Origin of the sequence: Amycolatopsis sp. CFH S0740, from assembly GCF_004522315.1 — a bacterium.
In the GTDB taxonomy this organism is placed as follows: Bacteria; Actinomycetota; Actinomycetes; order Mycobacteriales; family Pseudonocardiaceae; genus Amycolatopsis; species Amycolatopsis nivea.
The window spans coordinates 115344-172737 of the sequence record NZ_SDLS01000020.1; the positions used below are offsets into that span (position 1 = coordinate 115344).

51 protein-coding genes and 1 pseudogene (1 of these 52 running past the window's edge) are annotated in these 57394 nt (G+C 67.9%); 8 read left to right on the top strand and 44 right to left on the bottom strand.

Features of this window, described 5'->3' with window-relative positions:
- Window positions 1–516: 516 nt before the first annotated feature.
- Window positions 517–726: pseudogene (locus EIZ45_RS29410) on the top strand (hypothetical protein); the annotation flags it as partial.
- 276 nt (window positions 727–1002) lie between these two features.
- Here EIZ45_RS29410 and EIZ45_RS29415 read toward each other — a convergent pair.
- The 11 genes from EIZ45_RS29415 to EIZ45_RS29465 form a co-directional block, all read right to left on the bottom strand.
- Complete coding sequence (locus EIZ45_RS29415) at window positions 1003–2235, bottom strand: bifunctional 3,4-dihydroxy-2-butanone-4-phosphate synthase/GTP cyclohydrolase II (protein WP_101438506.1); 1233 nt, start codon at window positions 2233–2235, stop codon at window positions 1003–1005.
- Window positions 2236–2774: 539 nt separating this feature from the next.
- Window positions 2775–2963: a tautomerase family protein gene (locus tag EIZ45_RS29420; RefSeq protein WP_101438505.1), complete on the bottom strand. Its 189-nt coding sequence runs from the start codon at window positions 2961–2963 to the stop codon at window positions 2775–2777.
- 114 nt (window positions 2964–3077) lie between these two features.
- On the bottom strand, window positions 3078–4382 hold the full coding sequence (locus tag EIZ45_RS29425; protein WP_020661392.1) for an amidohydrolase family protein: 1305 nt from the start codon (window positions 4380–4382) through the stop codon (window positions 3078–3080).
- 42 nt (window positions 4383–4424) lie between these two features.
- The gene (locus tag EIZ45_RS29430) at window positions 4425–5417 is read right to left on the bottom strand and encodes a ribose-phosphate pyrophosphokinase (RefSeq protein ID WP_027927859.1); all 993 of its coding nucleotides are present in this window, start codon (window positions 5415–5417) and stop codon (window positions 4425–4427) included.
- A gap of 138 nt (window positions 5418–5555) precedes the next feature.
- Window positions 5556–6545 (bottom strand): ribokinase, encoded by a 990-nt coding sequence (locus EIZ45_RS29435; protein WP_037817689.1) that lies wholly within the window; start codon window positions 6543–6545, stop codon window positions 5556–5558.
- Window positions 6542–7339, bottom strand: coding sequence for a glutamine amidotransferase (locus tag EIZ45_RS29440; protein WP_037817691.1), 798 nt, complete (start codon window positions 7337–7339; stop codon window positions 6542–6544). Before EIZ45_RS29440 ends, EIZ45_RS29435 begins: the two co-directional genes overlap by 4 nt.
- A complete protein-coding gene (locus EIZ45_RS29445; protein WP_199817982.1) occupies window positions 7336–8028 on the bottom strand; it encodes an HAD family phosphatase in 693 nt (230 codons plus the stop codon). The genes EIZ45_RS29440 and EIZ45_RS29445 overlap by 4 nt, the downstream gene beginning before the upstream one ends.
- 2 nt (window positions 8029–8030) lie before the next feature.
- Complete coding sequence (locus EIZ45_RS29450) at window positions 8031–9533, bottom strand: aldehyde dehydrogenase (RefSeq protein ID WP_020661397.1); 1503 nt, start codon at window positions 9531–9533, stop codon at window positions 8031–8033.
- A 150-nt stretch (window positions 9534–9683) separates the two neighbouring features.
- On the bottom strand, window positions 9684–10091 hold the full coding sequence (locus tag EIZ45_RS29455) for an NIPSNAP family protein (RefSeq protein ID WP_020661398.1): 408 nt from the start codon (window positions 10089–10091) through the stop codon (window positions 9684–9686).
- 40 nt (window positions 10092–10131) lie between these two features.
- Window positions 10132–11226 (bottom strand): LLM class flavin-dependent oxidoreductase, encoded by a 1095-nt coding sequence (locus tag EIZ45_RS29460; protein WP_027927861.1) that lies wholly within the window; start codon window positions 11224–11226, stop codon window positions 10132–10134.
- A 141-nt stretch (window positions 11227–11367) separates the two neighbouring features.
- On the bottom strand, window positions 11368–12840 hold the full coding sequence (locus tag EIZ45_RS29465) for a nicotinate phosphoribosyltransferase (RefSeq protein WP_020661400.1): 1473 nt from the start codon (window positions 12838–12840) through the stop codon (window positions 11368–11370).
- Window positions 12841–13501: 661 nt separating this feature from the next.
- Here EIZ45_RS29465 and EIZ45_RS29470 point away from each other — a divergent pair.
- Window positions 13502–14503 carry a LacI family DNA-binding transcriptional regulator gene (locus EIZ45_RS29470; RefSeq protein ID WP_101438504.1) on the top strand — a complete coding sequence of 334 codons (1002 nt, stop codon included), beginning with the start codon at window positions 13502–13504 and terminating at the stop codon, window positions 14501–14503.
- 170 nt (window positions 14504–14673) lie between these two features.
- Here the strand turns inward: EIZ45_RS29470 and EIZ45_RS29475 are convergent, their stop codons facing one another.
- From EIZ45_RS29475 to EIZ45_RS29495, 5 genes are read right to left on the bottom strand one after another with little or no spacing between them, the layout of a single operon-like run.
- Entirely contained in the window at window positions 14674–16041 is a 1368-nt protein-coding gene (locus EIZ45_RS29475) for an aromatic acid/H+ symport family MFS transporter (protein ID WP_101438503.1), read from the bottom strand.
- A gap of 22 nt (window positions 16042–16063) precedes the next feature.
- Window positions 16064–17089, bottom strand: coding sequence for a 2Fe-2S iron-sulfur cluster-binding protein (locus tag EIZ45_RS29480; RefSeq protein ID WP_101438502.1), 1026 nt, complete (start codon window positions 17087–17089; stop codon window positions 16064–16066).
- Between the two features lies 1 nt (window position 17090).
- Window positions 17091–18065: a PdxA family protein gene (locus EIZ45_RS29485; protein WP_101438501.1), complete on the bottom strand. Its 975-nt coding sequence runs from the start codon at window positions 18063–18065 to the stop codon at window positions 17091–17093.
- The gene (locus EIZ45_RS29490) at window positions 18062–18526 is read right to left on the bottom strand and encodes an aromatic-ring-hydroxylating dioxygenase subunit beta (protein WP_020661405.1); all 465 of its coding nucleotides are present in this window, start codon (window positions 18524–18526) and stop codon (window positions 18062–18064) included. The genes EIZ45_RS29485 and EIZ45_RS29490 overlap by 4 nt, the downstream gene beginning before the upstream one ends.
- Complete coding sequence (locus EIZ45_RS29495; RefSeq protein ID WP_240690817.1) at window positions 18526–19839, bottom strand: aromatic ring-hydroxylating dioxygenase subunit alpha; 1314 nt, start codon at window positions 19837–19839, stop codon at window positions 18526–18528. Before EIZ45_RS29495 ends, EIZ45_RS29490 begins: the two co-directional genes overlap by 1 nt.
- Window positions 19840–19956: 117 nt before the next feature.
- Between EIZ45_RS29495 and EIZ45_RS29500 the strand changes: the two genes are divergently transcribed.
- Entirely contained in the window at window positions 19957–20706 is a 750-nt protein-coding gene (locus EIZ45_RS29500; protein WP_078870664.1) for an IclR family transcriptional regulator C-terminal domain-containing protein, read from the top strand.
- A gap of 519 nt (window positions 20707–21225) precedes the next feature.
- On the opposite strand, the gene EIZ45_RS47435 is transcribed toward EIZ45_RS29500, so the two are convergent.
- The 10 genes from EIZ45_RS47435 to EIZ45_RS29545 all read right to left on the bottom strand — a co-directional run bounded on the left by EIZ45_RS47435 (window position 21226) and on the right by EIZ45_RS29545 (window position 33882).
- Window positions 21226–21354 (bottom strand): hypothetical protein, encoded by a 129-nt coding sequence (locus tag EIZ45_RS47435; protein WP_255443468.1) that lies wholly within the window; start codon window positions 21352–21354, stop codon window positions 21226–21228.
- 148 nt (window positions 21355–21502) lie between these two features.
- Window positions 21503–22258: an aspartate/glutamate racemase family protein gene (locus EIZ45_RS29505; RefSeq protein ID WP_101438500.1), complete on the bottom strand. Its 756-nt coding sequence runs from the start codon at window positions 22256–22258 to the stop codon at window positions 21503–21505.
- The gene (locus tag EIZ45_RS29510; RefSeq protein ID WP_240690818.1) at window positions 22255–23586 is read right to left on the bottom strand and encodes an MFS transporter; all 1332 of its coding nucleotides are present in this window, start codon (window positions 23584–23586) and stop codon (window positions 22255–22257) included. Before EIZ45_RS29510 ends, EIZ45_RS29505 begins: the two co-directional genes overlap by 4 nt.
- A 134-nt stretch (window positions 23587–23720) precedes the next feature.
- Window positions 23721–24623 (bottom strand): LysR family transcriptional regulator, encoded by a 903-nt coding sequence (locus EIZ45_RS29515; protein ID WP_101438498.1) that lies wholly within the window; start codon window positions 24621–24623, stop codon window positions 23721–23723.
- A 901-nt stretch (window positions 24624–25524) separates the two neighbouring features.
- Window positions 25525–26778, bottom strand: coding sequence for an MFS transporter (locus EIZ45_RS29520; protein WP_020661413.1), 1254 nt, complete (start codon window positions 26776–26778; stop codon window positions 25525–25527).
- Between the two features lie 162 nt (window positions 26779–26940).
- The gene (locus tag EIZ45_RS29525) at window positions 26941–28191 is read right to left on the bottom strand and encodes a 2Fe-2S iron-sulfur cluster-binding protein (RefSeq protein ID WP_101438497.1); all 1251 of its coding nucleotides are present in this window, start codon (window positions 28189–28191) and stop codon (window positions 26941–26943) included.
- A complete protein-coding gene (locus EIZ45_RS29530) occupies window positions 28188–29093 on the bottom strand; it encodes a xanthine dehydrogenase family protein subunit M (protein ID WP_101438496.1) in 906 nt (301 codons plus the stop codon). Before EIZ45_RS29530 ends, EIZ45_RS29525 begins: the two co-directional genes overlap by 4 nt.
- Before the next feature lie 9 nt (window positions 29094–29102).
- On the bottom strand, window positions 29103–29882 hold the full coding sequence (locus EIZ45_RS29535) for an enoyl-CoA hydratase/isomerase family protein (RefSeq protein ID WP_101438495.1): 780 nt from the start codon (window positions 29880–29882) through the stop codon (window positions 29103–29105).
- 2 nt (window positions 29883–29884) lie between these two features.
- Window positions 29885–32323 carry a xanthine dehydrogenase family protein molybdopterin-binding subunit gene (locus EIZ45_RS29540; RefSeq protein ID WP_101441167.1) on the bottom strand — a complete coding sequence of 813 codons (2439 nt, stop codon included), beginning with the start codon at window positions 32321–32323 and terminating at the stop codon, window positions 29885–29887.
- Between the two features lie 5 nt (window positions 32324–32328).
- Window positions 32329–33882, bottom strand: a complete 1554-nt coding sequence (locus EIZ45_RS29545; protein ID WP_101438494.1) for a class I adenylate-forming enzyme family protein — start codon at window positions 33880–33882, stop codon at window positions 32329–32331.
- Window positions 33883–33997: 115 nt separating this feature from the next.
- Between EIZ45_RS29545 and EIZ45_RS29550 the strand changes: the two genes are divergently transcribed.
- Window positions 33998–34570: a PadR family transcriptional regulator gene (locus EIZ45_RS29550; RefSeq protein ID WP_167442034.1), complete on the top strand. Its 573-nt coding sequence runs from the start codon at window positions 33998–34000 to the stop codon at window positions 34568–34570.
- Between the two features lie 154 nt (window positions 34571–34724).
- Here the strand turns inward: EIZ45_RS29550 and EIZ45_RS29555 are convergent, their stop codons facing one another.
- From EIZ45_RS29555 to EIZ45_RS29605, 11 genes are all read right to left on the bottom strand, one after another.
- Window positions 34725–35072 carry a hypothetical protein gene (locus EIZ45_RS29555; RefSeq protein ID WP_134667175.1) on the bottom strand — a complete coding sequence of 116 codons (348 nt, stop codon included), beginning with the start codon at window positions 35070–35072 and terminating at the stop codon, window positions 34725–34727.
- Window positions 35073–35315: 243 nt separating this feature from the next.
- Window positions 35316–36500: an acyl-CoA dehydrogenase family protein gene (locus EIZ45_RS29560; protein ID WP_101438492.1), complete on the bottom strand. Its 1185-nt coding sequence runs from the start codon at window positions 36498–36500 to the stop codon at window positions 35316–35318.
- Complete coding sequence (locus EIZ45_RS29565; RefSeq protein WP_101438491.1) at window positions 36500–37858, bottom strand: MFS transporter; 1359 nt, start codon at window positions 37856–37858, stop codon at window positions 36500–36502. Before EIZ45_RS29565 ends, EIZ45_RS29560 begins: the two co-directional genes overlap by 1 nt.
- Before the next feature lie 66 nt (window positions 37859–37924).
- On the bottom strand, window positions 37925–39151 hold the full coding sequence (locus EIZ45_RS29570) for a CoA transferase (RefSeq protein WP_101438490.1): 1227 nt from the start codon (window positions 39149–39151) through the stop codon (window positions 37925–37927).
- The gene (locus EIZ45_RS29575) at window positions 39148–40125 is read right to left on the bottom strand and encodes a MaoC family dehydratase (protein WP_205670158.1); all 978 of its coding nucleotides are present in this window, start codon (window positions 40123–40125) and stop codon (window positions 39148–39150) included. The genes EIZ45_RS29570 and EIZ45_RS29575 overlap by 4 nt, the downstream gene beginning before the upstream one ends.
- A complete protein-coding gene (locus EIZ45_RS29580) occupies window positions 40122–41021 on the bottom strand; it encodes a CoA ester lyase (RefSeq protein WP_101438489.1) in 900 nt (299 codons plus the stop codon). The genes EIZ45_RS29575 and EIZ45_RS29580 overlap by 4 nt, the downstream gene beginning before the upstream one ends.
- Window positions 41018–41509 (bottom strand): nuclear transport factor 2 family protein, encoded by a 492-nt coding sequence (locus tag EIZ45_RS29585; protein ID WP_101438488.1) that lies wholly within the window; start codon window positions 41507–41509, stop codon window positions 41018–41020. Before EIZ45_RS29585 ends, EIZ45_RS29580 begins: the two co-directional genes overlap by 4 nt.
- The gene (locus EIZ45_RS29590; RefSeq protein ID WP_101438487.1) at window positions 41506–42153 is read right to left on the bottom strand and encodes a 3-oxoacid CoA-transferase subunit B; all 648 of its coding nucleotides are present in this window, start codon (window positions 42151–42153) and stop codon (window positions 41506–41508) included. Before EIZ45_RS29590 ends, EIZ45_RS29585 begins: the two co-directional genes overlap by 4 nt.
- Before the next feature lies 1 nt (window position 42154).
- Entirely contained in the window at window positions 42155–42922 is a 768-nt protein-coding gene (locus EIZ45_RS29595) for a CoA transferase subunit A (RefSeq protein ID WP_205670165.1), read from the bottom strand.
- Window positions 42922–43698 carry a 3-oxoadipate enol-lactonase gene (gene pcaD / locus EIZ45_RS29600; RefSeq protein ID WP_240690820.1) on the bottom strand — a complete coding sequence of 259 codons (777 nt, stop codon included), beginning with the start codon at window positions 43696–43698 and terminating at the stop codon, window positions 42922–42924. Before pcaD ends, EIZ45_RS29595 begins: the two co-directional genes overlap by 1 nt.
- On the bottom strand, window positions 43695–44912 hold the full coding sequence (locus EIZ45_RS29605; protein ID WP_205670159.1) for an acetyl-CoA C-acetyltransferase: 1218 nt from the start codon (window positions 44910–44912) through the stop codon (window positions 43695–43697). Before EIZ45_RS29605 ends, pcaD begins: the two co-directional genes overlap by 4 nt.
- A 73-nt stretch (window positions 44913–44985) precedes the next feature.
- Between EIZ45_RS29605 and EIZ45_RS29610 the strand changes: the two genes are divergently transcribed.
- The gene (locus tag EIZ45_RS29610; protein WP_101438483.1) at window positions 44986–45876 is read left to right on the top strand and encodes a LysR substrate-binding domain-containing protein; all 891 of its coding nucleotides are present in this window, start codon (window positions 44986–44988) and stop codon (window positions 45874–45876) included.
- Here EIZ45_RS29610 and EIZ45_RS29615 read toward each other — a convergent pair.
- Window positions 45870–46688, bottom strand: a complete 819-nt coding sequence (locus EIZ45_RS29615; RefSeq protein ID WP_101438482.1) for an IclR family transcriptional regulator C-terminal domain-containing protein — start codon at window positions 46686–46688, stop codon at window positions 45870–45872. The two genes, EIZ45_RS29610 and EIZ45_RS29615, sit on opposite strands and share 7 nt — an antisense overlap.
- A 287-nt stretch (window positions 46689–46975) precedes the next feature.
- Between EIZ45_RS29615 and catA the strand changes: the two genes are divergently transcribed.
- The 3 genes from catA (at window position 46976) to catC (ending at window position 49374) form a co-directional block, all read left to right on the top strand.
- Window positions 46976–47833, top strand: a complete 858-nt coding sequence (catA, locus tag EIZ45_RS29620) for a catechol 1,2-dioxygenase (RefSeq protein WP_101438481.1) — start codon at window positions 46976–46978, stop codon at window positions 47831–47833.
- Between the two features lie 88 nt (window positions 47834–47921).
- On the top strand, window positions 47922–49070 hold the full coding sequence (locus EIZ45_RS29625) for a muconate/chloromuconate family cycloisomerase (protein ID WP_101438480.1): 1149 nt from the start codon (window positions 47922–47924) through the stop codon (window positions 49068–49070).
- Between the two features lie 25 nt (window positions 49071–49095).
- Window positions 49096–49374, top strand: coding sequence for a muconolactone Delta-isomerase (gene catC / locus EIZ45_RS29630; protein WP_101438479.1), 279 nt, complete (start codon window positions 49096–49098; stop codon window positions 49372–49374).
- A gap of 545 nt (window positions 49375–49919) precedes the next feature.
- Here catC and EIZ45_RS29635 read toward each other — a convergent pair.
- The 6 genes from EIZ45_RS29635 to EIZ45_RS29660 all read right to left on the bottom strand — a co-directional run.
- A complete protein-coding gene (locus tag EIZ45_RS29635; RefSeq protein ID WP_101438477.1) occupies window positions 49920–51119 on the bottom strand; it encodes a luciferase family protein in 1200 nt (399 codons plus the stop codon).
- Window positions 51116–51643 (bottom strand): VOC family protein, encoded by a 528-nt coding sequence (locus EIZ45_RS29640; RefSeq protein WP_101438476.1) that lies wholly within the window; start codon window positions 51641–51643, stop codon window positions 51116–51118. Before EIZ45_RS29640 ends, EIZ45_RS29635 begins: the two co-directional genes overlap by 4 nt.
- Window positions 51644–51790: 147 nt before the next feature.
- On the bottom strand, window positions 51791–52366 hold the full coding sequence (locus tag EIZ45_RS29645; protein WP_101438475.1) for a flavin reductase family protein: 576 nt from the start codon (window positions 52364–52366) through the stop codon (window positions 51791–51793).
- 93 nt (window positions 52367–52459) lie between these two features.
- A complete protein-coding gene (locus EIZ45_RS29650) occupies window positions 52460–55561 on the bottom strand; it encodes a BTAD domain-containing putative transcriptional regulator (protein ID WP_134667177.1) in 3102 nt (1033 codons plus the stop codon).
- A gap of 125 nt (window positions 55562–55686) precedes the next feature.
- Window positions 55687–56367, bottom strand: a complete 681-nt coding sequence (locus EIZ45_RS29655; RefSeq protein WP_167756591.1) for an NAD(P)-binding domain-containing protein — start codon at window positions 56365–56367, stop codon at window positions 55687–55689.
- Between the two features lie 73 nt (window positions 56368–56440).
- Window positions 56441–57394, bottom strand: partial view of a 4-hydroxyphenylacetate 3-hydroxylase family protein gene (locus tag EIZ45_RS29660; protein WP_134736088.1) — the 3' portion only. It continues 636 nt past the right edge of the window; only the last 954 of its 1590 coding nucleotides appear in the window; the start codon falls outside the window, past its right edge — the gene reads right to left on this strand; its stop codon occupies window positions 56441–56443.

Consider the following 57394-nt stretch of genomic DNA (forward strand, 5'->3'; position numbering starts at 1 on the left):
CTGTCAAGTCCCGGCGTGTGTTGAAGGGGTAGGCAGGTTGTCGGGCGGCGGCAGATGACAGTGGCAAGCCGTCGTTTGAGGCAGCACATGGCTTCGCGGCGACCGTTGCCGTCTGCGCGCTTGCACTGGCATTGAGTTCACGCCGGGGCGTGGCTGAGTGCGATGAGATGCGGTGCGTGGTTGAGCTCCGGCCCCCGGTGCGGGATAGCCAGCGGCGTGTGACGTCGCCAGAGGAGAACTCAATGGGCGCGATGCCGCAGCAGGACGCAAAGGGATCGGGGTGGGGAACCGGTCGAGTGATCCGAAACGACTAATCATGCGGGCGGCCAGGACGGGACCGGCTCCGGGCAGCTGCAGCAACATCGGTTCAAGGTGCCCACGGCCCTCCGGTCGGCGAGCTGCCCAAGCGTCCACCGGGAAGATCCAGAAGTACCTGTTGCGACGCGTGGTCGCCGCCGGTTCGCTCCAGAGAATGCGGTGAGTGTGCTGCGGCCCTGAGCTATTCCGGTTCACTACTGGCATTTCACGGAGTGCTTCCAGCAGGCCAAGAACGCGGCCGGGCTGGATCGCTGCCAGGTCCGGTCCTGGCGGGCGTGGTCCGCGCACACCACCCTGCCCATGCTCGCGCGCGCCTGGCTGCCCACGACCAGAACCATCGCCGCAAAAGGGAATCGGTGTCCGCGATGCGGTGATCTGCTATCCAGCACGCGATCCGCCGACTCTTGATCAACCAGGTGCACCGGCAGGTTCCCGATCCCGAGTACGTCTGCTCATGGTCGTACTGGCAACGCCGATGCCAGCACTAAGCTCGCCTCAGTCACGGCAAACGACGAAGTCGCCCACCAGCTGAGTGCGGGTGCCGCATCAGGCGGCTGCACCGGCGACGTGGGGCCCGGGTCCACATTGGCGGCGGGGAACCCAGCATTCACCCGCGCTGCGCCCCGATGACGACAACACCCCTGACCGCGCACAGGACGTGCTCGCCCATATCGGCTCCTCGGGTCATTGGGCAACTCTGCCGTCGTCGAGGATCAGCTTCGGTTCGTGCCCCGCCCGATCCCGCTTGATCTCCAGGTAACGGATGTTCTCGGGGGTCGCCGACACCGGCACCTGACCGAGCACCTTCAGGCCGTAATCTTCGAGCCCCACGCGTTTGGCGGGATCGTTCGTCAGCAGGCGCACAGAACGGATTCCGAGGTCGCTGAGAATCTGCGCCTCGGTGCCGTGGTCGGCGGAGTCCGCGGGCAGGCCGAGCCCCAGATTGGCGTCGACGGTGTCCGCGCCCAGCTCCTCCAGCTGGTAGGCCTGCAGCTTGTGCAGCAGCCCCATCCCCGGTCCCCCATGGCCCCGCATGTACAGCACGACACCTCGGCCCTCCTGCGCGACGGCCGAGAGGGCGGCATCCAGCTGGGGACTGCAGTCGCAGCGCAGCGAACCGAAGACGTCACCCGTGAGGCACTCGGAATGCACGCGGACGAGCACGTCCTCGCCGTCGGACAAGTCGCCGCAGACGAATGCGATATGCGCACGCTCGTCGTGGACGGACGAATAGCCGATCGCGGTGAACTGCCCCGATGGCAAGGGAAGACGGGCCGAGGCAACGCGTTCAACCAGTTTCTCGACCCGCCACCGATAGGCGATCAGATCGGCGATCGAGATCATCCTCAGGTCGTGTTGTTCAGCGAAGCGCTGCAGCTCCGGGCCGCGGGCCATCTCGACCGGGTTGTCCTCACTGGTGATCTCGCACAACGCCGCCACCGGGGCAAGGCCCGCGAGCACCGCCAGGTCGACGGCCGCCTCGGTGTGCCCCTTCCGGCGCAACACCCCGCCGGGCCTGGCACGCAACGGGACGACGTGACCGGGCCGGCTGAAGTCGCCGCTGCTGGACGCCGGATCAGCCAGGCCGCGAATGGTTCTCGCCCGGTCGCGTGCCGAGATCCCCGTCGAGATCCCGTGCTTCGCGTCGACCGTGACCGCGTAGGCGGTTCCCCGCCGATCCTGGTTAGTGTTGACCATCGGCGGCAGGTCGAGCCGGTCCGCATCCTCGCTCGTCAGCGACACGCAAATGTATCCGGACGTGTGGCGGACGGTGAATGCGACCAGCTCGACGGTGGCGAACTGGGCGGCGAAGATCAGATCGCCTTCGTTCTCGCGGTCTTCATCGTCGACTACGATCACCGGTCGCCCAGCGGCGAAATCGGCTATGGCCGCCTCGACTGCAGCTGTTCCGTGCACGGTTTCCTTCTTCAGTGAGTCGACATATGCGCGACAGCGGGACATCGGCCCGCGACGCTGCTCAAGGCCAGTCAGGACTTGACCGCTCGCTGACGATGACACGGACATTCACATCACCAGCTCACGAAACTTGCTGCCGGGGAAGCCGGGAGTGAGACAACGTCGAGGTTTCGAACGTGCCCACTCGGAAAAGGACGAGTTCGTGATCCCGCCCGGCAGGACGCACCGATCATATGACCCTGTGTCCGGGCCAGAATAAAAAAGACCCAGCGGTCGCGACAGCGACAAGCTCTGAATGCGCGCTTGACCGGTATTCTCGAATCACACGAAGCTCCTGTCCGTACGGAGCGGTCCGCTCGAAGGAAGGCCGGTCGCCGGGTTCTGAACCGCGAAGGTGGTATCGGTCATCGTTGTCTCCAGATCACGGTCAGAGTCCGCGCACGGGCGCAGTGCTGGCCGACGTGCAGGTCGTCGGCCAGCACTCGCCGGTCCCAGGCCGTAGGCGCGGCCACAACTCCGTCAGCAGGGTCGGCGGTTGGTCAGCCCAGCAGCTTGCCGCGGTAGCCCCAGTGCGAGGGCTCGATATCGTGGAGGACGATGGCTGTGTCGTTGGCAGCCTCGTCCCCGAGTACCGAGCCGACTGCCTGCGTCAGCGCCTCGACCATCTTCGCGCTGAACGTCTCGTCGTCGAAACGACTCTTGAAGAACGATGCTTCGATGTGAGCCATTGTTTTCTTTCTCCTCTTCCGTTGTTACCACGTGCGAAAGTCGTCTGAGCCCGGCTGGGGCCGGCCCCACCGTTCGCTGGCGCCGTTCTCGGTGAGTTCGTGGTGGTTGTTCGGTCAGGAATCCTCGGCCCGAGTCGGGTGCTCCGCTTCCTGGAAGTCGAGCGCCTCCGATACGGCTCGCAGATACCCGCTGAGCTCACGCCCGGCCCGCACGACGTGCCTGATGTTGGAGGGCTGGGCCAGGCGGCCGATGTCGTTGAGCACGTTTCCCTCGACTACGACGACATCGCCGACGGCACCAGTCCGCAGTGAGCCAAGATCCGGTCGGTCCAACAGCGACGCCGCGTTCGTCGTAGCGGTGGTGATCGCTTCTTCTGCGGACATGCCGTGCCGCACGTACAGCTCGAGCTCGCGCGCGTGCGCGCCGAACGGACACAGCGTGCCCGAGGAGTCGGTGCCCATCGCCACCTTGACCCCGGCCTCGCGTGCCAGTGCGAACGACTTCAGCGTGCGGTCGTGTGCTTCGCTGAGGTCCGCCACTCCTTGGGCGGTCAGGCCCCGGAGTGTCCCCTCCCGTTGACACCAGTCGTTGAAGGACATGGTGGGGACGAGGAAGGTCCCGCGCTCAGCCATCTCGATCGCCATCTCCTCGTCGAGATACGAACCATGCTCGATGGAGTCGACACCTGCGGCAAGGCTGCGTCGAATGCCTTCGGCAGAGAGTGCGTGCGCTGCGACCCGCAGGTCCAGCTCGTGGGCAGTCTCGACGATGGCGGTCAGCTCGGCGATGCTGTAGTTGGGCCAGCTCGGCCGTTCGCCCTTCGACATCCCGCCGCTGGCCATCACCTTGATGAAGTCCGCACCAGCCCGGGCTTGGAGGCGCACGAGCTTGCGGCACTCCTCGATGCCGTCTGCCGTGTCCCACTGTTCTCGTGGCGTGTACGGCGGATAGAACAGATCGCCGTGACCGTTGGTCATGGTGATCCACCACGGAGCGACCACCAAACGAGGTCCGACCGCCAAGCCTTCATCGGTGAAATCGCGAAGCTCGGGCTCTCCGGCGCCGCGGTGCCCCATGACACGCAGCGTCGTGAATCCGGCGGCGAGCGCTCGGTGGGCGTTGCGCAGCCCGTGCAGCAGCTTGGCCGGCTTGCTCACCTGGCCGCGGAAGACATCGCTCGCAATTACGTGCTGGTGATCGGAATTGGTCGTCAGGTGGACGTGGGCGTCGATCAGGCCGGGCAGGACGGTGCAACCTGCAGCGTCAAGCCGGGGAGTCCCCGGGGGGACCCTGCCCTCTGCCCGCGGCCCTGCGTAGGCCACTGTGCCTGCTCGGATGTGCACGAGTCCGTCGCTGTGATGCTGGCCCGGCCCCGACCACACCAAGCCGCCTTCGATCGCGATGTCGCCAGCAGTCATCGCGAGCCCGGGAAGCACGCTGGATCTGACATTCTCATCCCCTTAGAAGGTGTGGTTCTTTCCGCCGAAGACAGCGCTCACGGAACCGTCGGTGAAGATGCTGCTGATCGAGTCCGCGAGCAGCGGGGCACAGGAAAGCACCTTGATCTTGTCAGGGGCACCTGCGCGGAGCGGGATCGTGTCGGTGACGACGACTTGCTCGAAAGGCGACGCAGCAAGACGTTCGTACGCACGCCCGCTGAAGACCCCGTGGGTCGCTGCGGCGAGCACTCGTCGAGCACCCGCGTGCTTGAGCGCCTCTCCTGCCGCGCACAACGTGCCGGCGGTGTCGATCATGTCGTCGATCACGATGGCGGTCTTCCCGCGGACATCGCCGATGACGGTGGTGATCTCGGCGACCTGCTGCTGGGGCCGCTCCTTGTCCAGGATGGCCAGGCCGGCCCCGATCTGCGTGGCGAACTGCTTGTTGAGCTTCACCCGACCCGAGTCCGGAGCGACGATCACCAGGTCGTCGTCGAGGCCGGCGAAGTAGTCACTGAGGATGCCCAACGCCGTCATGTGGTCGACCGGGATGCCGAAGAACCCCTGCAACTGGCCGGCGTGCAGGTCCATCGTCAGCACTCGGTCAACACCCGTCGCCTCAAGTGCGCGAGCCACCATGCGAGCCGAGATCGGCTCGCGCGGAGCTGACTTCTTGTCCTGCCGCGAGTAGCCATACCACGGAGTCACTGCGATCACGCGGTGCGCGCTCGCGCCGACGGCGGCGTCCACCATCACCAGGAGCTCCAGGAGCGAGTCGTTCGCATTGACGCCCGTCTCCGGGTTCGCGCACATCGGCTGAACGATGAAGACATCCGCGCCACGGATTGATTCTTCGAACCTGCTGTAGACCTCTCCGCTGGAGAACGTCTTCAGGGTCACCTTGCCGAGCTCGATCTCAAGAAGCTCAGCGATGGCACCCGCCAATGGCGCGTTGGACCGGCCGGAGAACACCATCAGCCGCCTGCCCCAATTAGCCTGCAACGACGCGTTCATGAGCTCACCACTCCGCCAGTGCGGATTACGGGCGCCCGAGGGCGCATCCGACCTTCCTCGGTCAGTGGTCAGATTCACGATGCAGAAGCCTTTCTACTTCGGTCCGAAAAATCGGAGACGCTGCGGGTTCGACCGCCGTTACGTGCCCGCGCGGCGCTCGGTGGTCGCCAAGACGGCGTCGATCGTCGCCGCACTCGGCATACCCGTGCGCGCGCCCGCCGACTCAACCGACAACGCCGCAGCAACCACTCCGCGCCGCGCCGCGCCGGCGACGTCCGTTCCCGCTGCCAAGCTGGCGGCAAACACGCCGTTGAAGGTGTCCCCAGCGCCGGTGGTATCGACCACTCGACGTGCCGGCCAAGCCGGGATCCGGGTGCTGACTCCGTCAGCACCGCACAACAGCACCCCGTCGGCACCCAGTGTGACTACCACCGGCGCTCTCGTATGCGATGCCACCGCGGCCGCCATCTTCTCCGCCGGCGGGTCTCCGGGCTCACCGAGCAGCTGGTAGAGGTCTCGCAGCTCGCCTTGGTTCGGGGTGATGATCGGGGCGAGCTTGAGGAGCTCTTGGATGCCGGGGGCGACAGGCGCCGGGTTGAGCACACACAGCCACCCCTGCGCGGTGGCGGCTTCGACCGCTTCGACGACTGCCGCGGCGGAGATCTCCGTACTCACCAGAACACACCCTGGCCACCCGCTCGCTCGCTCGATCGCGGCCCTCACGTCCCGAGCGCCCACCACCGCATTTGCACCGGCGGCTACGGCGATCTGGTTCTCCCCGAAGGGATCCACGACAATGAGCGCAGCTCCAGTAGCGGACCCCTCCTTGATCACGACATCGCTGACGTCGATCCCTTCGGCTCGCAGCTCGGCCAACGCAGCCACTCCGAACTCGTCAGGCCCGACGGCGCCGACGTAGCGGACGTCGGTGCCTGAGCGCACCGCCGCGACAGCGGCGTTGCCGCCCTTCCCTCCGCCGTGACGCTGCAAGTCCGCCCCCACCACGGTCTCCCCTGGTCCGGGAAGCCTGGAGGCGGCGACGACCATGTCGACGTTCAGCGCCCCGACGACGAGGAGGCGCCCGCCCCTGCCTGATCCGGCCGACCGCGCACCGTCGCTCAAGCTCACGACACCTTTTCCCCGAGCGCCGGCGCTTTTTGCGCCTGCGCGGTCCACGAGACAATCGCCGTCCACATCTCGCCGTAGTGCGGCCAGTCCAGGAACTCCTGAGGTGCCCAGTGCGGGGCGAGATCGGAGGCAAACGCCGCGGTCCTGCCGTCACCGTGCTGGCCCACGACCAACATCGGGTCCTCGCCCACCCGCGCCACGACGGTGGCGTCCGGCTTCGCGATGAGTTTGTTGTAGCCGAGAAGGTGGGGCCATTCCGGAGGCGTGCCGCCCAGGACCGGGTGATCAGGCTGGCAGACCTCCACCTCGACCCCCTCCGACCTCTCGACACGGTCGTCGTACGGGAGCATGGCTACGGGCAGCGGATCGGCGAGCGGGCTCATGCCGAAGCGGCCCTTGCCATCGATTCCGGTGAAGGAAAGATACCCCCCGACCATGACGAGCCCGCCACCTCGCTTGACGTAATCCGCAACCAGGCCAAGCCGGTTTGGCGACCTCTCCGATCGCAGGAAACTCTCGTCCGGCAGCAGGAAGGAGTTGGATCCGATGTCAGAGATGACGATTACGTCGAACTCGTCGATTTCCTCCGGCGAGCGGGGGAACCGCAAGGTGATCTCGTGGCCGCGGACGTAGGTGACGTCGAACCCAGCGTCATTCAGGCAGCCGAGGAAGAAGCCCGCGCCCTCCTCGTACTCGGTCGAGTGGAACTGGTCGAAGCCCTTCATGTGGATCGTGTGTTTCACCCACGACTCCCCCACGAACAGAACCCTGAGCGGCGACCCGATGGTGCTCATGAACTGGAACTCCCTTGCGCGAACTGGTTTCTGGTTGATGCGGCTTTGAGCTGGCGACCCAGCGCATGCGCCTCGCGGATGTCGATCCCGAGGTAGGTCTTCGCGGCCAGGGGCGCCAAGACGGGCGACGGGTTCACCGCGACCGAGTGCGGGAACGTCGTGAACAGCTCCACGTCGCTGGATGAGTCCCCGTAGACCACACACTCGTCGGCGGTCAGGTTGCGAGCAGCGAGAGCCGACTGGGTGATTGCCACCTTCGCCTCTGGCATCAGCGTCGCTGAGTTCTCCAGCGGGCTGCCCAACTCGACGGCCGAGCCGTAGGTCTCGTTGACGCCCCAAAGCTCCAGCCTGCGGACGAAGAACGTCGGCGACTGGGAAATCACGATCACGTCCTCGCCGTGAGATCGAATGCTCTCGAAGGTTTCGGCGACACCGTCCATCCAGGGCGAGCTCTGAAAGGCATCGTCGAAGTCGGCAGGGGATGCGTCCTTGCAGATGTCGAGGAGCTTCGACCAGAAGTCGGTGTCGGAGATCGTCCCCTCGCCCCATGCCCTCTCGATTTCCTGCCCGGCCTCGAGTTGGCCCATCTGGCGAGCCAGCTCGATCGTGGCGGTGCTCCTCAGGAGGGTGCCGTCCATGTCGAAGACATGGAGGCAGCCCACCTTGCTGGCCTCAGCGGATGTGTTCACCTTCAGGGCCGCCCTTCGGGCGAGGAGGAGAACCGCGGCTTCTGATCGAGTACGACGGTCTTGTTCTCGAGGTACGGCAGAAGGCCGGCTACGCCGCCCTCTCGGCCGACACCCGACTGCTTGAAGCCGCCGAAGCCGATCCCGAAGTCTGCCCGGTTGCCGTTCTGCCCCACTGTCCCTGCGCGCAGGCGCCTGGCCACCTCGCGAGCACGGTCCGCGTCGTTGGTGAACACCGAAGCGTTGAGACCGAACACAGAGTCATTGGCGATCCGGATCGCGTCTTCCTCGTCAGCAGCGGCGATGACGGAGATCACTGGCCCGAAGATCTCCTCTTGGGCGATCCGGGAGGAGTTGTTCACATTCCCGAAAACGGTCGGCTCAATGAACCAGCCCCGGTCGAGGTCCTTGGGGCGGTTACCGCCGAACGCCAGAGTGGCCCCTTCGTCCTTGCCGATCTGGACATAACCCTCGACGCGCTCACGCTGTCGGCGAGAGGCCAGCGGCCCCATCTGGACGCTGGGGTCGAACGGGTTCCCCACCTTGACCCGAGAGAACCGCTCGGCGAGCGCCTCGAGCATCTCGTCGTGCCGATGGCGCGCCACGATCACCCGAGTCAGCGATGCACAGATCTGGCCGGAAACAAAGCACGCGCCCCCGGTCAGGCTGTCGGCCGCCGCGGCAATGTCCATGTCGTCGAGGACGACCGCCGCCGATTTGCCTCCCAGCTCGAGGGTGTACCGCCCGATGCGCTCGGCCAAGATCCCCGCGATCCTCTTCCCCACCGCCGTAGACCCGGTGAAGGTGATCTTGTCCACGCGGTGATCGGTCACCAGCGCTTCAGAGGCATCCCTGTCGGCGGTGAGCACGTTAACCACGCCGCGGGGGAGGCCGACCTGTTCAGCGATCTCCGCGATGACATACGCGGCTCCCGGTGCCTCCGGTGACGCCTTGACGATCACCGTGCACCCGGCGAGCAGCGCGGGTGCCAGCTTCCAGGCGGCCAGGTGCATCGGGGTGTTCCACGGAATGATCGCCCCCACGACGCCTACGGGCTCCCCGACGATCATCCCGAAGCCTTCGCCCGAGCTGGTGGGCACCTCTTGCTCGAACGGATACCGATCGGCGAGATCCGCGTAGTAGTCGAACGCCCCAGGGACCTCCTGCAGGACGGCCGGCACAATGCCGGCGATGACCCCCGTCTCTCGGGGCCACAACTGGACCAGGTCATCGGAGCGTTTGGCTGCGGCCTGAGCGATGGCGCGAAGGAACTCCGCCCGCCGGCTCGGCGGCATCCGTGGCCACGGGCCGTCGTCGAAGGCCCGGCGTGCCGCTCCCACCGCCCGCGCGACATCCGCCGCTTCGGCCTCAGCGACACTGAAAAACCGCTCCTCCGTCGCCGCTTCGATCACGTCGATCGTGTGGGTCGTCGAAGGATCGACCCACTGCCCGTCAATGTAGAACTGCCCCGGATTCGAGATCGGCGCGCTGGGCGTCTTGATTGTCATCGGAATGCTTCGCCTCCAACTGGTCGGCTACCGCAGAGCTGGTGGTTGTCGTCAATTGCCGACCCGGCACTTCATCGGATCGCGCCCAGTCGGCGATGGGCGCGAGGCCGGTGGCCAAGGAACTGGACGCGGTGGACCAGCGACTCGCCGTCACACAGCGTGATCCAAAACCCCCTCGAAGGGCGTGGATTCGATTACCCGCCGACGGATGGCCTGGTACAGCGGACCGTTCTCCTCACGACTGGCCAACGCTGATGCCCAATCAGGGTCCGCAAGGAACGTGCCCCATTTGCGCTCCAGCTCAGCAAGGTCGGAGAACCGCATCGTGTAGACGACCTCATTGAAAGAGTTGTCGCCGATGGTGGTGCAACCCACCTGCGTCATCTCCATCCCGTGCTTCCTGAACAGCGGCACCACCACTGACGTGAACAGGTCGACGACATCTCGGAAACGACCTGCCGCCGGGATATACTCGCGAACCTCGTAAATCACCTTGTTGACCTCCTCTGCGGTCTTCGCCTTCTGAGCCCTCACGGCAATCGACGGGTGGACGTCCACGGCTGGTATCGCTCAGGCGCACTTGGAGACGCGAAGGGTGCTAGTCCGCGAACGCGGGAAAGACCTCTTCAGCCATCATCTTCATGTTCTTGACGATCGCGTCGGTGGGCTGACCGACCGCGATGAGGCACGCCAAGTGGTCCACTCCAAGCTTCTCGTAGGACTTGAACCGCTCGATCATGCGATCCGGCGTGGTCAACACCGGGTCGGCGTACTTATCCAGCAGGTTGTCCCTGGAGAAGGAATGCTGCTCAGGTGTCATATTCCCGCGGTGCACATAGTCTCGGCTCTCGCCGACATTGCGGGTGGCGAGCCGCTCTTCCTTGGTGTCGACCGTGCCGGGACCCTTGACCAGGGCCATGTAGTAGTTGTATTCGTTCACGACGTCGTCGAAGTACTCCAACGCCTCTTCCTCGGTACGACCGACCCAGGTGTGGCGGAGCACCATGACCTCACCGCGAGGATTCCCGGTCTTTTCGATCTCGTCGTTGTAGCTCCCGATGAGCTCCTCAAGGTCGCCGTAGGGCTCGAAGTTGCCGTAGTTCGGCGCCGTGATCAGATTCAGGCCCTGCTGAGCGACCCGGCGAACACCTTCGTTGCTCTGCGATGCGACCCAGATGTCAGGATGCGGCTTCGTCGCCGGCTTCGGGACCAGGGTCGTCGGCGGGAATGAATAGAACTGGCCGTCATGGGACACGTCGTCTTCAGCGAAGAGCCGACGGACGATCTCCAGCCCTTCTTCGTACATTGCCCGCTGGTTCTCCGGCTTCACCCCGAGCCGATCGAGTTGGAACCTGCTCCCGCCGCGTGCCACGCCGATCCCGATCCGACCTGGCGCGAGATGATCCAGCAGGCTCATCTCGGAAGCGACCAGGAGCGGGTTGTAAGCCGGCAGGACGACCACACCCGGGACGATCCGCAGCCGCTTGGTCCGCTGAGCCACGACCGTCGCGAACATCATCGCCGAGGGATTGGCTACGTAGTTCTGGAACTGGTTCTCGTTGATCGTGATCCCCTCGAAGCCGAACTCCTCAGCGGCATCGACGATCCTGAGCATGCTGTCCAAAACCTCGGACCAGGGCCGGGTCGTGTCCGGATAAAAGAACGGCGCCGTAACCCAGAACTTCATTGCCATCGTGTTTTCCTCAACTCTTGTTCGCTGACTTCCAAGGGGACCGCAGGACCAACCCCCGAGGCTCTCGGCGCGGCAGTCCACGCCATCGGGAAAGACCACGATGCCGTGGACTGCTTCATGAATGCCTCGCGGGTGAGTGATTCAGCTGACGGCCGCGCCGTCGGGTGCCGGTGCGGATCCGGTGACCATCGGCGCGAGGTAATCGCCGTACCATTCCTGCGGCACTGGTGCCTCACTGGCAGCGATCAGCTCAGAGAAGTCCCACTTCTTCAGCAGCTTTCCGTTGCGGAAGACGGGCTTGAGCAGGTTCTGCTCAGGGCTGACCGAGTCGCGCGGCACGGTCTTGTACTCACCGTCCTCCAGAACGAGGGCGAGCCGCCCGGCCTTGGACCTCTTGAAGCTGGCTCCGGTGGGCTGCTTGGAGATATCGCGCCACTCACCGTTGACGCACACGGCGTTTGCCTTCTGCGCGAAGTTGTTGGTGTCGCGGTTGACGTGCTGGAGGAGGCCGCCGCCCATGCCGAAGACGGCGTTGTCTGCCGCCAGGCCGCGGCGCTCCATCTCGATGAGGACCGCCCTGAGGCTCTCGCCGGTCACGCCGTCGCCCTGCACCACTCGGATGAACGGAGGGAGGATCTTGAAGCCCTTGCTGTTGACTTCGTAGCCGAAGGCGTCCATGAGCCACTCGGTGGTGTCGGAGGTGACCTGGACGACGTCGCCGGAGTCGGGGCGCGCGCCCACCAGGCCGGGGAAGTTCTGGATCAATTCCTTCAGCTCGCCGCCGAGGATCTTCTTGACGCAGTGCTCGTGGTCGTAGGTGTCGGTCAAGACCAGCGCGAAGCCGTTGTCACGGTAGGTCTCGAGCATGTTCCGGATGGCGTCGACCTCGAAGTCTCGCCCCCAGGCGGTGAAGCCGGCGTGCTCGGAGTTGGGGCCGGAGTTCGATGGAGCCACGGCGTTGTACCAGCGCTTGGCGGCGAGGATGCCCGGGGTGGTGTCGCTCTGGCTGAAGTTCACCAAGTGCGCCATGCCACCCAGCGCGGCGGACTGCTGCGAGCTGACGCCCCGTGCGCCGTAGTCGTGAAGCATGTGCCGGAGCGCTCCCTCGTTGTCGGAAGTACGTTCCAGGGCGGTGCGGATCACCTGCTTGCACAGCCAGCTCAGGGTGCCGATCGTGGTCGGGTACCACACCGCCCTCAGCAGGGCGGTCTCGAAGAAGCTGGTCACCCAGTGATACTTCGGGTCAGTGTTGATGAGCTGCACGAGCACGTTGTTGCTGGGCAGCACGGTGCCCTCGGGGATCGCCTCGATCTCGACGGGCAGATAGCCGCCGTGGTCGTTGATGATGCCCATCCAGTTGTCGCGGTTGAAGTGCATCCCCTGCTCGCGCATGAGGTACTCGGCCTCATCGACATCCTCAAGCGTCACGGGGCGCATCAGGTAATCCCGGATGAAGGCTTGGAGGCCGACGAACATCGTGACGGGGAACTCGCCGCCGCGGGACTCGATGTACGACGAGATGTACTCGGTGCCCGGCGGGTACAGCGAGTAGTGGCAATGCTTGTAGTTGTCGGTGTTGACGATGATGTTGTCGAACTGCTCGCCCAGGGACATCTTTGTCCTTCCTCTCGGTCGCCCCGCGACTGGAGTAGTCACCAGCAGTCGCCGGCAGGCCATTAACGATTCTACACAGGTGCCGAAGCATGCGGTCTGCGACCACGACTTTCGCTGCTCAGTATCGTTGACCCAGCGGGTAGAAACCTTTCTAGCGACCGGACTGTATCAGCGGCAGATCGGCTCTGTAAACGGTGAGTTTCGATCGGCCGGAGGGAACCAGGCCCGGGAGGACCCGAGCGGCCCGGCCAGGGGTACCTGACGGCGGTCGAGCTCTCGATCGAACTCGAAGATGTCGTGACCGTAGAGGTCGGAGATTCCGGTGCCACCACCCCCTACCGCGGATCACTGCTCGGCCGTCACTGGCCGCGCCCCCTCGTGTCCGGCGGGCTTGCGGCTCCAGGCCGCCTCAGCGGCCAGCGCCCGAACCGGGGCGCGGAGCGGCGATGCGCAGCGGCCGACAGACCCGCGCCACCCGCGACATCGGGGACGCTGCGCCACTCGCGGCCAGCCTAGTCCAGCAGTAGTTCTGGAAACCGTTCTATCTCTGAGCTGGAATCAGCTATGGTTACCCTTCGCGACGTGAACGAAGAGCCGCATGAGGACACGTGGGGGTGACTTGACCCGAAACTCGGGAGCCATGCCGACGCGCAGGCCCACGATGAAGGAGGTTGCTGAGCGGGCAGGAGTCGCTATCAGCACGGTAAGTTACGTGCTCAACGACAGCGGGCCCGTCGCGGCCGACCGGCGTGCGCGGGTGCTGGAGGCTGTCCGCGCGCTGGGCTATTTGCCCAACGAGTCTGCTCGCAACCTCAAGAGACACAGCGTGGCCACCGTCGGCCTCGTCGTCCCCGACCTGGTGAACCAGTACTTCGCGCTGATCGCCGAGGGAGTGGAACAAGCCGCGTCCGAGAAGGACGTCTTGGTGGTGTTCTGCACACCGGAAGCGACCGGTGGCAGCGAGTCCTGGAACAGCAGACTGCTGCGCAGTCAGCGCCTCGACGGGCTCATCTACCTCTCCGGGTCAGAGACGCGAATGGAGGCTCTGGTCGAGCTGACCCAGGTCGGCCCTGTCGTCCTCGTCGACGAAAAGCTCCCCGGATTCAACCTGCCGTCCGTGGTCTCGCAGAACCGTCGGGGCGCGAGGGAGATCGCCACCCATCTCACCTCGCTCGGGCACGAGCGCCTGGCCATCCTTGGCGGTCCGCTCGAGCTCTGGACGGCCGAACAGCGCCTCTCGGGCTACCGAGAGGCCATCGCCGCCGCCGGATTGGATCCCGATGGCATCCCCGTGCTCGTAGGTGACTACAAGATGTCGTCGGGCGAGCAGTTGGCCGCCGCGATCCTGAGCCGCCCGGCGGACGATCGGCCCACTGCTTTACTCTGCGCGAACGACCTCATGGCAATTGGGGCTCTGACCTACTGTCGCCGCGCTGGCCTGCGGGTGCCGGAGGACGTCTCGGTGGTCGGATTCGATGACCTGCCGTTCGCTTCCCTCCTGACGCCAGCTCTCACCACCGTCCGGCAGCCCGCTCGGGAGATGGGCATCCAGGCCGTCAAGCTGCTGCTCGGCATGGTCGACGGCACCGATCCGACCCCTCCCCCTCCGTCGCCGGTAACTCTGAAGATCCGGGAGTCGACAGGTCCCGTCTCCGTCCACTGACGAGCGTAAAAGCATCGATGCTCAGAGGTACGTGCCCCTAGAGCTGCCCGGCAAGGTTGTGGACTCGGCATCTGACACCCGGGGTGAGCCGGGACCGGCTGTACGTCGCCGCTTCCTGGCCAAGCGTTCACGACACCGGGCCAGGAAGCGTGCGAGACGAGCCGCCAGGATCAGGTGCGCGTGGATTTCTTCGCACGCAAGCCGAGGTAGAGCACGATCAACCCGCAGAACGCGGACGGAATTGCCAGGGTGAGGAACAACTGCTGATGACTCCATCCGGCGGACAGCATGCCGCCCACGATCAGCGGGCCGAGGATGCCTCCGACCCGGCCGATCCCCAGTGCCCACCCGACACCGGTGGACCGCACTTCTTCGGGGTAGAAGACGGCGGCGAGCGCGATCACGCTCTTCTGTCCACCTGAGACCGAACAGCCGATCAGGAAGATGGCGACGAGGACGAGCCACGCCGGTGCGCCGAGTACCGCGCTCATCAGTGCCAGGAAACCGCAGCCGGACAGGTAGAGCGTGGCGAGCGCGCCATACGCGCCGAGCCGGTCCATCGCGGGGCCGACCAGGAACGCGATCGCGATGCCGCCGATCGTGGTCATCGAGGAAGCGGTGGCCAGGGTGCCCGCCGAGTATCCGCGTTCGTGCAGAACGGTGGGCATCCAGCTCTGCAGGCCGTAGAACATCGCCAAATTGACGGCGAAGACGACCCACAACAGGACTGTGCCGAACAGCTGCCGACCAGAGAGGAGTTCGGACAGTTTGACTCGCTTGCGCGGGTCGGCGCTCGCCGCCTCGATCCGCACGGCGGTCGTATCCGGCAGCCGCCGGTCGATCCGCCGGCACAGGGCGTATGCCTTGGCGGTCTCGCCGCGGCGCACGTGAAAAGCCAGCGATTCCGGCAGCCGCCAGGTCAGCAAGCCCAGCAGAATGAGCGGCAGGATCGCTCCGGCGAGGAAGACCGAGCGCCAGCCGTGCATCGGGATGAGCCAGTCGGCGGCGTAATTGGCAGCCACGAATCCCAAAGAGAATCCACAGTAGATCGCCAGTACGAAACTGGCCCGGGCCCGTTTCGGGCTGTACTCGGCGGTGAGCGCGATCGTGCTCGGGGTTGCCATGCCGAGTCCGATGCCGGTGACGAGCCGGAGCACCAGGAGCTGATCGGGGTTGCGCACCCAGACCGAGAGCAGCGTGGACAGCGAGAAGACCGCCACCCCGGCGAGGACGAGCCGTTTGTGGCCGAACTTGTCCGACAGCGGAGCGAGCAGCAGATAGCCGATCATCAGGCCGACCAGCGCAGCGGAGAAGATCGTGCTCATCGTGCCGGTGGAAATACCCCAGTCTCGGGTGATGGCGGGGGCCATGTAATTGATCGCCTGGGTGTCGAACCCGTCGAGCAGCATGACCAGTCCGCACAGCAGCGCAACGGCGAACTGGAAGCGGCCCGGGCGGCGTTCGTCGATCAAGGCCGGGAGGCGCAACAGTCCCGGCGGCCCGGCGGCGGTGGCGGGAGGCGAAGTGTATTCGGGCATGGGAACTCCAGGTGCGAGAGGATCAGCCGACGGGGTACGGCACGGGCACGGCGGAGACGAACGCGTCGGAGTGGAACCGCTCGGGAGGAATGCCTCGCGCACGGCCCAGCTCCTCCGCAGCGGAACGGGTCATGGATTCACTGCCACAGGCGTAGACCTGGTGGCCGCCGAGGTCCGCGTGGTCGGCGATGACGACCTGCTGGACCCAGCCGGTGGCGCCTTCCCAGCCAGGGTGCGGCCGGGAGAGCACGGGCGTGAAACTCAGCCAGTCAAAACGGCCGGCCCAGGCTTGAAGGGTGGAGAACTGGTACAGGTCCTCGACAGTGCGTGCGCCCCAGTACAGGTGGACGGGACGGGTCAGTCGGCGCGCGATGTGGTCTAGGATGATGGACCGCATCGGCGCGAATCCAGTGCCGGTCGCCAGCAGCAGGATCGGGGAGCCGGCCTGGTCCGCCCCTTCGGCGGGGTCTTCGACGAAGAACTCGCCGAAGGGGGCTTCGATCTCTACGGTGTCGTGGAATTCCAGCTGCTGCAGGATCCTCGCGGAGAACGCTCCGCCGGGCTCGTGGCGCACGTGCAGCTGGGCGAGGTCATTGTGCTGGGGAGAGTTGGCCAGCGAATAGGATCTGGTGTCGCCGTCGTCCAGGATGACGTTGAGGAACTGGCCGGCGCGGAACGGCGTGCGCCGGCCGATCGGGTAACGCAGGTCGAGAATCGTGACGCTGGGCGCGACCTGGCGCCGGCGGTAGACGGTGGTGGTGAGCTTCTTGCGCACCGGAGGCGTGCGTGCCTCGATGCGGCGAGGGGCGATCTCCACGTCGCCGATCGGGCGCGCTCGGCATAGCCGGACTTCCGCAGGACCGCACGCTCGGCCGCTGCCGGGTATTTCCGCCTCTCCAGCCGTCAAGGTGCCGACGCAGGTGTCGCATACGCCTTTGCGGCAGGAGTAAGGGATTGCCCACCCCGCGGCCTCTGCCGCGTCGAGCACATTCTGTTCGGGCGCGCAGTCGAAGGTGATAGCGGTGTCTTTGACGCTGATGGCGGTCATCTCAGTCCTCCTGAACGGGCGGTGCGAGCAACCGGAGGGCGGAGAGCACGGCGCTCGGGTCGGCGGTGCCGCTCCCGGCTTTGTCGAAAACAGGGCCGTGACCGACGCTGGAGAACGGAATGCCCGCGCCGATCGTGATCGCGGCGGCGGTGCGCCCGGCCAGTGTCTTGACCGGGAGGTGCCCTTGGTCGTGGTACATCGCCAAGTACGCGTCCGCGTCCCGCGTGCCGCCGAGCAAGACGTCTGCCCCGGTCGGCCCCTCGGCGTCAATGCCACGCGCACGCAAGGCCGCCACCGCAGGCTCGGTGACCCGGCGGTCGTCGTCCCCGAAGAGGCCATGCTCGCCTGCGTGCGGGTTGATCCCGAAAACGCCGATCCGTGGCGCGGCAATGCCCATCCGGCGAAGCGCCGTATGGAGAGCGACACCGGCCTGGACGACCAGCTCTGGGGTCAGCCGGCCTATCGCGTCGACGAGCCGTTCATGCAGAGTCACATGCGCGATCCGGACGCCGCCGCCGACCAGCATCAAGAAGACTTCGTCGATCGGCGTACCAGTCAGCTCGGCGATCAGCGGCGGGTAGCCCGCGAAGGCGATGCCGGCCTGGCGGACCGCGTTCTCTGAATGCGGGCAGGCGACGACGCCTCGGTAGCCGCCGTCCATCGCCAGCGCAACTGCCTTGGCGGCATAGGCGATGGTCGCTGCGCCTGCCGCAGCGGTCACTCGGCCGATGGCCAGCTCCGCGGGATCGAGTGCGCCGACGTCGATCACGTCGCACATTCCCGCGTCGGCCCTCGCCCCGGGGACCGCTGCCCGAAGGGCAAGGCCGGCCTTGCGGGCAGGTTCCACGAGGACGTGCCGGTCTCCCACCACGACCGGTGCGGCGGCGCCGAGCATCGCAACCGCTTTGACCGCGATGTCGGGGCCGCTGCCGTTCGGGTCACCGATGCTCAGCAGCGCTCTGCGCGGCTCGCTCACAGCGGAAGCACCAGCAATGTGTCGGTGCGGGAGCTGTCGCAGACCACCACCCGCTTTTTCAACAGCGCCGCGCCGTCGGCGAAGACGTACTCGTCAAGGTAGCGGCCGCTGGCGAAGACATCCGTCGGCCCGTTGCCGGCGATGCGAAGGACCAGGAAGGCGGTTTCGCTGGTGGCGCCGGACTTGCTCTCGGCGAGGATCGCAGGCTGGCCAAGCAGGTGCCGGTAGACGTGCGGCTCGTAGATGTTGGCTTCCTTGAGCGCGGAGATCCGGTCTTTGAGCATCGCCTTGTTGTCGGCCCAGATGAGGCCAGCGGGCAGGCCGCGGCGGTGATTGTCGGCGGTGGTCACCTTGTAGAAGGCGTCCTCGGCGAAATGCTCGGGCCAGTCTTCGATCGGGCCGTCGTCGATGGCGCGCACGTAACTGCCCTGGGCCCTGCTGATCAGCGTGAACGCGTCCATTACCGGCGCACTCCTTCGCACTCGTCGATCGAGAAACCCATGGCTTCGCGATAGACCTTCCAAAAGCCGCGGATCGAGGCCTCGGTTACCCTGCTCTCGCTGGAAACCGCCTGGTCGCCGCCCATCTGAACGGTGGCGAACTCACCGCTCGCGCCGGCGATGCCCCGCTGCACGAAGCCGCCGATCGCGCCGTCTTCCATCGAGACGAACCCGGCTGGGCCGACCAGGTTCGACTGCTTCATCCGCACCAGCTGCTGTTCCTCGGTGTCGTCCTCGAAGCCGAGGTAAGTCCAGTTGAGGCGGGTGGAGTCGACCGCGGTCGGGAGCACCTGGCGCACCGCGATGGAGTTCTGGATCTGCTGCAGCACGAATCCCGGCGAGACCGACAGGATCTGCAGGGTGACGTCGTCGCCGAACTCGCGGAAGCTGTTCACCAGCGAGGGGTCCTCGAGCTGGTATTCCGAGTCGGAGCGGATGCCTTGGTCCTTGTAGTGCTCAGCGGTCTTGGCTTCGGCCTCCCGGTTGATCGCCGACCAGCTCACGTGGTTGCCGCCGGATTCGGAGACGATGATGCCGCCCTTTTGGTTCAGCTTGTTGAGCCCGAAGGTGGTGAAGAACAGATGCAGGATGCTGGCGTGGTAAGAGTCCTTGACGTTCTCCAGGTACAGCTTCCAGTTGTTCGGCAGCGTCTGGGTGAACCGCCCGAGCACTACCGGCTTGCGCCCGCCGAGAACACGCTCGATCCGGTCGAGGATCTCCTGGCCGAGGTACTCCTCGATCGCGGGTACGTCGTTGTCGAGGCTGCCGAAGATCAGGCCGTGGACGTTCGCGAGGCGGAGCCGCCGCGGACTGTGCGCGGCCTTGCAGAACTCCTTGCGCATTCCGCCCTTGCCATTGATGCCGTCTTCGAAGGCAACGCCGGTGAGGTCGCCTTGGAGGTTGTAGGTCCAGGCGTGGTAGACGCACGTGAAGTCCTTGGTATGCCCGTAGTGCTCCATCGCGATCAAGGAGCCGCGGTGTGCGCACCGGTTTTCGAAGGCATAGATCTGGCCGTCGTGATCGCGGGTCACGAGCACCGGTTGCTCTCCGATGAAGGTGGCGCAGAAGTCTCCCGGCTCGGCGAGCTCCGCTTCCAGGCAGAGGTAGTTCCACGTGGGGCCGTGAAAGATGTTCTGCTGCTCGGCTCGATAGACGTCCTCGTCCTGGAAAACCCAGTACGGAACTTCGGTCAGCGACACAGGCCACGCGCGGCTCGACATGTCGGCACGCGCCGCGGCCTGCGACGCCGCCCCTGCCCCTCTCGACTCGTTCAACGCATTCCCTCCGGAGACACTTGACTAATTCCGTTCGGTATGCGAACGTATAACCGCTTTCCGAACATCTGCTTCAGTAGACGTGCCGCGGGGCGCGCATGTCAAGAGGAGGGCTGCATGGCAGTCGAAGGAATGGCAGGACTCGCCAAAGGGCTCGCTGTCCTCGAGGCATTCGGGACGGCCACGCCCCGGCTGACGATCAGCGACGCCGCCCAGGCCGCCGGGCTGAGCCGCGCCGCCGCTCGACGCTGTCTGACCACGCTTGCGGAAATCGGCTATGTCACCTTCGACGGGAAGTTCTTCTCCCCCACTCCCCGAGTCCTCCGCATCGGTGCCGCCTACACCGAGTCCGCAGCTCTCCCGCAGCTCGCACGACCACACCTGGCGGCTATCCGCGACGTGATCGACGAATCCGTCTCGCTGGCGGTCCGCGACGAAAACGACTCGCTGTTCGTCGCCCGGAGCGAGGGCACCCGGATCCTCAACAGCAGCATTCGGGTGGGCGCGCGAATCCCGCTCTATGCCTCCTCGACCGGACAGATCCTGCTCGGCGCGTTGAGCGAATCCGAGTTGGCCGACTACCTCGCCGCCGCGCCATTTCCAGCGCGCACCCCCAAGACGCCCACCACTGCCGACGCCGTCGCACAGCGCGTCAAGGACGCCGGTGCGGACGGTGTGGCCATCGGCGACGAGGAACTCGAACCAGGACTGCTCTCCATCGCCGTGCCGGTCCGCGACCCGGCCGGCCAGGTCGTTGCCGCCATCTCCATCAGCGCCTCGAGCTCCCGGGTCACTGTCGAGGAGTTCCGCGACCGTGTCCGGCCGGTCATGCAACAGCACGCGGCCGAACTCGGGCGGCAGCTCTGACTGGGAACGAGCCGCGGAGAACACCGGGGTGGCACGCCCGAACCCGACAGCGCTCGCCGGGCGCTGGTGACGTTGTTCGCCCTCGCCGCGCAGCGGCCGATGCCTCAGTGAAGGAGCTTGCTGGGCAGTGGGCGATACCGGTGCCCTCAGCGGACCGGTAACTAGCGATGCTGCGGGACATGGGCCTCATCGAAGGAGCAACCGCTGCCACTACCACTCAACCGTGCACGCGGCTGCCCTCGCCCGGGCGGCTAGGCACGCCAGACCGGCCCTCTGCCAACGCTCGCACCCGTGTCCAGAGCACGAGCGAACCTCAACTGGACGAAGGATTTCCCAACGCCAGGCGCGAGGTACCAAGACAGGCTTCGTCGCATGACATCCCCGAACACGGGATGCACCACAGGTTCTCTCGGCACAGCGAGCGCCGCCGGCTTTCGCCCACGCCCGGGAACCGGATCCGGTCAACGGCTCCTTCCGGGCGATCCGCGATATCCAGGCGGCACAACGGAATCGGGGTGCTCACATCGGGCCCTCCGAGTGGCCTGCCCCGGCCGCGCCGGGCGACCGTGCGGTGAACACCATCGCGACGGTGGCGATCACGGCGCGGGTGGACAGACTGCGTCGCAGGGACCCTTCGCCGGACGTCATCGATTCGCTCCATAGTGGACGTAATGGAGAACGTCGATGTAGCCGGTTTGCCTGCCGTTGCGGCCGTTTGGCGCACGTTCTGCCCGGTGGAGGCAGCACGCCTGCGGCACCGCACGACTGTCCGTTCGAGGTATCCCGTATGGAGGAGTCAGTAGGCGCCGGACAGCAGATGACCGGCGTCCGGCACCGTGGTGTCGAGACGCAGCGTGGTGAGGATGCGATGCACGGTCGCCGCGGCCGCGGTGACCACTGGCACGCCGAGCTTGTCCTGCACCGGCTCGATCGCGGACAGCGAGGGCATCTGGACGCACGCGGACAGGACGACAGCGTCCGCACCCGTGATGTTCAGGCGCTCGACATGGTCGAGCAGGTCGGCGGGGTCGAGGCGGCCCACTGCGAGGTTGTCCGCCACCTCCAGGCTCAGCGCGTCGCTCACCTCGATCGACTCGCTCTCCAGGTATCCGGCGACTTGAGCGGTCAGCTGCTTCAGGTACGGCGTCACGATCGCCACCTTCTTGGCGTCGATCGTCTTGAGACCGGCGACCAGCGCCCCGGCCGAGCTGATCACGGGCGTCGGTGCCCCGTTAGCCTCGGCCACCTCGCCGAGCCGCTGCTCGGACACGCGGTGGTAACCCGGCCCCTGGCACATGATCGCCACCAGACATGCGTAGGCGAGCACATCGCACCGCGCGTCGCTGAGCTCGACGGCGCAGCGGTCGCTGTCGAGGTCCATGCGCTTGAGCTCGTCGGGATCCACGTGCATCATCCGCATCCGCGCGGAATGGAACGTGAAGCGCTCTTCGGGGAAGAGCCGGTGCCGCGCGTGCAGCATCGCAGGAACCTCGGTCTCCATCGTCGTGTTCGAACTCGGCACGATCTGGCCGATGCGGAAGTTGGTGGTCATGCGTTCTCCTCGGAAACGGGGTAGTGGTTCACGTCGAGTTCCTCGCCGCCGGTTTCGCGCAAAGTGAAAACGAGGCCGGCGGCGAGGAGGTAGGTCACGGAGGCCAGGCAGTAGGTGAGGGCAAAGCCGGCGACGGGCACCAGCAGCGGCACGACGACGATTCCCGCGATCGCCCCGACCCGCCCGAAGTTGAAGCAGAACCCGGCCGCGGCAGCCCGGACACGGGTGGGGAACAGTTCGGCGTACCAGGCGCCAAATCCGCTGAAGTACCCGGTGAAGAAGCCGAGCAGGGCCGAAAGCCCGCCGACGATCGCGATGTTCGCTGTCGTCCAGGCCATTGCTCCGTCGCGCAGCGGGATCATGCGCACGCCGTAGGCGAACAGCGGGATCGCGACGGCGATGCCCGCGAAGAAGAACGCGAATGCCCGCCTCCTGCCGATCCGTTCGGCGAGGGCGCCGAACAGCAGGTAGCCGGCGGTCGCGCCGACCCCGGTCCACACCAGGAAAACCGGCGCCTGGTCGATCCGGACGTGCAGCACGCTCTGGAGAAACGTCGGCGTGAACGTCATGATCACCCAGTAGCCGAACATGCCCAGGACGGAAATCGACAAGGCTTTTGCGGTGGTCGCACGGAGTTCCCGCCGGAAGATCGCCGCGATGCCGGGCCGGGCGGTTTCGCGTCCCCCACATGCTTGCTCGGCGATCCAGACGGGAGATTCGCGCACCGCGACGAGAATGCCGAGAGCGACGACGTACGCGGGGATCGCGGCGATGACGAACAGCTTGCGCCATGACGCCGGGTCGGCGGGATCCAGCACGGTCCAGGCGAGGACCGCGGCCAGGAGGTTGCCCGCGGACCATCCGGTCTGCATGACCGCAATCGCCCACGCGCGTTTCCGCGTCGGCCAGACTTCGCTGACCAGCGCGACCGCGGCCGACCACAGGCCGCCGACGCCGATGCCGACCAACAGCCGGTAGACGCTCAGCTCCACGACATTGTGGGCGAAGCCACAGAGCAGGGTTCCGGTCGCATAGGTGACGACCGATACCAGCAACGTGCGTTTCCGCCCGATGCGGTCGGAGAGGTAGCCCAAAAGATAGCCGCCGACACCGGTAGCCAGCAAGAACCAGGCGACGGAGGCAGCGACCTCGGCGAGTGTGGTGTGGAACGTGTGCGCGACCGCGAGCAGGACGAAGCTGAACACTGCGGCGTCGAGCGCGTCGAAAAGCCAAGCACCCCAGCAACCTCCGAGCGTTTTCCAGCGCACGGAAGGTGCGACCGAGCCCATGCCGGCAGACGGCGACTCTGGCGAGTCAGCACGGATCATCGATGTCCTCTCTCTCCCTTGTTCCGGTGTTCCGGCGCCAGTGCCCGACGGCTGGTCCGGAGCGGACGATGAAGATTAAGCAGGACGCGTTGCCGTTGCACAGCAATGATTCGCGAGACCGCCATCACCTGCCGTCATGGCTGGAGGGCGCGACCTTCGTCGCTGAGGAGGTGTTCGAACATGAGCCGCGCCGCGGGTGGCAGCGCCTCGGCTCGGCGGACGCACAGGGACAGGTCGCGGCTGGCCCACGGCTCGTCGAGAGCCAGCGTTCTGGTGCCGGTCAAGGCGTACCCCACGAGGTTCCCGGCCGGAACGACGCCGATCCCCAGGCCGCATTCGACCATCCGGCACAGGGCGTCGTAGGACGCGACTTCGATCTGATGCCGCAGCGTCCGCCCGGCTTGCCCGGCGGCGGTCAGCATCTGCAGCCGCAGATGCGTTCCGGTGCGGAGCACGACGTGCTCGTGGTCGAGCGTTTCGGCAAAGCCGACCGAATCGCGCGCGGCCAGCGGATGCCGTTCCGGCACCAGCACCTTCAGCTCGTCCCGGCGGAACGGGTAGACCTCGATGTCGGCGTGGTACGGCAGGCTGGTGAACAGCCCGATATCCGCCCGGTTCTCGGCGACCGCCTCGGTGATCGCGAGACTGTCCTGTTCGAGCACCTGCAGCCGGACGCCGGGATAGCGGGCGGCGAACGACGCGACCAGCGGCGGCACGAAGGTCGACACCGCGGAGATGTTCGCCAGCAGACGCACGAGCCCGCGCGCCCCGGACGAAAAGTCCCGCATCCGTCGCGTCAGGTCTGCCAGGTCGTCGAGCACCTGCCGGGCCGAGACCGCGAAAGCGGCACCGGCCGCCGTCGGGGTGATTCCGCGGTTGGTGCGCACCAGCAGTTCCGTTCCCAGCATCTGCTCCAGATCGCGCAGCCGCCTGCTGATCCCGGCGGCGGCGAGATGCTCGCGGTCGGCGACTTCGGCGATCGTGCCGTGGTCGACCACTTGCACGAACAGTTTCAGGGACGTCGGGTCCAGCGTCATCGCTCCGGTCTCTCCTTTCACCGATCTGAGCATTCCCCGGTTGCTCCTGGCCCGTTTCGGCAGGGTGCGGGAAAGTAATGCGATCGGGAGGCTTCGTTCGAAAGGATACGCATCCCCGAGCCCGCCGCAGACATCCCGCGGGAACGCGACGTGCGACAAGCGCACCGCCTTCAGCTCAAGTGACCACCTAGGAGTTTGCGAATGTCGCGATTACCTTTTGAGGGAGTCGCAGCGCCACTCGCAACGGAATGCAGTATTCCGGCGGAAACCAGATCCCGCAATGCCTGATTGCACTGCACATCATCGAGCCCCGGAGCTCGGCACGAACTCGATGGAATGTTTCTCGACGGCTAGCGTCTCGCTGGCCGCGTTCGCCGCCTCGGCGACAGCGAGAGCCAGCCGAAGACTCTGCCATAAAGGAAAACGACTGGTCGGATAGCTCCGCTGGCGAGCACGCTGACTCGCATCTCACCGGATGGTCAAACCATAGTCTTGCGTTCATCGCATCGGTTTGTCGATAGAGAACCGGCGAACTCGGCCGGTTGCTGGGCGGGCTCGCGGACTGCACCCAGAGCGCGGTCGCACTGTGCACGACCATGTCGATCGGGAGCTACAGGCTGCTATTCGTCCTGCCCGGCTTCCGCGAACGCGCCGGGAGGCACGCTACGCAGTCGGGCGCATGGCAGATAACTCTCCCGCTAACTGGCCGCCAGGGGGGAGTCAGCCGGGGGTTCAACTGGCCACCGACACGCGCGGCACACCGGTAGTAGGTCCGGGCATCCCGATCAGCCGGCGCGGGCCGGAAGCGCGTCACGTGCCCAGCCGCCACGGCGTCCGGATCGAGCCGCATGCCCTGCCTCGCCCACCGACCGAAGAACACGTACTCGATGTACCGCCACTGTCAGACGGGAGTGGCGTCGTCGGCCGCGGTCCTGGCACCGCGCTCACGATCGAGCGCACCCCGGGTTTCCGGGCTGGCCAGGATCGCGATGACGAACACCAGGGTCGCGCCCGCCAAGAAGATCACGAGCCGCGAGGGAACGTCCGACAGAGCCGGGCTGAGCAGGCTCACCACGGTCGGCATCAGCCCGCCCAGCATGAAGCCGAGGTTCCAGCTCACTGCGGTGCCTCTGGCCCGCAATTCGGTCGGGTACCGCTCGTTGAGGAAGATCATCAGCGGCGAGTACGCGGCGTTGGACAGCATCACCATGATCACGCACAGCACCGCGACGACCGCGCCGCGATGGCCTCCGGCGGAGGCGATGCCCCAGGTGAGCAACGGCAACGCGAAGAGGTTGCACAGGCCGAACCCGATCATGGTGCGGCGGCGGCCGAGCCGTTCGCTCAGTTCACCCGCACCGATCGCCGCCCCGATCACCACGACGCTGCTGATCAGCAGGATGGCGCCGCGCTGACCTGCCGGTACCCCCACCACCTCGCTGAGGAGGGTGGGCAAGTACCCGGACGTCAGGTAGTACTGCGCGCCGCCGCCGGCGGCCACCGCGATGTTGAGCGCGAGGATCTTCTTTCCGCGGCCCCGAACCAGTTCCCGAAACGGCACCGGAGCCCGCTGTTTCCCTTCGAACTCCGGAGATTCCTCGACCTTGCGCAGCACGAACAAGCTCAGCAGCGCGCTGAGCAGTCCGCAGAAGAACAGCACCCGCCAGCCCCACTGGTCGAATGCCGGGCCGGTGAAGATCGCCGAGACCACGATGTAGGCCAGGCTGGCCAGCGCGGCGCCGAGGCCCGCTCCGCCGGCCCCAATCAGCCCGCTCATCAGGCCGCGCCAGCGCGCGCCGATGCTCTCCGTGCCGAGCGTGTGCGTGGTCGCGGTGACACCGCCGACGAACAATCCTTGCGCGATCCGCAGCGCCAGGAACAAGATCGGGGCGAGCACGCCCACCGCGGCGTGCGGCGGGACCAGGCCCATCGCGGCGGTGGTGATGCCGACGCCGCCCATGACCAGCACCATGGTGGCCTTGCGTCCCTTGCGGTCGGCCAGCTCGCCGAAGATCGCGGCGCCCGCCGGGCGCATCACGACGGTGACCGCGAACGAGCCGAACACCGCGGCGATACCCAGGGTCGGGCTGGTGCTCGGGAAGATGTTCTTGCTGATCGGGCCGGCCACGTAGAGCAGCAGGAACAGGTCGAACAAGTCGAAGGACCAGCCGGCGACGGATGCGAATACCGCGGCACGAGGCGACTTTGACCGTGGTGCGATATCGGGTGTCAAGGTTTTCCCCTCACGGGAGATGAGACAGGACAGCGAGAACCAGGACAGGAATCCGAAACGTGGACTCCTGCCCGCGAATCCAGATCAGCGGGACTTCCGGCGCGTGCGACGCAGAGCTGCCCGGATCCGGTCGAACAGCGGAGCGAACAGAAGTTTCAGCGCGCTCGGCGCTTTGACCGGACCGCTGGGCGCCTGCCCGGAGGTCGCGGCTTCGGCCAGGGCGTCCGCGAACTGCTCGAACATGCGCCGGCTCACGTCCCCGGCCAGCGCGCGGCCGAACTGCGCGATGCGCCCGGTGAGATAGACCTGGGCTTCGGCCCGCATCGCGGTACCGGCGGCGGTGGCCTCGGTGCGCAGCACGATGTCGGCCTGGGTCTGCGCTCCGCCGGTGTCCTGCCCCTGCGCGAGCACGCGCAACCGCTGACTGGCGCGGTCGTGCTCGACGACGTGCGCCACCCCTTTGAACGCGAGCTTGATCGGGCCCACCGAAACGCGCGCGCGGCCGGCATAGTGGTCTTCGCCCAGGTCCTCGGTGAGCTCTGCTCCTGGCAGGCACCGGGCGAGCAGCGACACATCGTCGAACACGCGCCACACCGCGTCCACCGGCACGCCGATCTCGGTCTCGATGTCGACCGCGATCGTCGGATCGCCGTCCGGCAGCACGATATCGACCCGGCGGGTCTCGGCGGCGTTGCTGTCCTCGTCGGCTTCGCGGCCGTCGGTGCTGCCCGCTTGACCGCTGGCCCGGCCCACAAGCGCGCGGCGCGCGCAGTTGCCCGGGGCGGGAATGCCGTCCGGGTGCGCCGCCCGGGTTTCCTCGACCGCGGCGAGGATGTTGCGATACCCGGTGCAGCGGCAGATGACCCCGGACAGCTCCCCGGGCAGTTCGTCCTCGGTCACTTCGGGCTTGTTGCTGAGCAGGTCATACGAGCTCATCAAGAAGCCGGGGGTGCAGAAACCGCACTGCAGCGCGTGGTTGCGGCCGAATGCCTCTTGCAGCGGGTGCAGGTCGTCCGGCCGGCCCAAGCCCTCCACGGTGACGATGTCCGCCCCGTCGAGCTGGACCGCGAACAGCAGGCAGGCCCGGGCCGCTTCCCCGTCCACGAGCACCGTGCACATCCCGCACACGCCGTGCTCGCAACCCACGTGCGTGCCGGTGAGCCCGAGGTGGTCCCGCAGCGCGTCGGCGAGCGTCACTCGCGCGGGCACGCTGAGCACGGCAGGCGTTCCGTTCACCGTCATCCTGACCTCGACGAGAGCGTCCGCGGCCGCCTTGACCGCACGCGGTTTTCCTTTTTGCGCCAAGGGTTCGGTCGTTTCCGGAACAGTCTTCACGAGGTCACCTCACCGGCGCTCCTGCGAGCGCGCTCGTATGCCTTGCACAGTTCCCGGCTCGCCAACGTGCGGAAAAGCCGGCGACGGTAGTCGCGGGACGCGTGGGCGTCGCCGTCGGTGTCGACCAGTTCGTCGGCCACCGCCGCGAGCGGGTCGGACAGAGCGCTCGCCAGGCGGCGCACGTCGCTGCCGCACTCACCAAGCGCGGCGGCGAGCTCGGCGCGGACGGAGCGGGTGACCGGCCGATCGGACACGCCGAACCCGGTCAGCTCCGCCTCGGTCTCCGCACCGCGCACCCGGACGCGGACCGCGACCCCGGCGAGCGCGAAATCGCCGTGCCTGCGCGCGATCTCGGCGAACCCGAAGCCTTCCCGATCGCCGACGGCCGGGAAGCGCACCGCGGTCAGGATGTCGTCCGGTCCGAGCGCGGTGGTCATCGCGCCGGAGAAGAACTCCCGGGCCGGCACCTGACGGGAACCCCCGGTGCCGGTCACGGTCAGCTCGGCGTTCAGGCAGCACGCGACGGCCGGCAGCTCGGCGGCGGGATCGGCGTGCGCGAGGCTCCCGCACACGGTGCCCCGGCTGCGCAGTTCCCGGTGCCCGACCCACGGCAACGCCATGCCCAGCAGGGGAACCGTGGCAGCCGCCGGGTCCCGTTCGACCCGGCGCTGGCGCACCGTGGCGCCGATTTCCAGGTACCCGCCCGCCGTGTCGACCCGGTCCAGCTCCGGGACGGAATTGATGTCCACCAAGGTTTCGGGGCGGGCGAGCCGCATGGCCAGCACAGGGACCAGTGACTGCCCGCCCGCGATGACCTTGCCGCCGCCGCCCGTGCTCGCGAGTTCGGCGATCGCGTCGGACAGACTCGACGGCCGGACGTAGGCGAATGGTGCGGCCTTCATGGTGTCAGCTCACCGGCCCTGGAACTTCGGTGCGCGCTTCTCGGTGAACGCGGCGACGCCCTCAGCGAAGTCGTTGCTGGAGCGCAGCATCGAGTACGCCTTGCGCTCCAGCTCGATGCCGGAGTACAGCGGCGCGTCCACGCCCTTGTCGAGCACCTCCTTGGCGGTGCGCGCGGCGAGCGGGGAGAACCCGAGCAGCACGCCCACGATCCGCTCCACCTCGGCGTCCAGCGCGGCGCGGTCCTGGACCACGTTCGCCACCAGGCCCCAGTCCCCGGCTTGCTGCGCGTTGATCCGCGACGCGGTCATCACGTGGTACTTCGCGCGGGACAGCCCGATCAGCCGGGCGAGGCGCTGCGTGCCGCCGGAGCCGGGGATCATGCCCAGCCGCATTTCCGGCAGCGCGAACTCGGCCCGCTTGGTCGCCACCCGGATGTCGGTGGACAGCGCGAGTTCGAGCCCGACGCCGAAGCAGTAGCCGTCGACGGCGGTGATCACCGGCTTGGGGCTGCGCGCCGGAGCGGTCACGTTCTGGCCGAGGTCGGTGAAGTCGATCGGGTCGACCTCCATGAACCCGGCGATGTCGCCGCCGGAGGAGAAGTGCTCCCCCGCGCCTTGGACGACGACGACCTTGATCTCGTCGTCGGCGTCGATCTCCGCGAACCGGTCGGCCATCACCTGACGGGTCTCCCAGGTGATGATGTTGTACTTGCCGTGATCGAGGGTCAAGTAGGCGACCCGGCCTTCGTGGCCGCGGTCGAGCCTGATCTCGCCTCCGGTGAGTGCCATCGTCAGTGGTTCCTTTCGTTCTGCGAGGTGCTGCCGGTCAGCAGCTCGTGGAGCACGTTTCCGTGCAGGGGCAGGCTGGTGACGTCCACTCCGGCCGGAGCGAGCGCGTCCGCGACCGCGTTGGCGATCGCGACCGGCAGGCTCATGCAACTGCCTTCGCCGCAGCCTTTCGCCCCGAGCCGGGTCAGCGGGGACGGTGTTTCCAGGTGGTCGCTGTTGAGCTCGAAGGTCGTTTCCGCGGTGGTCGGGCACAGGTAGTCCATGAAGGTGGCGGTGGGCTGCCCGGCGTCGGTGTAGCGCATCTCCTCGAACAGCGCGCCGCCCAGTGCGTGCGCGAGCGCGCCGTGCACCTGGCCTTCGAGCAGCGTCGGGTTGAGGATCGTGCCGGCGTCGTGCACCGTGACCACCTGCTCGAGCTTCACTTCCCGGGTCTCCGGGTCGATCCGGACGACGGCCAGTTCCGCGACGAAGCCGTAGCACAGGCTCGAGTTGATCTGGTCCGAGCGGCTGGCCGCCTTCGACTGCGGCGGGGTGAACGCGGCCTCCTCGTAGAGGCGGGCGGAGGTGCCTTCCGGCAGCGCGCCGGGGTCCCAGTGCACCAGCCCGGCCGCGTGCTTGAACGGGACCGCCCGGCCCGGTTCGCCGCGCTGCCGGACGTGGCCCTCGGCCAGCTCCACCTCCTCGGCCGCGACGCCGAGCAGGGTGGCGCCGGCGATCTTGACGGTCTCGGCGAGCTTCTCCGCGGCCTCGACCAGCGCGCTGGTCAGCAGCGGCGCGAAGCGGGAGGAGTAGCTGCCCGAGCTGATCGTCCACGGGGTGGTGGCGGTGTCCATCTCGACGATCGGGCGCACCTGCTCCAGGGGCAGGCCGAGCTGGTCGGCGACCACCTGCTGGGCGACGGTGGCGTGGCCCTGGCCCTGCGGCACGGTGCCCAGCAGCACCGACACCTGCCCGCTGGGGTCGACGCTGATCCGGACGTGCTCGGTGGAGCCGGACTTGCCGCGCCCGGACGCCCGCTGCTCGGCCGGGGTGGCCAGGCCGACGTAGCCGATGTTGGTCGCGGACGGGTCGACGATGGTGGCCACGCCGAGGCCGAAGTACTCGCCTCTCGCCCGCGCCTCCCGCTGCTTTTCGCGCAGGGCCTGGTAGTCCGCGTTCTTCACGACCATGTCGAGGGCGCGGTGGTAGTCGCCGGAGTCGTAGATGCCGCCGGTCGGGGTGGCGTACGGGAAGTCCTCGTGCCGCACGAAGTTCCGCTTGCGCAGCTCGATCGGGTCCAGGCCGCAGGTTTCGGCGACCTTGTCCATCAGCCGTTCCAGGCCGAAGTACAGCTGCTGGCCGCCGAAGCCGCGGTTGAGCCCGGTGGGCGTCTTGTTCGTCACCACAGCGCGCGAGCGGATCTCGACAGCGTCGATCTTGTACGCGCCGGTGATGTTGCCGAAGCAGCGGTACAGCGTGCTGGGCTCCGGCGGCCGCAGGTAGGCGCCCACGTTGTCCACCAGGTCGGCGCGCAGCGCCTGCACCGTGCCGTCGTTCGAGACGGCGGCCTCGAACCGCATCGCCCGGTCCGAGCCGGCCGAGCTGGCCAGCAGGTGCTCGATGCGGTCCTCGGTCCAGCGCACCGGCCGGCCCGCGTGCTTGCTGGCCAGCGCCATCAGCGCGACATAGGGATAGATGCCCGCCTTGATGCCGAAACTGCCGCCGTTGTCGGCCGGGATCATCAGCCGGATCCGCGACGCGGGCAGGCCGAACGCGCCGGCCAGCACCGCCACCATGGAGAACGGGCCGTGGAAGTTCGCCCACGCCTGGATGGCCGGGCCGTCCCCTTCGTCCTGCCACTCGGCGACGACCGAGTAGCACTCCATCGGGGTGGAGGAGTAGCGCGGGAAGTCGTACTTGCCCTTGACCACGTGATCCGCCTTGGCGAACACGTCGTCCACGCCGCCGAAGGTGAAGGTCCGGTCGGTCGCGACGTTGCTGTCGGCGTCCTCGTGCAGCCGCGGCGCGTCCGGCAGCAGTGCCTTCTCCACGTCGACCACCGGCGGCAGCGGCTCGTAGTCGACCTCGACGAGTTCCGCCGCGTCCTCGGCCAGGTACCGATCGTTCGCGACGACGACCGCGACCGGTTCGCCGACGAAGCGCACCTTGTCCGTCGCCGTCGGGTAGTACGGCATCGGTGCCTTGAGCGCCAGCGGGAACGGGCGCAGGGCCGCCTTGACCTCCTCGGGACCGATCACCGCGGCGACCCCGGGGTGCCGGCGGGCCCGTTCGAGGTCGACGCCGCGGATCCGGGCGTGCGGGTGCGGGCTGCGCACCACCGCCGCGGTCAGCGTGCCCGGCAACGGGTCCATGTCGTCGAGGAACCTGCCGCGGCCGGTGAGCAGCGCGGGGTCCTCGATCCGCGCCGTCCTCCTGGCCGGCTTTCCGGAAACTGCGGTCATGCGGTTCACCTGCCTGCTTCTGCGACGCTGTCGAACAGCGCGCGGTAGTTCCCGGAGCTCAGTTCGCGGCGGAGGATCTTGCCCACCCCGGACTTGGGGATGGTGTCGACTGCGACGAACCGCTTGGGGCACTTCAACGACGGCAGCCCGGACTGCTCGCGGACGAAGGCCTCGAGCACTTCGGTCGCGTGTTCGGGGGTCATGCCGTCGCCCGGGACGAAGAACGCGGTGGCGGCCTGCCCCCACCGGTCGTCGGCCATGCCCACGACGACCACCTCGCGCACCGCCGCACAGCGGATCAGCGCGTCCTCGATCTCGTCGGGGTAGATGTTTTCGCCCCCGGAATTGATCATGTCGTCGACCCGGCCGGCGACCCAGAGGTCCCCGTCCTCGTCGGCGATCGCCAGGTCGCCGGGGAAGTACCAGCCGTCGCGGATGGACTTCGCGTTGGCGTCCGCCCGGTGCCAGTACCCGGCGAACGCCTCGGGGCTGGCCATCGAGATGGCGATCTGGCCCTGCTCCCCCGGCGCCACCTCGGCGTCCGGCGGCGCGGCGGGGTCCGGGTCCACCAGCCGGACCCGCGAGAAAATGCCGGCGCGGCCCGCCGAGCCGGGCTTCGCGAGCACGTCCGGCCCGATGGTGAAGGTGTAGATCTCGGTGCTGCCGAAGTGGTTGACGAAGGACTCCGGTGCCAGCGCGCCGGCGAGCTGCTCGGCCAGCGCCGGGGTCATCGACGAGCCCGCGTAGGCCAGCCTGCGCACGGTTCGCGCCTCGGCGAGCCGGCCGGTGCGCACCAGCGACCAGTAGATCGTCGGCACCAGGTACAGCGAACCGATCCCCTCCGCGGTGATCAATTCGAGCGTCTCGTCCGCGTCGAACTTCACCTGCGGCACCCAGGTTCCCGCGCCGACCAGAGTGGCCAGCAGAGTGCGCAGCCCCATCGTGTGGAACAGCGGCATCACGCCCAGCGTGGCGTCGAAGCGGGACTGTCCACTCTGGATCAAATGCGCGATCGCCGCGTAGTGCTCGGCAGAGTGCGTGCGCGGCACGCCCTTCGGCTTCCCGGTGGTGCCCGAGGTGTAGAGCATCACGCTGATGTCCTGATCAGACACTCGGATGCCCAGGCAGCCGCTCGGCTGAGCCAGCGCCCGGCGCTCGATGGTGTCCTCGCCCGGTGGCCCGGAGGCGATCCGAGCCACCGGGGGCAGCCCAACCAGCGCCTCGTCCGCGAGAGCCGCGGTCGAGGCGTCGGTGATCACCAGGGCGGGCGCGGCGTCGGCGACGCAGTAGGCAAGTTCGGGCGGCGCGAACCGGAACGACAAGGGCACCGAGACCGCACCGAGCTTCTGCACGGCCAGGTGCAGGCTGGCCAGCGGTTCGCCACCGGCGAGCGAAAGCACCACCCGTTCGCCGGGCCGGACGCCGAGCTCGGCCAGCGCCCGTGCCAGCCGGTCGGTGTGCGCATCCCACTCCGCATAGGTCATGGGGCTTCTGCCGCCCACCGCACGGCGCCGGGGATAACGCTCCGCCGTCCAGCGCAGAACCGTACCCAGATCCATGACCGTCCCTCCATCGCGACAGCGGTCGTGCCGATCGGAACTACCGTACGTAACACACGGTACGATTCCGACCGTCTGTTTCGGATGGTTGCGAACCTACGATATGGTTCGGAGCATGTCAACGGTTCGGTTGTCGACGACGTCGTACGTGGTGCTCGGCATGATCGCGCTGCGCGGGCCTTCCACGTCCTACGACCTCAAACGCGCGATCGGCCGGTCAGTGGGCTACTTCTGGAACTTCCCGCACGCGCAGCTGTACTCGGAGCCCAAACGGCTCGAGGAAGCCGGCTTGCTGGAACTCGACGAGGAAGATTCGGGGCGCCGGCGCAAAACGTTCTCGATCACCGAAGCCGGCCGGAAGGCGCTGCGCGGCTGGATGGCCGAGCCTGTCGACGAGCATTTCGAGCTGCGCGACGTAGCGGAGATCAAGCTGTTCTTCAGCGAGCTGGCCGGACCGGACGACGTGGCACAGCTCGCGAAGGGTCAGGTCGAGCAGCACGAGCGCCGGATCGCCGAATACGAGGAAATGCAGCGCCGCTTCGGCCACATCGAGGAAGTAGCCGGCCGGATGATCACCCTGGAACTCGGGCTCGGCATGGAATACGCCGCCCTCGAGTTCTGGCGCGGCGTACGCGAGCGCGCCGACCGCGGCGAGTTCGAGATCGGAAAGCAGTCGCCTCGGGACTAGCGTCCCCGCGCCGGCGGCCGCCGCCCGGAACGCGGCTCTCTGCCTCGTCCACCCAGTTACCTCGCGCCGACAACGCGCCGCGGGAACCGTTGGGCCTGGTGTGCACCCTTGGGCTCCAAGACCTCGGAAACCACCCAGAGCGATGAGGCGAAGTTCAGCCTTTGATCCGCAGCCGGCCGGCCGTAGCCAGCTGCTGCCGGACAGACGACCCCCGCACGGACGGAGACCGCACGGTCACCTCTTCCGGCGCAGCATGCCGCCCCCTTCGACCGGCGTTGCCAGTCGTGTACTTGTTGCGTCGACCGAGAGAAATGATGATCGCCCTCAACGACGGAGCGAACGGCGACGTCAGCTGGACGAGGACATTGAGCAGCTCCCGCCGATGCCTCGGCATCCTCCTCAAATGCACCCCGCGGCGCAGAGCGGCCTTGCCGCCCAGCGCCGCAATTACGGCCATATAGCCGACCGGCCGGTAGCCCAGCACGGTCCGGCGACGTCCCACCGGGCAGGCCAGGACCTTCGATGCGGTTTTGCCCAGGCGAATCAGCCCGCGGCGTTTGAACCGCGGCTCGGCTCACCCTGTCGGCGCAGCATGCCGTCGAACCGGCTTTCGCCGGGCTGCCGTCCTGACATGCATCAGCGCGCAGCCGTGCAGGTGGCGGGCATCAGCGAGTACTCCACACCCAGCATCGACCTCGGCACAGCGCCAGCCGCCATCGACATACGGTCCGAGCTGCGGCTCGTGTCATCTCGCGGGGCCGAGGATGTCGTCGGAGATCACGCGGAGCTGGATTTCGTTGGCACCTTCGAAAATCCGAGTCAGCCGGGCGTCTCGCCAGTGCCGTTCCACGGCAAAGTCCGTGGTGTACCCGGCACCTCCGTGGATCTGCATGGCTTCGCTGGTCACCCGCTCGGCCATTTCGCTGGCGAAGTACTTGGCCATTGCGGCCTCGCGGTCGCAGCGGCGGCCAGAGTCGATTTCCGTGGCCACGTGGTACATCAGCTGGCGAGCCGCTTCGATGTCGGCGGCCATGCGGGCGAGCTTGAACCGGAGGTCCTGGAACTGGGTGAGCGGTCCGCCGAACTGCTGCCGGGTGCGTGCGTACTCGACCGCGTCGTCGAACGCGGCCTGGGCGAGCCCGATGGCGCGCGCCGCGGTGTGCGCGCGACCGACCTCGAGACCGCTCAGCGCGAGATAGAAGCCGCGCCCCTCCTCGCCGAGCATCGCCGAAGCGGGCAGCCGAAGGCCGTCGAACGCCAGGTCCCAGGTCGACCAGCCGAAGTAGCCGATCTTGCGGATCTTCGTACCGCTCATACCCGCGGGGAAGGAGCCCCGGGGCTTGTCGACCAGGAAGGCGCTGATCCCCCGGTGCGGCTTGGCCGGGTCCTTGTCCGACGTCCGCGCGAACAGGACGAGGTAGTCGGCTTGATCCGCGTACGTGCACCACATTTTCGTGCCGTGCACGACCCAATCGTCGCCGTCGCGGCGGGCGCGACAGGAGAGGTTCGCGACGTCCGAGCCTGCCTCGGCCTCCGACAGCGCGAAGGCGCCGAGATACTCCCCCGCAGCCATGCGTGGCAACAGTTCCTTGCGCTGTTCCTCGGTGAACTCGCCGCCCATTCCGTTGCCGCGGGCCAGCAGGCTGGCGACGCTGAGCCAGCCGCGCGCCAGCTCCTCGGCGACCAGGCAGTACTCGAAGACGCCGAGCCCGAGTCCGCCGTATTCCTCGGGGATCATCAGGCCGAAGAAACCGAGTTCGGCCATTTCGTCGCGCAGGCTGTCGGGGATCGCACCCTGCCGGGAGTCGAGCTCGTCGGCCAGCGGCCGGACCCGTTCGCGGGCGAACTGCCGGGCCAGCTGCTGGACGTCGCGCCGGTCTTCGGTGAGATATCGCGGCGTGCCGGGCCGCGGGACAGGGCGGTGTGTCATCAGGCGTCCACCTTGCTTTCGGAGTGGCCTCCCTCGACGACGTCGTCGAGGGAATCGAGGGTCGTGCGGGCGGTTTCCGGGGCGAAGAGCCCAGCGACGGCGGTGATCGCGCACAGGCCGAGGACGTAGAGGCCCACCGGCCACGGGGCGCCGCCGCCGGCCGCGGCGAGGCTGACCGAGATGAGCGGGGCCAGGCCGCCGAAAAGGACTGCGCCGATCTCGCGGCTGACGGCCGCCCCGCTGTAGCGGGTTTTCGTCGCGAACAGCTCGGCGAGGATCACGCCCTGGACACCGAACATGATGCCGACGCTGCCGCCCTGGGCTATGGCGACCGCGACGATCGCGAGAAGGGTGTTGTGGCTTCCGGCGAGCCAGAAGAACGGGAACGCGTAGGCCGCTGCGAAGACAGCGCCGCCAATCAGAACCGGGCGCCGGCCCCACTTGTCGGAGGCGAGCCCGGCCAGTGGCGCGGTGACCATCACGGTCACGCCGGCGACGACCAGACTGGCGGTGCCGACCGAGGCCGAGTGGCCCGACTGCTTCAGGAAAGCCAGCGCGTAAACCTGGTACACGTAGCTCAGCGCCAGCGGCGCGGCAACCACGCCCACGACCAGCAACACGTTCTTCCACCGCGTGCGCAGCAAGGTGAAGATCGGAACGCCGCTTTCCTCGGCCGGTGCGGTTTCCCGCTGGTTCTCCTCGAAGGCCGGGGTTTCGTCCAGCCGCAGCCGCAGCCACATGCCGAGCCCGATGAGCACCACGCTGGCGAGGAACGGCAGCCGCCAGCCCCAGGAGAGGAACTGCTCGTCGGTGGTCAGCGACGTGGACAGGAAAACCGCCGCCGACGACAGCGCCATGCCGGCGTAGGAGCCGCTGGCGCCGAGAGCGCCGTACAGCCCGCGACGGTGTGCGGGCGCGTATTCGACGGCGAAGATCGCGGCACCGCTGTATTCCGCGCCCGACCCCGCGCCCTGCAACAGCCGCAGCACGACGAGCATCACCGGCGCGGCGATGCCGATGGATCCGTACGACGGGATGACGGCCATCAGCGTCGTGGAAGCCCCCATCAGCAACAGGGTCGCGACGAGTGCGGGCTTGCGGCCCAGTTTGTCGCCGATGTGCCCGAAGATCGCGGCGCCGACCGGTCGGGCGACGAACCCGACGCCGAAGGTGGCGAACGAAAGCAGCAACGCCGTCGTCGCGCTCTGCTCCGGAAAGAAAACCTTGTTGAAGACCAGCGCGGCAGCGGTGCCGTACAGGAAATAGTCGTACCACTCCAGTGCGGATCCGATGAGAGCTGCGCCGGCGACTCTGGCCAGCGTGCGCGGGCCGCCCGCGGGGACCGGGTTGTGCGACATCGATGTCACTCCTTCTGGATTCGAACTGGGTGCGAACGTGGTTCTCGGGCTGGGAAAAGGAGCGGGCTACCGGCGGCCAGGCACCGAGCGCGACCCGGCGATTTTGCGATCGGCCAGCGAGCCGATTTCCCGGTCGGACAGGCCGAGGATCTCGCTCAACGCCCAGTGCGTGTCCGAGCCGAACGGGCGGGCGCCCGACGTCTCGAGGTAGCGCTCATCCCAGCGCAGCGGCGACGTCGCCGTCAGCATCGGCGGCCGCCCTTCCGCGGCGACGTCGACCAGCACCGCCGATTCCTCGCCGCGGCGGTAGGCCGCGACGACTTCCGACGGCGTGCGGAACTCGCCGACCATCACCCGGGTGCTCTTCGCGGCGTCGAGCACCTCCGCCGCCGTGCGGGCGGCGAACCAGGGCGCGAGGACCGCTTCGATCAGCGCCCGGTGCTCGAAGCGCGCCCCTTCCTCGTCGAGGTCGACCTCGTGTGCGGTTTCGAGCGCGGCGAAGACCTTCTCGGTCCCGGTGACCCGGACCAGATCCCGCCACTGCTGGCGGGTGATCGCGACGGCGATCACCCGCCGCCCGTCGGCACAGGCGAAGTCGACCCCGAACGCCCCGTACATGTGGTTGCCCAGCCGGGGCCGGTCGCGGCCGTTCTCCTCTGCTTCGGCCAGCCAGCCCAGATGCGCCACGTGCGCCGCCGCGACGTCGTCGAGCGCGAGGTCGATCCGCGAACCCTGACCGTCGAGCGCGCGCCGGCGCAGCCCGGCGAGCAGTCCGGACACCGCGAGCAGCCCGGTGGCGATGTCCCAGGCTGGCAGGACGTGGTTGGTCGGCCGGTCGAGATCGGTGTGGCGGGTCAGCATCGGCACGCCGTAGCGGGGGTTCACCGCGTAGTCCATCGCCGCGCGGCCGTCGGCGTAGCCCTGGATGTGGACGTGCACCAGGTCCTCGCGGCGGGCCCGCAGGCGGTCGTGGTCGAAATACAGGCGGCCGATCGTGTTGTCGACGAACAGTCCCGCGTCGTCGCCGGGCGCGGTCACCAGCGCGGTCGCCAGTTCCTGGCCTTCCGGAATGCGCAGATCGAGCGCGACGGAGCGGACGCCTTTGTTGAGGCCGGCCCAGAACAGGCTTCGCCCGACGCGGTCCAGCGGCCAGCGGCCGCCGTCGACCGAGCCCTCGACCGGGTCGATCCGCAGCACTGTGGCACCGAGCTGCGCCAAGGTCATCCCGGCGAGCGGCCCGGCGACGAAGCTGGTGGCCTCGACGACGCGCAGCCCGGCCAGTGGCGCGGTCACGTGAGCACCTCGCAGCGCCAGTCCAGCACGTCCCGCGGAACGTCGTTTCCCGCTTCGGCGGTGACGCGAACCCGCAGCTGGGCGACGACGCTGCCGGACGGCCCGGGGCGAGCCGACAGCAGGTCGATCGTCGAACGGAGAGTGTCGCCCTCGTGCACCGGCCCGGTGTGGTCGCACGATTCCCAGCCCAGGAAGGCGACCAGGTCCGGGAAGGCACGGGCGACCTGAGCGGCGGCAAGGCCGATGGTGTGCCCGCCGTAGACCAGCCGCCTTCCGGTGACTCCGGCGTCGTGGTGCACCTGGGCGACGTTCAGCGTCAGCCGCGCCAGCTCCGGCGCCGAGCTGACCACGTCGCCGCCGACCACCTCGATCGTCGTGCCGGGTTCCGGCGGTGTGCGGGTCCGGTGCTGTGTCAGGTCAAGGGTCTGCAGCGCGGCTTCGGCCGACGGCGCGTCGGTCCCGATGCCGCTGAGGTCGTCCTGGTGCCCGGTGTCGGGTGCGTCCGGGCTCAACGGAAGCATCGCGCAGCGGTGGAAGTCCAGCACGGCCGCGCCGCGCTGGTCGACGCACTGGATCCGCAACGCGGCCAGTCCGGTGGCGCCGCGGCCGGGCCGCCGCGTGTTCTCCCGGAGCCCCACCACGGTGGTCCGCGTGTGCAGGGTGTCGCCGAGCACGGGGAAACTCAGGAAGCGCAGGCCGCGGTAGAACAGGTTGGCCCGGACGAAATGCGTAGCCTGGGTCGACTGACCGATGGCGACGTCCCAGACGTAGGCGGGGTGAGCGACCGGACCGCGCCCGGTGAGGCGGGCTCCGGCCACGTGATCGGTCGCGTAGCGCAGCCGGTCCCCGACGATCATCTGATGCACCGCCGCACCGCCCGCAGTGAGCGTGACCGGCGGTGCGGCGTCGAAAACCTCGCCGCGTTCGAGCTCGTCGAAGTACGGTCCCCGGGCGCGCACGACAGTCCCGGTCACCGTCGCTCCCCAGCGCGGGCCAGCACCCGGCGCGCCCGGACGGCCACGGCCTCGTCGAGCATCTGCCCGTCGAGCGCGACCGCGCCCGAACCGCGGGCGGCGGCGCCGGCGAGCGCGTCGAGGACGCCGTGGGCCCAGTCCACTTCGGCCGGTGCGGGGGTGAACAGGTCGTTGACCACCCCGAGCTGAGCGGGGTGGATAGTCCAGCTTCCGTCGAAGCCTTGGTCGCGGGCCTCCCGGCGGTCCGCAGCGAACTCGGCGTCGGCGGCGATCGACAACCACGGCCCGTCGACGACGGCGCGACCCGCGGCCCGCGCAGCGAGCAAGACCCGGCTCCGCACCTGGGCGCGCAAGCTGCGCGCGCCGGGTGAGGCGGCGTCGAGGTCGCATCCGAGGTTCGCGCCGAGATCGGCGTAACCGATGACGACTGCGCGGATTCGCGCGGCCGCGGGCACGATGCGGTCCAGGTTCTCCAGCCCTGCGGCCGATTCGATCAGCACGTCCAGCCGGATGTCCGGGCAGCCGTCGCGACCGGCGACCGCCCCGGCCACCAGACGATCCACAAAGGACACGTCGGCCGCGTCCTCGACCTTCGGCACGACCAGGGTCAGCGGGCCGGTCGCGGCCGCCGCCGCGGCGAGCACGTCGAGGTGGCACCAGGCCGTCCCGACCTGGTTGACCCGCACCGCGAGACCTGGCCGTCCGGCCTCGGCCAGGATCTGCGCGACGCGTTCGCGGGAGCTCGCCTTGCTCCCGGGCTCGACGGCGTCCTCGAGGTCCAGCACGACTTCGTCGGCGGCGGAGGCAAGGGCTTTGGCCGTTTTGCGTTCGTCGCTCGCGGGCACCACCAGGCACGAGCGCGGAACGAGCACGGAATCCGGTGTTCGCGCGCTCATCGCGGGGGATACCGGTCGTCGGCCGCGACGCGCGCGGGAGGCCAGGCGAACCGTCCGGCGTCCCAGCCTTCGGCGAGGTCGGACCACCAGAAGAAGGTGACCTTGCGTTCGTCGAACAACCAGTCCCCGTTTGCGGCACGAACCATGCGATCGGCGTACCGGCCGGCGGCCAGCTGTGCCCGGCCGTCGACGACGCAGGGCTGCAGCAGCCACGTTTCGCCGGTCGCGGTGTCGCCGTCGAGCTCCAGCGTTTCGTTGGCGGAGAAATGCCACCAGGAACTCAGGCTTCCCTTTTGCAGCCCGGGAAAGAACTCCAGCAGTTCCGCGTGCCCGCGGACCGCGGACAGCCCGACGAAGGCGCCGTCGCGAGTGAACAGTTCCACGAGTTCCGTCCAGCGCCCGTCGTCGAGGTACTGGCAGTAGCGAGCGCGCAGCTGTTGCAGCGCATGCAGATCTTCCATCCGCCGGACGCGTTCTTCGAGGCTCATCCGGCCACCGCCTGCCGCTCGGCGACCTGCGCGCCGGTGGCGGCGCGCACCTGTTCCGGCGCGACGTCGGGCGCGCACTCGACGAGGACGAAGCTGCCGTCGGAGATGTCGAGCACGGCCAGGTCAGTGATCACCCGGGACACCACGCCGCGCCCGGTCAGCGGCAGCGCGCACTCGGCGACCAGCTTCGGTTCGCCGTCACGGGTGCGGTGCTCCATCAGTGCGATCACCCGTGACGCGCCCGACACCAGGTCCATCGCGCCGCCGATGCCCTTGATCATCCGGCCGGGAACGCTCCAGTTCGCGATGTCGCCGTTGGCCGCCACCTGAAGCGCCCCCAGCACGGCGACGTCGATGTGGCCTCCGCGGATCATCGCGAACGACTCGTCGGAGCCGAAGAACGACGCCCCGGGCGTCACGGTCACGGTCTGCTTGCCCGCGTTGATGAGGTCGGGATCGACCTCGTCGACGTAGGGGAAGGGGCCGACGCCGAGGATCCCGTTCTCGGCGTGCACGGTCACCCCGGAACCGACGGCGAGGTGTTCGGTGATCATGGTCGGCAGTCCGATGCCCAGGTTGACGTACTCGCCGGCGCGCAGTTCGCGTGCGGCCCTGGCCGCCATCTGCTCACGGGTCCACGGCATGTCATGCCCGCCTTTCGCGGATCGTGCGCTTCTCGATTTCCTTGCGCGACGCCTGGTCCGGGGCCAACGGCACGACCCGCTGGACGAATACGCCGGGCAGATGGACGTCGTCCGGGTCGAGGTCGCCGACCTCGACCAGCCGCTCGGCCTCCACGATCGTCAGCCGGCCCGAGGTCGCCACGGCAGGGTTGAAGTTGCGGGCGGAGCGATGGAATCGGCAGTTCCCTGCGCGGTCCGCCACCGCGGCCCGGACCAGCGCGACGTCGGCGACGATCGACTCCTCCAGAACCATCGGGCGGCCTGCGATCGTGCGCACTTCCTTGGCCGGGGAAGCGAGCGCGACCGAGCCGTCCGGGCGGTAGCGCCAGGGCAGACCCCCTTCGGCCACCACGGTGCCGACGCCGGTGGGGGTGAAGAACGCGCCGATCCCCGCACCCCCGGCACGCAGCCGCTCGGCCAGCGTTCCCTGGGGCGTCAGCTCGACAGTGACTTCGCCGGCGAGGTACTGGCGAGCGAATTCCTTGTTCTCGCCCACGTAGGACGCGATCACCCGGCTGATCCGCCGCTGCTCCAGCAGCAACCCGAGCCCGCCGCCGTCCACGCCGCAATTGTTGGACACGACCGTGAGGTCGTCGGCCCCTTGCTCGAGCAGCGCCTCGATCAGGAACCACGGGATGCCAGCGAGGCCGAACCCGCCGACCGCGACGGTGCTGCCCGGCCGGACGTCGACTACCGCGGAGGCAGCATCGGCGACGACCTTGTCCGGGATCATTGCGCCGCTCCCAAATGCGCGAGGATCGCCGGCGTCACGATTTCGGGTCGCTCGGCATTGGCCAGGTGGGCCGATTTGTCGACCACCAAGAGGCGGCCTCGCGCGACACCGTCGGCGATCTGCTGCAGGTGCGGCGGCGGCGTGGCGGGGTCCTCCGCGCCCGCGACGGCCAGCGTGGGCGCGGTGATCGACGCAAGATCCGGCCGGAGGTCCATGGCGGCAATGGCTTCGCAGCACGAGGCGTAGCCCTCGGCCGGTGTCGCAGCGACCATGGCCGCGCCCGCCGCCTTGACCTCGGGGTGGGCCTCGAGGTGCGCTGCGGTGTACCAGCGCGCGACGACCGCGGCGTCGACGGCCTGGGTTCCCTCCGCCCGCACGAGCTCCGCACGGTCGCGCCACGCCGACGACGGTTCGAGGTAGGGACTCGTGCACAGCAGCACCATCCGGTCGACCAGATCCGGACGGCGCGCGGCGAGCCGCATCGCGGTCATGCCTCCGAGGGACAGGCCCACGACGTGGGCGCTGCGCACCCCGAGGCGCTCCAGCAGCGCGACGATGTCGTCGGCGAGGTCGTCGATCGTGTACGGGCCGCTCGGGACCGGTGAGCCCCCGTGGCCGCGGGTGTCGTACCGGACGACGCGGAAACGCTTCTCCAGCTCCGCCAGATTCGCGTCCCACATCGCCATCGTGGTCCCGAGCGAGTTCGAGAGCACCACGACCGGGCCGTCTTCCCTGCCGGTCACCGCATGATGGACCACAATGGACTCGTTCACGACTGAACCCTTTCGAAGATCGCGGCGAGGCCCTGGCCACCGCCGATGCACATGGTTTCCAGGCCGTAGCGTGCCCCGGTCCGCGTCATCTCGTGCGCCAGCGTCGCCAGGATCCGCGCTCCGGTCGCGCCGACCGGGTGGCCGAGGGAGATGCCGGAACCGTTGGGGTTGAGCCGCTTGTCGTCGGCGTCGACGCCCCACTCGCGCAGGCAGGCCAGCACCTGGGCGGCGAACGCCTCGTTCAGTTCGATGACGTCGAGGTCGGCCATGGTCAGCCCGGCGCGCCTGAGCGCCGCGCGGGTGGCGGGCACCGGGCCGATGCCCATGACCTCCGGCCGGACGCCGGCCACTGCCCACGACTTCAGCATCAGCACCGGGGTGAGGCCGCGGCGGTCCGCTTCCTCGCGGGTCGTCACGATGCACAGCGCGGCGCCGTCGTTCTGGCCCGAGGCGTTGCCCGCGGTGACTGTCGCAGCCTCGTCCATCGCGAGCCGCACCGGACGCAGCCTGCCGAGCTGCTCCGCGGTCGTGCCGGGCCGCGGGTGCTCGTCCCGGTCCACGGTGGTCTCCGGCGTGCGCCGGCCGCCGGGGACGACCACCGGGACGAGTTCGTCGGCGAATTTCCCGGTCTCGTGCGCGGCGGCAGCCCGCTCGTGCGACGCTGCGGCCAGTTCGTCCTGCTCTCGGCGGGAAATGCGGTACTGCCGGCGCAGGTTCTCGGCCGTTTCGAGCATCCCGCCGGGCACCGGGAAGCGGTTGCCGCCCGCGGTTTCCCGGGCTCGCACGAGCCGGTCGTGCAGCTGGATCCCGCCGGCGATCTTGCCCGCGCGCAGGCCGGTGGCGTAATGCTCCACAGTGGACATCGACTCGGCCCCGCCGGCCACGACGAGCCGTGCACCGCCCGAGGCCACCTGCCCGACCGCGTAGAGCACAGCCTGCAGCGCCGAGCCGCAGCGGCGGTCGATCTGCAGCCCGGGCACCGAAGTCCCGAGACCGGCGTCGAGCGCGGCGACCCGGCCGATGGCCGGCGACTCGCCGCTCGGGTAGCACTGGCCGAGCAGCACGTCGTCGACGTCGCCCTCGCCCAGCCCGGTTCGGCCGGCGAGTTCGCGCAGCAGCCCGGATGCCAGGTCGGTCGCGGTCAGCGAAGCCAGCGCGCCCCCGTAGCGGCCGACCGGCGTACGGACCGGATTGCAGATCACCACATTGCTCACGCGGCGAGCGTAAGAGCCCGACCGAGAGAACAGAAGTATCATTTAAGTTCGTAAATCAACTCTGGAGGTATTAATGGAGCTCCGCCTCCTGCGGTACTTCGTCGCCGTCGCCGAGGAAAGCCATTTCGGGCGCGCCGCAGAGCGGCTGCGGATGGCGCAGCCGCCGCTGTCCCGAGCGATCCGGCACCTGGAGGCCGAACTGGGCGTCGACCTGCTGGAGCGGACGACCCGCCGGGTCGCCCTCACCCCGGCCGGGGCGGCGTATCTGGACGAGGCTCGCGCGGTGCTCGCGGCGGTCGATGCGGCGCGCGCCCGGGCCAGACGCGTCGCCGAGGGCCGCGAAGGCCGGTTGACCGTGGGCTGTGTCGGGTCGGCGACGTACTCGCTGCTGCCGGCGCTGGCCCGGGAGCTGCGGGCGGAGCTGCCCGCGGTCGAGGTCCGCTTCCGCGGCGAGATGCTCGCCCCGGAGCAGGTCGCGGGCCTGCGCGAGGGGTCACTCGATCTGGGCCTGTTGCGGCACACCGAGGGACTGGCTCCGGACCTGCGCCTGACCGTGCTGCGCGAGGACCGGTTGCTGGTCGCGGTGCCGCAGGACCACCCGTTGGCCACGCGTGCGCGTCTAGCGATCGGCGATCTCGAGGCCGAGGGCCTCGTCCTGCACAGCGGGGCCGCTGGATCCTCCATGCACCGGCTGGTGACTCGGCTGTGCGAGGACGCCGGATTCGCCCCGCACGTCACGCACGAAGTCGCCGAAACCTCAACGCTGCTGACCTTCGTGGCCGCCGGCCTCGGCGTTGCGGTGGTGCCGGAGCCGACCGCGTTCCTCGGCGTGCCGGGAGTCGTGCACCTGCCGCTCGACGACGTGCCGACGGTCCCGCTCGTCGCCGCGACGAGAGACGAGACCGACCTGGTGATGCAGCGCGCGCTCGCGATTCTCGGCCGGATGAGCAGCAGCGCTCAGTAGAACCCGTCTCGTTCCGGGCGCGGCGTCTTGTCCGCCGAACCGTGGCCGAGCAGTCGCGACAGCTCGCCGGCGATGTCGAGCATCAGCGGAATCACCTTGGTTTCGACGTGCTCGCGGGTGAATCTGCCCAGCGACGTCGAGTACGCGATGGCCGCGGTCACCTCTCCGCTGGCGTCGCGCACCGGCACGGAAGCGGCCAGCAATCCCATTTCGAGTTCGGACTCGACCATGCAGTACCCCTGCTGTCGGACCTCGTGCAGGATGTCGGCGAGCCGCACCGGATCGGTGACAGTGTGCGCGGTCAGCCTCGGCATGCCCTGTTCGGCGATCACCTTGGCGAGGAAGTCCGGCTCACGCCAGGCCATCAGCACGCGACCGGTCGAGGTCGCGGTCGTCGGCATGCGGCTGCCGACGTCGACGGTGTTGCTCAGGATGCGGCGCACCTGGACGCGCGCGACGTAGACGACTTCCGTGCCGACCAGGGTCGCCAGCGACGCCGACTCCTGCGTCTCCTCGGCCAGCCGCAGCAGCAGCGGCTGCGCCCACTCGATCATGCTGTGACTGGCGGAATAGCGCTGCGCCAGGGTGAGCACCAGCGGGGTGAGGAACCATGCGCCGCCCGCGTTCGCAAGGTAGCCCAGTTCCTGCAGCGTCAGGAGGATCCGGCGGGTAGCCGGACGGGACAGCCCTGTCCGCTGCGCGACTTCCGGCATGGCCATCCGCGGATGCTGTTCGTCGAAAGCGTTCAGCACGGCGAAACCGCGTTCGATGCTCTGGACGAAGTCTCGCTCGTTGACGGGTTTGCGCTCCATCGGCCCATCCTCCCAGCAATTGGCGCGCGGATCCGACTTGACAAAGCCGCCGTCGCAGCCCACGGTGTGAACCGCACAGCGTATTCATCGTACGCATAGCGTACGACGAAGGTCCAGTGTGGACTCTCGACCTCTGCGAGAGGCCTTCGGCCGATTCGCCACCGGCACCGGCCGAACGACCGGTGGAGACCGGCCGCACGGCGCGCCCGTGAAAGGTGCTGGACCTCATCAGCCCTACCGACGCGAGCGGCATTCTCAACCGCTGATCATCCGACCAGGAGCACCGAATGACTGCCACCCATGAACATCACTCCCCGACCGCGGCCGGATCCGGCGCCAGCGCGACCGCTGCGTTCAAGGAAAGCTCCACGCGGCGCAGCACCGCAGGAAGCAGCCCCGAGCGCGTCGCCGGCATCGTCGGCGACATCTTGAAGGCCATCGACGACGTCGTGCACCGCCACGACGTCACATACCCCGAATACCAGGCCGCCAAAGCGTGGCTGATGTCGGTCGGCGAAGGCGGAGAATGGCCGCTGGTGCTCGACGTGTTCGTCGAACACTTCGTCGAGGACCAGGTGTCGAGGTCGCAGCACGGCACCAAGGGCTCGATCGAGGGGCCCTACTACCTTCCCGGCCAGGCCAAGCTTTCCGCCGAGTGCACGCTTCCCATGCGCCCGGACGAAAAGGGAACTCCGCTGGTGCTCTCCGGCCAGGTGCGCGACGTCGACGGCAACCCGTTGCCCGGAGCCGAGGTCGACATCTGGCACGCCGACGATGAGGGCTACTACGCCGGATTCGCCCCGCACCTTCCCGACGGGAACCTCCGCGGCGTCGTCGTCACCGACGACCACGGCAGGTTCGCGATCCGCACCGTCCAGCCCGCGCCCTACCAGATTCCGCACGACGGCCCGACCGGCGCATTGCTGGAAAGCGCCGGCTGGCACCCGTGGCGACCGGCGCACATCCACCTCATGGTCCGCGCCGACGGTCATCGGACGATCACCACCCAGCTGTACTTCGAAGCCGGCGAGTACCTGGACTCCGACGTCGCCGCGGCAACAAAACCCGAACTCGTCATCGCGCCGGCAGACGACGGCGCCGGCGTCCGCCGCGTCACATACGACTTCGAACTGGAAAAGGACTGACGCCACCCACGTGGCTGCGGGGACGGCGCCTGCCGCCCCTGCAGCCACGCCTTGCAGTTGCATTCCGCCCAGGCTCCCGAGAGGCACCATGTCCCCGACCCCTGACGACGTTCTCATCGAAAGCATCGAAACCGTCATCCTGGACGTCCCCCTCCGTCGCCCGCACAAGTTCGCCCGGGTGACGCTCCACGCGCAACCGGTCCTGCTGGTCTTCGTCCGCACCCGAGCCGGGATCGTCGGAACGGGCGAAGGCGTCGTGCCCGGCGGCCCGTGGTGGGGCGGCGAATCGGTCGAGTCCATGAAAGTCACCATCGACACCTATGTCGCGCCGCTGCTGCGCGGACGGCCGGTCGACCGGATCGACGACCTGATGCGGGACGTCACCGACCACGTCGCCGCGAACCTTTACGCCAAGACAGCAGTGGAAGTCGCCCTCCACGACGCCTGGGCACGCAGCCTCGGCGTTCCGGTGCACACCCTCCTCGGCGGCCTCGCCCGCGAACGCATCGAGGTCACCTGGGCCCTGGGTGCCGAACCCGCCGGCGTCGTCGTGGACGAGATCCAGCGGATCCTCGCCAGCGGCGACCACCGCAGCTTCAAGCTCAAGATGGGCGCCCTCGATCCGGCCGACGACATCGACCGGATCGCCGCGATCGCCGAGAAGATGTCGTCCTCAGCCAGTCTGCGCGTGGACCTCAACGCCCGCTGGGACCTCCTGACCAGCCTCCGGCTCCTGCCGCGGCTGGCCGCCGCCGGCATCGACCTGATCGAGCAGCCGGTCCCCGGAGACCAGATCGACGCACTCGCCGAGATCAACCACGCGCTCCCCGTGCCCGTCATGGCCGACGAAAGCCTGCGCACCTCCCAGGACGCGCTGCGCTTGATCCGGACCAGAGCAGCCGACGTGTGGTCGATGAAACTCACCAAAGTCGGCGGCTTCCGCCGGGCCCGTGACCTCGTCGCTCTCGGCGCAGCCGCCGGAGTCCCCTGCCACGCAGGGACATCCATCGAAACCGGGCTGGGCACCGCTGCCTCGCTCCAGCTGGCCTGCGCCGCGCCCGGAATCACCTGGGGCAGCGAACTGTTCGGGCCCCTGCTGTTCGCCGAAGACATCATCGCCGAGCCTCTGCGCTTCGCCGCCGGACACCTGCACGTGCCCACCGGCCCGGGCCTGGGCGTCACCGTCGACCCGGAAGCAGTCCGCGCCCTCCGGCGCCGCGGACTCACTCGCGACTGACCCCCGCATCAGACCAGGAGGAAAAATGCTGTTCCACGTTCGGATGGACGTCGCGATCCCGCACGAGCTGGACTCGGCAACCCGAGCCGACCTCGTCGCGCGGGAGAAAGCACGAGCCGAAGAGATCCAGAGCACCGGGACATGGCCCGAACTATGGCGAATCGTCGGCGAATACGCGAACATCAGCATCTTCGACGTCGAAGACAACGACGCGCTCCACACCCTGCTCTCGAGCCTGCCGCTCTTTCCCTACATGAAAATCAAAGTGACGCCGCTCGCGGCGCACCCCTCGAAAGCCGGCTGACCGGACGCCGAGCAGCCTGCCGCCACGGAGCATCTCGCTTCGGCCTAGCGCCCGCTCCGATCGCACGAACGAAGGCGGACTCGGCGACGCACGCTGTTCGCCGGGGACCCGCGCAGGACCTCAGACCACCGGCGCCGGTCGACGAACTGCCGGCCGGAGCGCAGCGGCTGGAGAACCTTCGGAACGGGCGGTTTCTGCCGAACGGGCTCTGCAGCGCAGCGACAGCTTGGCGCACGGGCCGGACTGCACGGCGGCTCCGGTCGCCGGGCCGGTTCAGACACCCGTGTTCTCCGGGGAGTGCGCGGGCAACGTCCGGAGGCGAAACGAGAAGAGGGCCGACGAACTCATGTTCGTCAACCTGATCCTCCGGTGTCGCGCGGGCGACCGGTTGAAGCCGGTCGCCCGCGCGACGCCTACCTGCGCGTGGTCGAGGATCGCTACGACGGGCCTGCCGGCTGCGGAGCGCAGCTGATCTCGACCGGTGCCGCGTGCAGCCCTGCGACCTGCGTCGGCCAGTGTCCGCAGGCGGCCGACGGAGCGGCCGACTAGGACTTCCGCCAATCGGTCGCAAAATCCGCGCGCAGCCGGCCCGAGGCGAACAGATACGAGCTGCGGGCGATCTCGGTGACGGTGTGCAGCTCGTCGCCATCACGCGGGCCGTAGACCATGACCATGCCTGGCGGGAGGCGCACGCCGGCGAGGGGATGCGCCAGCGCCCAGCCCTTCGCTACGGCATCGGCGGCCAAGACCAATGGAAGGGCGAGATGCATCGAACCGTCGAAGGCGGGGTGAAGATGCGCGAACTCTCCAGCCGAGGGAACGAGGAAAGCCGATTCCGGGCCTCTCCGCTCTTCGAGCACGAAGCCGCGCGCACCCGGCACCGAGACCTCAGACTGCTGCGTTGTGACCCCCGGCAGCCCGGCAAGAGTCGCGAACAGCTGTTCCTGCAATGTCGCCGGAGCATTCTGCGATACCTGCTGTTGAGGGATCGAGGTCGTCACTTCGGGTCGCCGGCCCACTCGTGCCGCCAAGGCACCCGCCGGCAGTGTGGGCCAGCGCGCCGAGCGAGACTCCGCTGGGTTCGGTGCCAGGCCGCTGGTTTTGATGAACAGGAAGCGTTCCCGGACCCATCCGGCGAGATTCCGGAGCTGCTCTTCGGTGATCGAGTGCCCGGTCGCGTCCCGCCGGGCGACGGTCGGCGCGCCTGACTCCCCCGTCAGATATGCCCATGTCCTCGCGAGCAGCTCCGCGGGAATCACAGTGTCGCGGGCGCCGAGTGCGAGGAACACCGGGAGGCCGGCCAAGCGCGCCGGCGTGGCCGGCATTCCCGCATCGAACGGCATCGTTCCCGACAGGATCGCCGCGCCGGCGAACCGCCCGGGTTCGTCCAAGATCAAGCCGCCGGCGAACGCGGCTCCGCCACTGAATCCCGCGAGCACCACCGGACGCTCTCTCGGCACGGCCGAGTCCAGCCAGCCGCGGAACCAGTCCGTAGTGGAGCGCAGCGACGCGGCGACTGGCCGACCGATGCCGCGGTTCGCGAACCACGCGTAGCCGCCTCCTTCCACGATCGGTGCACGAACGGCTGCGTAGCCGAATTCGGGCGGAAGATGGTCGGCGAGCGAAATGATGTCTCGTTCATGCGAACCCCGGCCGTGGAGAAGAACGACCAGCGGGGCTTCTTCATCGTCGTTTCCGCTGGTGACTACGACCGGCTCGCCGTATTGCGACGAGGCGGAAGTCACGACGCCTCCCCGAACACGCCGCCTCCGACGGACTCCGCGGTAGCCACTCCGCTCCAGACAGCGACCTCCCTGCTGAGATCGAGCGGGCCCACGGGCGCCTCGCTCTCATAGGCCCCCCATTCCTCTCGCGGCATCATCCACATCACCTCGAATTCGTTGCCATCGGGATCCCTGCCGTACACGCTCTTGGTCGCGCCGTGGCTCGATTCGCCCGTATAGGCGTCCAGTTCGACGAGAACCAGCCGCGCCTCCTCGAGGTCTTCGATCATGTCCACCTGCCACGCGATGTGGTACATCCCGATGGATCCCGAAACTTTCGGCAGGGCGGACGGACCGATGCCGAACAGTCCCAGATCATGATGGTTCCCCGATCGGCGAAGACGGAGGAACGCGGCATTCGCGCTCGGTTCCCGCGCGACGACGTCCATAGCAAAAGCGGCGGTCCAGAAGCGCACCGATCGCTCGAGGTCGGAAACGAACAAGACAACATGATTAGCGCGGATCGCCGGAATCGGGTCGACCATTATCTTGCCTCCGTGTCATGCAACGGCCGTGAAGAGGATCCAACGTTTTCCCTCGATCCAGTCATGGCGCAGGGCAGGCCCGCGTCCCTGAGATCGATCGGCGGGGGCCGGGTCGAAGCAGCATCGAGCAACTGCCACAGCAGGCGGTCATGACGAGAAGAAGGCTCCCACTCCGGCGAGTCCTTCGGTCGGGGTGGTGCCGAATGAGGCGAACTGGTCTGATCCAACTTGTCCCTCCGCGACTGTGCGTCCTGTCCGCGAGTTGAAATCGCCGAACCCGGCAGCGTGGTAAACGAGCGGGAGCCTGTCGTTGAAACGGGCAGAATCGACGTGTCCGACGAAGATCGAGTGCGTACCGCCGGCGAGGCGTTCCCGCACGGTGCATTCAAAACTTGCGACGGTCCCCTTGAGCACCGGGATCCCCGTTCGCGAGAACTCGATGTCCACCCCGTCGAATTTGTCCGCTGCCGGACGTGCAAACCGCCGCGCGATACGTTCCTGGTAATCGGCCAGCACGTTGACGACGAACTTCCCGCTGCTGGCCACGGCTTGTTCGGTCGGCACCCTGCGATTGATGCAGACAAGCAACGAGGGCGGTTCCAGGCTCAGCGACGTCATGGCGCTGAGCGTCATGCCGTATGTTCGATCTCCCGTTCGCGCGGTGACGACAGTGACGCCGGTGGCGAAGCGGCTAATCGCACGGCGGAAGTCCGGTTCGTCCATGACGCCTCCTCATGCTGCACCCGCTCAGTCAGCGAGATTTCATCAGCATCGGGCAAGGGCGTGAAGGAGCCCGAAATACCGGGTTTCGTCTCGTCAGCGGCGCAGGTCCCGCAGCAGGCAGACCGTCGTATGGTCCGGGCTCGTTCCCAATTCGCGCATCGCGTCCTCGCAACGGCGGTACGCGGCGAGCACGCCGTCGGGATCGCCGCTGGCGTCGGCCAGCCGCATGGCCAAACGCCACATCGACTCGCGGTAAGGGTCCGCCCGCAGAACCAGGTTCGACTCGATCGACGCGGTCTGGTGGTCCCCCCCGTTCAGAGCGAGTTCGGCGACCGAGCATCGAACGTCGAGGACTGCCGAATCGAGGTCACGGCGTCGCTCCTCCGCCCAGGGGCTCTCGACGCCGGCCGCGAACGAGCCGCCTTCCGTCATGGCGAGTGCCGACCTGAGAGCCTCGTATCGGGGGCGCGGCGGGAGGTCGGCGGCCTCGGCAACCGTGCGTTTGAACTGTGCCGATTCCGTCCGCACCCGCAACGTCGACGACAGCCGGACCACGCCGTCCGCTACCACGACGCTGTCTTCGTCGGGCAGGACCTGCCTCAGCCAGCGCACCGCCTGCCGCAAATAGGAGGTCGCCGACTCGTCGCTGCGGCCGCCGAACAACGCCCTGAGAAGCTGTTCGCGGGTCGCGCTGTGGCCGGGACGGTGCGCCAGGAATGCCAGCAGCTCGGCGCTTTTCTTGATCTGCGGCCTGACGACGCTGCCGTCCACGTTGATGTCGATCCCGCCGAACTCGGCGATGTCCACCGACGCGCCCACATAGCAGTTCAGCTCGACGTCGCGCGCGATCAACAAGCGGCCCAGCTGATGCCATGCCGACTCGGACGACCTCTCGGCGTCGAGACGTCGCGACAACGTCGCGGGGAACATCGCCATCGCGCCGAGCAACGAATGGTTGGAGCCCTGCAACTGCGCCGCTTGCAGAGCGACGTCCATCGCATCGTCCGCAGCGGTTTCGTTCCCCGCCCGCCATTCGGCCTCGGCCAGGTACACCGCGGCCGCTGGCAGCATCAGCACCCGTTCGCTGTGCCGCATGCTCGCGACGGCATGACGGAGGGTGACGACAGCTCGAGCGACGTCGTCCTGCAGCAGGTAGCTGAACCCGAGCCAGGTGTCGGCCTGCTCCACGATGAAGCCGTAGGCACCGCCGACAGGATGCCGTCGGACCCCGAGCAGCACGGACTGAGCGGCAGCTGGATCCTTGTTCAGCAGCAGCTCCAGCTCGGCCTGAATGAGGTAGCTGAAGGCTTCGAGCATCGAGCTTCCGCTGGCCCGGATCTGTTCGCGGCCGGTCAGGAGAAGGCGCCAAGCGTCCTCACGCCGGCCTTGTTCCCGGCACAGCTGGACGCTCAACACGGCGTTCAGCCAGGCGCCACCAGGCGAGCCGGACGCACGTTCCTGTTCGTACAGGGCCGCCGCCTGGCCGATCTGCCCCATTGCAAGCCGCGCGCCGAGTTGCCAAGGGCGCGCGGCGATCACCGCCCAGGGCGAAGCAGGTTCCTCGAGCAGAAGTGCGAGTCGGCCACGGTAATAGTGCGTTCGCATGATCAACGCGTCGAGAGGCCCGCCGCTCAGCGGGATGTTGCGGTCGCCGGCGACCGCGCCGGCCGCTCCCTCGTCGAGCATCGTCATGCAGTACCGAGCTGCGTCGACTTCGGGTCCCGGTTTCGCGACCTCCAGGACCTCCTGGATGTCGCTGGTCCGCCCCGCGTGGAAATAACACCATGCGAGCGCGGCGGCCATTCGGCTCGACGACCGGGCGAGCTCGTCCCGCAGCCCCTGCGCGGCGAGACGGTCCGCCACGGCGAGACCGCCTCTGTAGTTCTCGGTCACGAGATCCATCATCAGCTCCGCTGCGGGGAGCGCGGTCGTCCCTTCGGTCTCCAATGCGCTGAACCGAGTCAGCCACCGCCTGGCGACGGCAAAGTCGCCCCGGTCCATGACCGCCTCGATGGCATACTCCGCGTGCGTCAACGCTTCGTCGAGCAGCCCGGCTTTGAGAAGTTCCTCGGCAGCCTCTTCGTGGCGCTCTGCCACGGCGAGGATCGCCGCGTGCCTCCGGTAGATCTCCTGGACCTCCACGCTGCTGCGGCGTCCTAGCAGTTTGAGGAGGTACTCCCGAAAACGCGGGTGGCACCGCAGCACGACCTCGTCCTCGTGCTCCCAGAGGGCGGGCAGGTGCGCGCTTTGCAGAGCGTGCAGGTGTCCCGCCGCGGAATGCAACCCGAGCGCGGTCGCCGCGTCCTCGGTGACCTCGTGCAGTACGGAGGTGCACACGAGGAAGTCTCGTTGTTCCGGCGTCAGCTGGTCCAGTATGTGCAGAGACAGGTACCCGTACAGCGGGTCAGCCTCGCCGCTGAGCCCTCTCGTGTGCGCTTGCGAGCGCCACGCCTCGAAGAGCACCCCGGCGACCCAGCCTCCGGTCACCGCGACGGCATGGCGGACGTCGACTTCCCCCCGGCCGAGCAGGTTCAACGCCTCCGCCGCCTCCTCCGGCGTGAACGCGAGGGTGCGCTCGTCCAAGCCCAGCATCATCGTGTCCGGGAAGGACCGGAGCGGGAGCTCGCGGCGGCTCAGCAGAATCATGCGCGCGCCGACCGGGAGATACTGGGCGAATCTGCCGATCACGGCCAAGGCTTCGTCCGAGTCGATGATCCGTTCGACGTCGTCCAGAACGATCATGGTCGGCTTGCCGGCCATCGAGTCGGCGAGCAGGCCGGCCGCTTCCAGATGCGTCAGCCCGGCGAGCAGAGCGGCGCCGACGATGTCCGCCGGTGCGACCTCGGCAGCCGACAGCGCGGCTTGCAGATAGGTCAGCAACCGGCCAGGAGCGCCGTCTGTGTCGTCCACGGAGAGCCAGGCGACAGCGCCGTCGAAGCGGTCGAGGGCGTGCCGAACAGCCGTGGTCTTCCCCGCTCCGGCCGTGGCGTACACGCACACGACCGGGTTGCGGTCGAGCAGCTCGAACAGCAATTCGTCGATACGCGGGCGGCGAACAGCCGATGCCTGCAGGATCGGCGGGGTGACCTTGCTCCGGATGACTCTCGGCGGCTGAGACTGGCGCAGGTCGCCCCTCGGCACAGTGCCCGCGTCCGCTGAGTGCACGGTGCCGCGCCGGTCCGGCTTCGATGTCATCGCTCACCCCGTCGCGGTCGCTTCATTGTATGGTGCCGAACCGGGCAGGCCGGCCCGGAAACGGGTGGGTCCGGGACCGCCGCAGACGGTCCCGGACCTCCCATTCTTCGCGAAATACCGACCGGTCAGGAGGCGGCTACCACTGCGGGGAAGGACAACGACTGCCCAGGCAGGAACTTCATCCCAGCCGCGAAGTCGAGGCCGTAGCGCCCCTGCAGCTCGACGAGCAGCAACGCCATCCGCTCCAGCGTCCCGGCGTTGCCGAGCCCACCGGCGTCGATCGGACGCAGCCCCGCTGAACCGATCAACTTCGCAACCTGGGCCTTCTCCGAGTCGTGGTCGGAAGCGAGGAAGACATCCACCTCGGTTCCGCTGAACGACTTGCCCTGCAGCGTCGGCGCCAGTGTCGTGTTGAACGCCTTCACCAGGGCGGATCCGTCGAGACGACGCTGCAGCTCCAGGCCGGCGCTGTTGCCGTGGTCGGTGATCAAGCCGTCGAACGTCGCATTGAACGGATTCGAGATGTCCACGACGATCTTGCCGCGCAGCACGTCGCTGAGATCCACGGCGATCCTGGTCGATACCGCGTACCAGGTGGCGAGCACGACGACGTCGGTTCCTCGGGCGGCGGCCTCGGCCGTGGGAACAGCACTGACCTTGCCCGGCCCGCGCGAAGCCAGCTCCTGTGCCGCGGCCTCGGACTTCCGAGGGTCCGAACCCGCGACGTACACGTCGTGTCCGCCGTCTGCGAAAAGGCCGGCGATCGCCTTGCCCATGCTGCCGGTCCCGATAATGCCGATACTCACTGCCGGTTCTCGCTTTCTTCGTGTTGACCCTGTCCAGAGTCGGGGAATCTTCATGATGTTGACGCCAGCCCGGTCAGGCCTCGCCGATCTGCTTCCACGCCGGCCATGCCGGATCGGTCCAGCCGTCGAGGTCGTACTCGCTCATGCACTGGTCGACCATCGACCGGAAGTAGGCGTTGCTGCCGACCGCCTCGCCGGTGTGGAACGTCTCCACGCGGTTTCCCTCGTAGCTCCCGGAGAAGTTCCGCTCGTGGACCTCGGCTCGACCGCCGAACTCGGTAGCGAACTCGTCCCACACCAGGCGGATGAGCTTGACCCGTTGTTCGGCGGAGATCTCCGCCCCGTTCCAGTACTTGTCCAGCCAATGGCGGGTAGCCGGGTTCTTGAAGTCCTTCGCAGAGGAAGGAATCTGAATGAAACCGCCCGCCATCACGTTATGGAAGATCGTTCGGATGCGCGAGAACATGTCGCCGTAGATGTTTCGCCATTGCAGGGCGTAATGGACGTTCGGATGCACGTACGGCCCGCCGCCCACGGCCGGATTCGGCTCGGCCGCCATCGCCGTCGCCAGCGCCCAGAGATTGTGCCGCATCCCCAGGACCTCGCCGATCTGCGCCTGCACGCCCCGGAACGCCGACACCTTGTTCATCTCGGTCACCTTGAGCAGAAGACCGCACAGGAAGTCGAGTTTCACCGCGGTGCGCGTACAGGCGTGGAAGATGAACCGCTGGGCGAAACCGCGCGGGAACAACCCGTTGACGACCTCCGGGTTGCGGTAGACCGTGACGTTCTCCCATGGAATGAACACGTCGTCAAGAATCACCGAGTAGTCGGACTCGTCGAACCTGCTCGAGAGCGGGTAGTCGAACGGCGTTCCGATCTTCTTTGCCATGTATTCGTAGGAGTAGCGCCCGATCAACTTCACGCCCGGGGCGTCGAACGGGACGAAGAACCCGAGTGCGAAATCCTTGTCGTCGACGCCGAGCCCGGCCGCGGGGACATACTGGCTGACGTAGGTGACCTGGCT

Bases quoted from the DNA above. Each gene is read 5' to 3' on its own strand.
- EIZ45_RS29580 (WP_101438489.1), bottom strand. From the start codon at position 41,021: ATGAGCGCGCGAACACCGGATTCCGTGCTCGTTCCGCGCTCGTGCCTG.
- EIZ45_RS47435 (WP_255443468.1), bottom strand. From the start codon at position 21,354: ATGACGTCCGGCGAAGGGTCCCTGCGACGCAGTCTGTCCACCCGCGCC.
- EIZ45_RS29470 (WP_101438504.1), top strand. From the start codon at position 13,502: ATGAAGGAGGTTGCTGAGCGGGCAGGAGTCGCTATCAGCACGGTAAGT.
- EIZ45_RS29460 (WP_027927861.1), bottom strand. From the start codon at position 11,226: ATGGCAATGAAGTTCTGGGTTACGGCGCCGTTCTTTTATCCGGACACG.
- EIZ45_RS29545 (WP_101438494.1), bottom strand. From the start codon at position 33,882: ATGGATCTGGGTACGGTTCTGCGCTGGACGGCGGAGCGTTATCCCCGG.
- EIZ45_RS29550 (WP_167442034.1), top strand. From the start codon at position 33,998: ATGTCAACGGTTCGGTTGTCGACGACGTCGTACGTGGTGCTCGGCATG.
- EIZ45_RS29565 (WP_101438491.1), bottom strand. From the start codon at position 37,858: ATGTCGCACAACCCGGTCCCCGCGGGCGGCCCGCGCACGCTGGCCAGA.
- EIZ45_RS29560 (WP_101438492.1), bottom strand. From the start codon at position 36,500: ATGACACACCGCCCTGTCCCGCGGCCCGGCACGCCGCGATATCTCACC.
- EIZ45_RS29625 (WP_101438480.1), top strand. From the start codon at position 47,922: ATGTCCCCGACCCCTGACGACGTTCTCATCGAAAGCATCGAAACCGTC.
- EIZ45_RS29425 (WP_020661392.1), bottom strand. From the start codon at position 4,382: ATGACTGCTGGCGACATCGCGATCGAAGGCGGCTTGGTGTGGTCGGGG.
- EIZ45_RS29430 (WP_027927859.1), bottom strand. From the start codon at position 5,417: ATGAACGCGTCGTTGCAGGCTAATTGGGGCAGGCGGCTGATGGTGTTC.
- EIZ45_RS29530 (WP_101438496.1), bottom strand. From the start codon at position 29,093: ATGAAGGCCGCACCATTCGCCTACGTCCGGCCGTCGAGTCTGTCCGAC.
- EIZ45_RS29515 (WP_101438498.1), bottom strand. From the start codon at position 24,623: ATGACGCTGGACCCGACGTCCCTGAAACTGTTCGTGCAAGTGGTCGAC.
- EIZ45_RS29490 (WP_020661405.1), bottom strand. From the start codon at position 18,526: ATGGACGCGTTCACGCTGATCAGCAGGGCCCAGGGCAGTTACGTGCGC.
- EIZ45_RS29450 (WP_020661397.1), bottom strand. From the start codon at position 9,533: ATGACAATCAAGACGCCCAGCGCGCCGATCTCGAATCCGGGGCAGTTC.
- EIZ45_RS29510 (WP_240690818.1), bottom strand. From the start codon at position 23,586: ATGATCCGTGCTGACTCGCCAGAGTCGCCGTCTGCCGGCATGGGCTCG.
- EIZ45_RS29610 (WP_101438483.1), top strand. From the start codon at position 44,986: ATGGAGCTCCGCCTCCTGCGGTACTTCGTCGCCGTCGCCGAGGAAAGC.
- EIZ45_RS29585 (WP_101438488.1), bottom strand. From the start codon at position 41,509: ATGAGCCTCGAAGAACGCGTCCGGCGGATGGAAGATCTGCATGCGCTG.
- EIZ45_RS29650 (WP_134667177.1), bottom strand. From the start codon at position 55,561: ATGACATCGAAGCCGGACCGGCGCGGCACCGTGCACTCAGCGGACGCG.
- EIZ45_RS29640 (WP_101438476.1), bottom strand. From the start codon at position 51,643: ATGGTCGACCCGATTCCGGCGATCCGCGCTAATCATGTTGTCTTGTTC.
- EIZ45_RS29480 (WP_101438502.1), bottom strand. From the start codon at position 17,089: ATGACCGCCATCAGCGTCAAAGACACCGCTATCACCTTCGACTGCGCG.
- EIZ45_RS29475 (WP_101438503.1), bottom strand. From the start codon at position 16,041: ATGCCCGAATACACTTCGCCTCCCGCCACCGCCGCCGGGCCGCCGGGA.
- catC (WP_101438479.1), top strand. From the start codon at position 49,096: ATGCTGTTCCACGTTCGGATGGACGTCGCGATCCCGCACGAGCTGGAC.
- EIZ45_RS29465 (WP_020661400.1), bottom strand. From the start codon at position 12,840: ATGTCCCTGGGCGAGCAGTTCGACAACATCATCGTCAACACCGACAAC.
- EIZ45_RS29540 (WP_101441167.1), bottom strand. From the start codon at position 32,323: ATGACCGCAGTTTCCGGAAAGCCGGCCAGGAGGACGGCGCGGATCGAG.
- EIZ45_RS29505 (WP_101438500.1), bottom strand. From the start codon at position 22,258: ATGACCACCAACTTCCGCATCGGCCAGATCGTGCCGAGTTCGAACACG.
- EIZ45_RS29590 (WP_101438487.1), bottom strand. From the start codon at position 42,153: ATGCCGTGGACCCGTGAGCAGATGGCGGCCAGGGCCGCACGCGAACTG.
- catA (WP_101438481.1), top strand. From the start codon at position 46,976: ATGACTGCCACCCATGAACATCACTCCCCGACCGCGGCCGGATCCGGC.
- EIZ45_RS29500 (WP_078870664.1), top strand. From the start codon at position 19,957: ATGGCAGTCGAAGGAATGGCAGGACTCGCCAAAGGGCTCGCTGTCCTC.
- EIZ45_RS29440 (WP_037817691.1), bottom strand. From the start codon at position 7,339: ATGAGCACCATCGGGTCGCCGCTCAGGGTTCTGTTCGTGGGGGAGTCG.
- EIZ45_RS29420 (WP_101438505.1), bottom strand. From the start codon at position 2,963: ATGGCTCACATCGAAGCATCGTTCTTCAAGAGTCGTTTCGACGACGAG.
- EIZ45_RS29615 (WP_101438482.1), bottom strand. From the start codon at position 46,688: ATGGAGCGCAAACCCGTCAACGAGCGAGACTTCGTCCAGAGCATCGAA.
- EIZ45_RS29535 (WP_101438495.1), bottom strand. From the start codon at position 29,882: ATGGCACTCACCGGAGGCGAGATCAGGCTCGACCGCGGCCACGAAGGC.
- EIZ45_RS29645 (WP_101438475.1), bottom strand. From the start codon at position 52,366: ATGGACGAACCGGACTTCCGCCGTGCGATTAGCCGCTTCGCCACCGGC.